The sequence below is a fragment of the uncultured Streptococcus sp. genome, assembly GCF_963528215.1.
Classification (GTDB): Bacteria; Bacillota; Bacilli; order Lactobacillales; family Streptococcaceae; genus Streptococcus.
In genome coordinates this window covers 115344-173014 of record NZ_CAURVL010000002.1, presented here as the reverse complement: position 1 = coordinate 173014, position 57671 = coordinate 115344, and the positions used below count along the sequence as shown (strand labels likewise).

The window sequence follows — 57671 nt, the reverse complement described above, 5'->3', positions numbered from 1 at the left end:
AAAAACCACGATGAGCCAAAGGAAGAGGTAAGTGAGCCCCTCTCTGAATGGCAGAAACGAAATAAAGAATATCTTGAAAAGAAGGCTCAGGAAGAGGCCGGCAAACAAAAGGAGCTAGAAGAAGAGGAAGCAAAGGAAGCTGAGGACTCAATCGAAGGCGGAGAAATAGCTGAAGAGACGGAAGAAGATGACTCATTTTATGAAGAGGAAGAAACAGAATATTTGGAAGATGACTCATCTAAACCTGAGCTAGAGACCGAATTGAGCGAGAAAGAGCGCAAAAAACTGGAGAAACTTCAGAAAAAGGCAGAAAAAGAAGCCGATAAGGTGCATATCTCGAAGGTTCATATTTATCGAGCACTGCCGGTTTTGCTGGGCAGTGGCTTGATTTTTCTCCTGTCAGTTTATTTTTTGACGCCACTGGCGACCATGAAGACAATCGAATTTTCAGGGAATCAAATGGTCAGTCAGGAAGATCTGCTCAAAAGCAGTAAGATTGATGAGAAGGACTATACTTTAACAACCTTTATCAATGGCGGCAATCATATCCGCAATATGAAAGCTTCTAGTCCTTGGATTAACAACCTGGAGATGGCTTATCAGTTTCCGATTACTTTTCAGGTAAAGGTCAAGGAGTACGGAGTTCTAGCCTATCTGCATGAGGGTGGTCAGTATTATCCTGTTCTGAAAAATGGGGAGATTATTTCGGACCCGACTGCTGCAGATTCTATGCCGGAAACCCATATTTCGATAGAGTTTTCAGATAAAAAATTGATTAAGGAATTTGCCCTTCAAATTGAAAAGGTACCGGCTTCGGTCAAGAAAAATATTAAGACAGTTCAGTTGACTCCAAGCAAGGTGACACCGGACTTGGTTACGCTGACCATGCATGATGGCAATAAAATTTTGGTACCAATTTCACATATTGCCAAAAAACTGCCATATTACAAGGGAATCCAATCGCAGCTGGAAGAGGGGGTACCTAGTGTTGTAGATATGGAAGCAGGGATTTTTAGTTATGTTGAAGGAGCTCAAAACGAGCCGTCTTCTTCTGACGAAGAAAAGCAGAAAACAGAAGAGGACCCGACGGGACAGCCAACAGAACAAGTGGCTGAGCAGGTGACTGAAAGTCAAGAACAAGAATCTGCAGAGCCACAAAATTCAACAGAAAACCCGGGAAATACCGAAAATCGCTAAATTATATGTAGAAAAACTGCGCATTTTCATTTTCTTTATGTTATAATAAAGCTTGGGTAACTCTAATTTTTAGTGTTATTAGTATAGACCGGAAACATGGAAGATAGAGAGGACTGGTGTAATGGCTAGAGACGGCTTTTTTACTGGATTAGATATAGGAACTAGCTCAATTAAAGTGTTGGTGGCAGAGCACATCAACGATGAAATGAATGTTATTGGGGTCAGCAACGCAAAAAGTGCTGGCGTTAAAGATGGAATTATTGTTGATATTGAGGCTGCTGCTGCTGCCATTAAGACAGCTATTTCTCAAGCAGAAGAAAAGGCAGGCATTTCAATTGGTTTAGTCAATGTCGGACTTCCGGCTAATCTCTTACAGATTGAGCCTACTCAGGGTATGATTCCTGTGACTAGTGATTCTAAGGAAATCACAGATACAGATGTAGAGAATGTTGTTAGATCTGCTCTGACTAAGAGTATGACTCCTGACCGCGAAGTGATTACTTTCATCCCAGAAGAGTTTGTAGTGGATGGTTTCCAAGGGATTCGTGATCCGCGTGGTATGATGGGGATTCGCTTAGAAATGCGGGGACTTCTCTACACTGGACCACGGACTATTCTCCACAACCTCCGCAAGACAGTGGAGCGTGCGGGAGTTCAGCTTGAGAATGTTATTATCTCCCCATTGGCTATGACTAAGTCAATCTTGAACGAAGGGGAACGTGAGTTTGGTGCAACTGTTATTGATATGGGTGGCGGCCAAACTACAGTAGCTTCTGTTAGAGGTCAAGAACTTCAATATACGAATATATATCAAGAAGGCGGCGACTATGTAACCAAGGATATCTCCAAGGTTTTGAAGACTTCGCAAAAGTTGGCTGAAAGTCTCAAGTTTAACTATGGTTCTGCTTATGTTCCTGAAGCTGGTACAGAGTCCTTCCAAGTAGAAGTGATTGGCGAGATTGAGCCGGTTGAAGTAACTGAAAAGTATCTGGCTGAGATTATTTCTGCTCGTATCCAACACATTTTTGAGCAAATCAAACGCGATTTGGATAGAAGGCATCTTCTCGAGTTGCCAGGCGGCATTGTGATTATCGGTGGAGCAGCTATTCTTCCAGGAGTAGTTGAACTGGCTCAGGAAGTGTTTGGCGTAAATGTCAAGCTTTATGTGCCAAATCAAATCGGCATTCGCAATCCAGCCTTTGCACATGTTATCAGCCTGTCAGAGTATGCCGGAAACTTAACAGATGTGGATATGCTGGCTCAGGTTGCTGTTCATGGTGATGAGCAACTGCGCCATCGACCTGTATCCTTTGAGCGTCCTGCTCAGTCAGTACCACGCTTTGAACCTCAACCAGCTGATGAGATCCCTGAGGAGCCGGTCCAAGAAATTCCAGTTGCCAGTGCTGATGTGCCAAACCAAGAACCAAAAACCGGTATTACAGATCGGATGCGCAACCTAATTGGCAAAATGTTTGATTAAGGAGAATACAGAGAATATGACATTTTCATTTGACGCTGCTGCTGCACAAGGCGCAGTAATTAAAGTTATTGGTGTCGGTGGAGGTGGCGGTAATGCCATCAACCGAATGATTGATGAAGGTGTTGCTGGTGTTGAATTCATCGCAGCAAATACAGATGTTCAAGCTCTTAGCAGTGCCAAAGCTGAAACAGTTATTCAGCTCGGTCCTAAGTTGACTCGCGGACTCGGTGCCGGAGGTCAGCCTGAAGTTGGCCGCAAGGCTGCTGAAGAAAGCGAAGAAGTCCTGACTGAAGCTCTGCAAGGAGCAGATATGGTCTTCATCACTGCTGGTATGGGTGGTGGATCTGGGACAGGTGCTGCTCCAGTGATTGCTCGTATCGCAAAGAATGTTGGTGCTCTGACTGTTGCTGTAGTTACACGTCCTTTCGGTTTTGAAGGAAGCAAGCGTGGAACATTTGCAGTAGAAGGAATCAACGAACTTCGCGAGCATGTAGATACACTCTTGATTATCTCAAATAACAACCTGCTTGAAATTGTAGACAAGAAGACTCCGCTCCTTGAAGCACTCAGTGAAGCAGATAATGTTCTTCGCCAAGGTGTCCAAGGGATTACCGACTTGATTACCAGCCCAGGACTGATTAACCTTGACTTTGCCGACGTGAAAACAGTTATGGCAGACAAGGGTAATGCTTTGATGGGAATTGGTGTTGGTAGCGGTGAAGAACGCGTTATCGAAGCTGCTCGCAAAGCTATTTACTCACCTCTTTTGGAAACAACCATTGATGGTGCAGAGGACGTAATTGTCAACGTTACTGGTGGCCTAGATATGACCTTGATTGAAGCTGAAGAAGCTTCAGAAATTGTCAACCAAGCAGCAGGTCATGGGGTGAACATCTGGCTCGGTACTGCTATTGATGAGTCTATGAAGGATGAAATCCGCGTGACTGTTGTGGCTACTGGTGTCCGTCAGGACAAGGTTGAAAAGGTCAGCGGTATTCGTCAGACACAGCAGCCTACTGGCCCAAGCCGTCCGCAGCAAGTTGAGCCAAATCGCGAAGTTCGCTCAGGGCAGTTTGAACGAAATTTTGATATGACTGAAACGGTTGATATTCCGGCTCCAAGCCGTCAAAGAACGGATACACCTAAAGGTTCAGCCTTTGGTGATTGGGATCTTCGCCGCGAAGCGATTGTTCGTCAGGCTGAACCAAGTTCGTCAGCCCGCGTGGAGCGCTATGCAGAAACTAATGAAGATGATGATGAGTTGGAAACACCTCCGTTCTTCAGAAATCGTTAATCTAAATCATGAATTTGCAGAACAATAAAGAGTTGGTCTTTCAATCCGTCGCTCAAGCGGCGGAGCAAGCCCAGCGTTTGAAAGATTCAGTAAATATCATTGCAGTTACCAAATATGTTGACTGCGAAACAACTCAGGAGCTTGTTCGTACAGGTATTCAGCATATCGGAGAAAATCGGGTAGATAAATTTCTAGATAAATACCATGCTCTGAAAGATGAGAATCTGACCTGGCACCTGATCGGTAGTTTGCAGAGGAGAAAAGTCAAGGATGTGATTAACTATGTTGATTACTTTCACGCTTTAGATTCTGTAAAATTGGCCAAGGAGATTGACAAACGGGCTGAACATGTGATTAAATGTTTTCTGCAGGTGAATATTTCTAAAGAAGAGAGCAAGCATGGCTTTTTGATTGAAGAACTTGAAGTTGTCCTGCCTGAACTTGAAAAATTAGAGAATGTTCAAATTGTGGGATTGATGACAATGGCTCCGTTTGAAGCTAGTCATGAGGAGCTGAACCAAATTTTTGAAAAGGCTCATCAACTACAAAAAGAATTAAAAAAGAAACAGTTAAATAATATGCCCTTTTCTGAATTAAGCATGGGAATGAGCCGTGATTATCCAGAAGCAATTGCCCATGGCTCGACCTATGTCAGAATTGGTACAGCATTTTTTAAATAGGAAAGAAATATGTCATTAAAAGATAGATTTGATAAATTTATAGATTATTTTACAGAAGATGGAGATGAGACTGAGGTTCAGGAGCAGACTGTCAGCAGACCTGCGGCGCCTGTTAAGCAGAAGCCTGAATTGGTTCAGCCTAAGCCAGTCAGAGAGAGCAAGCCAGCTCCTCGTCCGGTTGCTGCGGCGAAGCCACAGCCTAAACCACAGCCACAACAGAAATCTTCTACAGAGAATATTACCAGACTGCATGCACGTCAGCAGGAATTGGCTCAGCACCGTGCAAATGCGGATGAGAAGATTACGATTGATGTTCGTTATCCGAGGAGATATGAGGAGGCGACTGAAATTGTTGACCTGCTTTTGGCCAATGAAAGCATCCTGATTGACTTCCAGTATATGACTGAGGTACAGGCTCGACGTTGTTTAGACTACTTAGATGGTGCTCGTTATGTCTTGGCTGGAAATTTGAAAAAAGTTGCAAGCACTATGTATTTGCTGACTCCGATTAATGTAGTGGTAAATGTGGAAGATATCCGCTTGCCAAACGATGTTGAAATCAGCGAATTCGACTTTGATATGAAGCGCAGTAGATAAGAGATATGTTATATTTTGTAATTCGTGCCATCTCTAATCTTTTCGATCTTTATAGCATTGCCTTGATTGTCTATGCACTTCTATCTTGGTTTCCAGGAGCCTATCAAACCAAATTCGGAGAGTTTCTAACACGAATTGTAGAACCGTATTTAAAACTTTTCCGCCGTCTTCCCTTGCAGTTTGCAGGGCTGGACTTTACCGTTTGGGTTGCAATTCTGGCTTTAAACCTTTTAAATCGTGTGGTCTTTTATTTAATAAGCGTCTTACTAATGTTATTATGATGAAAGATTTATATCAACACTTTTCGCATGAGGATCGAGAGTTTATTGATAGGAGTCTGGAGTTGCTTCAGCGGGTTCAAGATACCTATGCCTTTGAAACAACATCTTTTCTGAATCCCCATCAGGTCTCAATCCTGAAGAATATTGGCAAGCAATATGATGTGCAAGTCTTTGCTAGTTCGGATTATTTTCCAAGTGAACTGGCAAGAGTTCTTGTGGCGCCTTCTTATTACCAACTAAATATGGATGATTTTGAATTGAGCTTGCTGGAAATTTCCTATGCAAGCAAATTTTATAAAATCAGTCATTCGCAGATTATGGGCACTCTTCTCAATCAATTAGGGATTGAAAGACGAGCCTTTGGCGATATTCTTGTAGTTGGAGACCATGCTCAGCTCTTTGTAGATAAAAGACTAGCCCAGTATTTTATAGATCATGTCTCTAAAATTGCAAAGATGCCTGTCAAATTAAAGGAAGTATCTTTTGCAGAGCAGCTGAAAGAACAGAAGCAGGCTGTTACCAGAGAAATTTTAGCATCTAGCCTTCGCTTGGATAAGTTGGTAGCCAGTACCTTTAAGTTGTCAAGGAGCCAGGCTGCTCAGCTGATTTCTGGCAAGCATGTGAAAATGAACTATGCTGTTAATGACAATCCCAGCCAGCAGGTCGGGCTTGAAGACTTGATAAGCGTTAGACGATTTGGAAGATTTAAGGTTTTAAGAGAAAATGGCCTTTCCAAGAATGGAAAACATAAGTTAACCGTTGAATTATTAGCTAGTAAATGAGGAGGAACTATGACACTTACAGCATTAGAAATTAAAGATAAATCCTTTGGAACCAAGTTTAGAGGCTATGATGTTGAAGAGGTAGATGAATTCCTTGACATCGTTGTCCGCGATTATGAGGACTTGGTTCGTGAAAACCACGAAAAAGAAGCAAAAATTCGTAATCTGGAAGAACGTTTGACATATTTTGATGAGATGAAAGACTCTCTTAGCCAGTCTGTCTTGATTGCTCAGGATACGGCTGAGCGTGTTAAAGTGGCTGCCAACGAGCGATCTACGAATATTGTTCGTCAGGCAGAGCAGGATGCGCAGCATTTGTTGGATGGAGCTAAGTACAAGGCTGATGAGATTTTGCGTCAGGCAGCTGACAATGCTAAGAAAGTAGCCATTGAAACAGAAGAACTGAAAAACAAAACACGTGTCTTCCATCAACGTTTGAAATCAACCATTGAGAGCCAACTCAGCATTGTAGATTCGTCTGAATGGGAAGAAATCCTTCGTCCGACAGCTACTTATCTGCAGACCAGCGATGAAGCTTTCAAGGAAGTTGTATCTGAAGTACTGGGAGAAGAGGCAGTTATCCGCGAGGAAGAAGTGGATGTTACTCGTCAATTTTCTCCAGAGGAAATGGCTGAGTTGCAAGAGCGCATTGAAGCTGCTAACCGTGAATTAGCTGCGACCCAAGCTTTTTCTCCGCTTAGCGATGAAGATATAGAAGCTCATGCAGCTGAGGAAAACTCAGAAGCTGACCATCACGATGATGATACAAATGGGGAACAAAAAGTTCCAGTAAATATTTTATAATTTTTAAAGAAACTAAGATTGTAAAAACACAGACCAAGCAAAATACTTTCAGCGAGCAGATGATGGTGAGAGATCTGCAGTCCATCTTGCTTGGGCTATCATTTTACAGAACTTTCGTCTGAAATCAGTAGGATGAGACGGCAGTCCACGTTACGGACAAAGAGGGGCAAGAGGAGCATTATGCTATTGTCTTGCCTAAACAAAGGTGGTACCGCGAATTTTCGTCCTTTTTGGAGAAGTTTGCGGTTTTTAATTTGTAATTTTTAAAAATAAAGAGGAATAGAATGAAACTGAAAGAAACACTTAACCTTGGAAAAACTGCTTTTCCTATGCGGGCCGGTCTTCCAAATAAGGAGCCAATCTGGCAGAAGGAATGGGATGAAGCTAAGCTTTATCAGCGTCGTCAGGAACTGAATGAAGGCAAGCCGCACTTTATCCTGCATGATGGCCCTCCTTATGCTAACGGGAATATTCATGTCGGCCATGCTATGAACAAGATTTCCAAAGATATCATTGTTCGCTCAAAGTCTATGGCTGGTTACTATGCGCCTTACATTCCAGGATGGGATACGCATGGTCTTCCGATTGAGCAGGTATTGGCAAAACAAGGCGTTAAGCGCAAAGAGTTGGACTTGGTAGAATACCTCAACATGTGTCGGGACTATGCGCTTAGCCAAGTCGAAAAGCAAAAAGAGGACTTCAAGCGTTTGGGTGTTTCTGGTGACTGGGATAATCCTTATGTTACTTTGACTTCTGATTATGAAGCGGCTCAGATTCGTGTCTTTGGCGAAATGGCTAAGAAAGGCTATATCTACCGTGGTGCTAAGCCAGTTTATTGGTCTTGGTCTTCTGAGTCAGCTCTTGCTGAAGCAGAAATTGAATACCATGATTTGGTTTCCACCTCTCTCTACTATGCTAACCGTGTTAAAGACGGAAAAGGGGTACTGGACACAGATACTTACATCGTCGTATGGACAACAACTCCGTTTACTATTACAGCTTCTCGTGGTTTGACTGTTGGAGCAGATATTGATTACGTAGTCGTTCAACCAGCTGGTGAATCTCGTAAGTTTGTGGTTGCTTCAGAATTGTTGAATAGTCTGTCAGAGAAATTTGGCTGGACTGATGTTCAAGTTTTGGATACCTACCGTGGTCAAGAATTAAACCACATCGTGACAGTTCACCCATGGGATACTGCTGTAGATGAACTTGTTATCCTGGGTGACCACGTTACGACTGACTCTGGTACCGGTATCGTTCATACAGCGCCTGGTTTTGGTGAGGACGACTACCATGTCGGTGTAGCCAATGGACTGGAAGTTGCTGTGACAGTCAATGAGCGCGGTATCATGATGGAAAATGCTGGTCCTGACTTTGAAGGCCAGTTCTATGATAAGGTTGTGCCGACTGTTATTGAAAAGCTTGATGATTTGCTCCTTGCTCAGGAAGAAATTTCTCACTCTTATCCATTTGACTGGCGTACTAAGAAGCCAATCATCTGGCGGGCAGTACCACAGTGGTTTGCATCTGTTTCTAAATTCCGTCAAGAAATTTTAGATGAAATTGAAAAGGTTAAATTCCATTCTGAATGGGGTAAAGTACGTCTCTACAACATGATTCGTGACCGTGGTGACTGGGTTATCTCTCGTCAGCGGGTTTGGGGTGTGCCGTTGCCAATCTTCTATGCCGAAGACGGAACACCAATCATGACGGCCGAGACCATCGAACACGTAGCTCAGCTCTTTGAGGAGCACGGTTCTATCGTCTGGTGGAAGCGTGAAGCCAAGGACTTACTTCCAGCTGGCTTTACTCATCCAGGTTCTCCAAACGGCGAATTTACCAAGGAAACGGACATCATGGACGTTTGGTTTGACTCAGGCTCATCATGGAATGGTGTAGTGGTTAACCGTCCTGAGTTAACTTACCCGGCTGATCTTTATCTAGAAGGTTCAGACCAATACCGAGGTTGGTTCAACTCATCCCTCATCACTTCAGTTGCCAACCATGGCGTGGCCCCTTACAAACAAATCTTGTCACAAGGATTTGCCTTAGATGGTAAGGGGGAAAAGATGTCTAAATCCCTTGGAAATACAATTGCTCCAAGTGACGTGGAAAAACAATTTGGTGCGGAAATCTTGCGTCTCTGGGTAACCAGTGTTGATTCTAGCAACGATGTTCGCATCTCTATGGATATCTTGAGCCAAGTTTCTGAAACCTACCGTAAGATTCGGAATACCTTGCGTTTCTTGATTGCCAATACCTCTGACTTTAATCCAGCTGAGGATGCCGTAGCTTACGAAGAACTTCGATCTGTTGATAAATACATGACTATCCGCTTTAATCAATTAGTAGAAACTATTCGTAAGGCTTATGCGGACTTTGAGTTTCTGACTATTTATAAAGCGATTGTCAACTTTGTGACTGTTGACTTGTCCGCTTTCTATCTGGACTTTGCCAAAGATGTCGTCTATATCGAAGCAGCAAAATCATTGGAACGTCGTCAGATGCAGACTGTCTTCTATGATATTTTGGTCAAGATTACCAAGCTGTTGACACCAATTCTGCCACACACAGCAGAAGAAATCTGGTCTTACTTGGAGCATGAAGGTGAAGAATTTGTTCAGTTATCCGAACTGCCTGAAGCTCAGACTTTCCCAAATCAAGAAGAAATTTTGGACACTTGGTCTGCCTTTATGGACTTCCGCAGTCAAGCTCAGAAAGCTTTAGAAGAAGCCCGCAATGAGAAGGTTATCGGGAAATCGTTGGAAGCGCACCTGACTGTCTATCCAAATGAAGTCATCAAGACCTTGCTTGAGGCAGTCAACAGTGATGTGGCTCAGCTTCTTATCGTTTCACAATTAACGATTGCTGAAGGACCTGCTCCAGAAGGCGCTGTCGTCTTTGAAGATGTAGCCTTTACAGTGGAGCATGCTCAGGGACAAGTATGTGATCGTTGTCGCCGCATTGATACAACAGTTAAAGAGCGCAGTTATCAAGCCCTTGTCTGTGACCACTGTGCAGAAATTTTAGAAGAAAACTTTTCGGAAGCAGTTGCAGAAGGCTTTGAGAGCAAGTAAGTTTCCAAAATAAAAAATGGCTTTACCCTTTAGTGGTAAGCCATTTTTTAGATAGATGGATTGATTTGAAAATTTGTTAATTTGTTAAATTAAAACTAAATTAGAAAACACAAACAGTTGCGTTTGCAACTGTTTTCTGTTATACTACTTATAACTTAGGAGTGCTTATTTTAGCCAAAATGTTTTGGAGCTGAAAGAGCTCAGAGGAAGTCAGTTGCTGCAGCGCATGACTGGCGTAGGTATTTTCAAAGCCAATCAGTTGGTCATAGAGTTTGAGAGCCTGACTGCTAGGATAGAGCTCTTTGAACTTCTTGTTTTGAGCTTTGGTCTTTTTGATAATCAAGCCTCTATCTTCCAGCTTTCCTAGAGAACGGCTGAGAGTAGTCTTGTCAATCTGCACCAGTTCTGCCAGTTGTGACTGGCTGAGACCTTCATTTTCGACGATACGAATGAGTAGTAGAAATAAATTATTGTCTAGGCCGTAGTTACTGGCTTTCTGATTCATTTTCATCATAGCCTGTCTAGAAATAAAGCCCATTTGACGGAAAAGTTGACGGTAATCCATAGGAACTCCTTGATAGTTGCATTTGCACTTATTATACATTAAAAAGTTAGAGGAAACAAGTATGTGGTCTAGGAAAAAATTAACAGAGCTGAACCCAATAGAATTTTATCAAATCTTAAAATTGCGCATTGACACCTTTGTGGTGGAGCAGGAGCGCATCTATCATGAACTGGATGAGAAGGACCTAGAAGCAGTGCACGTTTACCATGCTAATGAAAAAGGAAAATTGATGCTTATGCTCGGGTCTTTGAAGAGGGAGAGCATTTAGTCTTTGGTCGAGTAGTCACAGCTCAGTCTGTAAGAGGACAGGGATTAGGAGGACAGCTTATTAGAGAAATCTTGCAATTATGTGCTGAAAAATGGCCAGGAAAGGAAATTGAAATAGAGGCTCAGGATCAGGTGGCTGCTCTCTATGAAAAGTATGGCTTCAAATCGGTTGGCCAACCCTTTATTTTTGAATCGACGCCTCACATTACCATGATCTATAAACAATAAAAAACTAAGGCCTGGCCTTAGTTTTTACTGTTTAACAGGAATGGAAATTTCGATTAGATTATTAGCGTAAATCGTTCGGATAGCAGCTTTATCAATAGCGTTTGCATCAATTTTTCTCTTCAAGAAAAATTCTCTAATTTTTTCGATTTCCTGTTCACGTACAGCACGGTGCATGTTTGAAATCAAAATTTCATAGTGAAGAGGAGCTTGTGTAAAAACAACATCGCTGTTTCCAGCAGAATAAACTTCGACTAATATCGCATCGGTGCTTTCCAATTGGCTTTTGACAAGGTCAGCATGACTGTTTGTTGTATTAATAAGCTTCATACGATTTCCTCCTGCTTTATACCTGCTATTATTATAACATGTTTGCTATAAATTGTGAATGATTTCTTTAAGCTTTAAGCGTATTTTTCCAAGCTTGGATACCCCATTTATGGCTGCCGCGTTTGAGTGTTTCAATAGCTTCTTCAACTGGGAACCAGGCAAGCTGATTGAAATCTTCCAACGGTTTTTGGACTTCTTTGAAAGAGGTGACCTCATACAGGTAGGCTGGGTTGTAAAAGTAGGTGTCGCGATGGCGGGAGTAAAAATATTCGTCAGCTTGTCCAAGATAGCGGCCAAGCTGGGCTGTGAATCCAAGTTCTTCCATCAGCTCGCGTTCAAGGGCAGTCTGATGGTTTTCCCCCTCTTCAATCTCTCCACCGGGCAGAAACCAAGCCCCATTAGGCGCCTGGACCAAAATAATCTTTTCTTTCTTTTCGTCTGGGATAACGGCATAGACTCCGTATCGGGTCACATATTCTACATTTGCTTCCTTTTCACCAAAGGTTGGATTTGTCATTCTAATATCCTCAATCTCTAGTCAGTTTACTATCTATCATAATGGACTAAGGACCAACTGTCAAGAATTTACTCGGTTTATTGGACAGAAAAAGAATGATAGTCTTTGAAAGAAATCTCTTTCAAATAATAAATTCCTTCCTCCGATCGTTTAAAAAACTCTTCTTTATAGGAATGGTAAAACATTTATAGAAGAAACTGTTATAATAGTAGCGAGGTGGTTATATGACAGAAAGCAGACTTTTTAAAATCTTATATCTTCTTTTAGAGCGAGGCCGTGCAACAGCTCCCGAATTGGCCTCACTATTTGAAGTATCTATTCGAACCATCTATCGAGATGTGGACAAGCTGAGTTTGGCAGGAATACCCGTCTATTGCAGCCCAGGCAAGGGCGGGGGTATTTTTCTGATGAAGGATTTTGTCTTAGACAAGGCCTTATTTTCAGAGTCTGAGAGGGATGAGCTATTAGCTGCTCTTCAAGGCTTGCAGATTTTAACAGATGGCGAGCAAGTAGAGACCTTAGCTAAGCTGCAGTCTTTGTTTCAAGTTCAGGCGACTTCCTGGCTGGAGGTGGATTTCACTGACTGGCGCAAGAAAGCAGATCAGAAAGAACTGTTTGATACCATTAAGCAGGCGATCTTGCAAAGAAGAGTCTTGTCTTTTTCTTATTTGAATGGGCGTGGAGAAAGAGAGCAGCGCAAGATAGAGGCGCTGAAGTTAGTATTTAAAAGCCAAAACTGGTATGTTGCTGGCTTTTGTCGTTTAAGACAAGCCCCGCGCTTTTTTAAACTTAACAGAATGAGAGACTGTCAGATGTTAGAGGAACGATTTAAGCAGAGAGTCTTGGATGAGACATTTAGTCCTGAGGAGCGGCTAGGAGATATTGTAAAAGTCTTTTTGAAATTTGACAGGAAGCATGCCTTTCGAGTGTACGAGGAGTTTTCAGAAGCAGAGATAGAGGAGAGTGATGGGAGCCTTTATGTCCAAACGCATTTACCGAGTCACGATAGTCTTTATGCCTACTTGCTATCCTTTTTGGATGGAGTTGAAATCATAGAGCCGCCTCGGTTACGAGAAGAATTCAAAGAAAAGTTAAAAGCTATTACCGATATTTATAAAAGCTGACAGAGGTTGTCAGCTTTTCTTTGCTATACTGTTTGTAGTAAAGAAAGGAGGGCTCTCTCATGAAATATGAATGGAGAAAAGCCAATCGAGAAATATATCAAATCAAGTCTGAACCCTGTCTCATAGATCTTCCTGCCCAGTCTTTTATCATGATTGACGGCAAGGGCAATCCTAATGCTGCTGACTTTTCGGAACGAGTTGGTGCTCTGTACAGCTTAGCCTATGCTATCAAGATGAACTACAAAAAGACAGCGGCCGAGAAAGAATTTACAGATTTTACAGTCTATCCCTTGGAAGGACTTTGGCAGCAAGAGCAAGCAGGAGAACTCATTAAAGAAGAATTGATCTATACTATTATGATTGGGCAGCCGGACTTTATCACTGGAGAGATGGTGAAAAAGGCCTTGGAACAAGTCCGTGTCAAAAAGCCTAATCCTCTCTATGACGAGATTCGCTTTGAAGAAATGACGGAGGGATCGTGTGTCACCGTGTTGCACCTAGGACCTTTTGACGAAGAACCTCAATCCTTCGCTAAAATGGATGCCTTTTGCCAGAATCACCAGCTGACACGGATTTCACACACTCATAGAGAAATCTATCTCAATAATTTGAATCGGACAGACCCTAGCAAGCTGAAAACAATTCTACGCTACAAGGTTCAGAAAGATCAATAAAGAAATAAAGCAGAAAACTAACTGTTTTCTGCTCTATTTTATCGACAATTATTTTTCTTCTTGTGATGAATTAACTGACTCTGTGCTTTCAGTTTTCTTTGCTGACTTGATGAGAATCTTGCCATTGCTGGTCATGACAGCTTTAAGATCTTTTTCGCTTGGATTTTCCAGATAAAAGTCAGTAATAGCATCTTCGATATGGTCCTGAATGGTACGGCGCAGTGGACGAGCGCCCATTTTTGGATCGTAGCCCAGGTCAACCAATTTTTCTTTGACCTTCTCTGTAACATCCAGATGAATGTCGTTGGTTGCCAAACGTTGATTGACATCGTCCAGCATCAGGTTGACGATTTGTAGTAGATTGTCCTTGCTGAGCGCCTGGAATTCGATAATGCCGTCAAAGCGGTTCATAAACTCAGGACTGAAGAAGTTGCCCAATTCACCCAAGACGGAATTGGTGCGTCCTTCACGCGCTGCTCCAAAGCCAACGCTGGCTTCAGCTTTGCCAGTTCCGGCATTGGATGTCATGATGATAATGGTGTCCTTGAAGCTGACAGTCCGTCCTTGGCCATCAGTCAGGCGGCCATCATCTAGAACCTGCAGGAACATGTGCATAACATCGGGATGGGCCTTTTCCACCTCATCCAGCAGAATGAGTGAGTAAGGATTGCGGCGGACGCGCTCAGTCAATTGACCAGCTTCATCATAGCCGACATAGCCCGGAGGGGCACCGACTAGCTTGGCCACGCTGTGTTTTTCCATGTATTCACTCATATCAAAGCGAATCATACTGTCAGCCGAACCAAAGAGCTCAATGGCTAGTTGCTTAGACAGCTCAGTCTTACCGACACCAGTTGGTCCGACAAAGAGGAAGCTGCCGATTGGGCGATTAGGACTTCCTAGTCCGACCCGGTTGCGGCGGATGGCCTTGGCAATCTTATCTACAGCATCGTCTTGACCGATGACATGGGCCTTTAGGTCGCTGGCGAGATTGACTAGTTGAGACTGTTCTTTTTCTTTTAGATCGCCAACTGGGATATTGGTCTTTTGCTCTACGATGTGCTCAATCGATTTCTCGCTGATAATCGGAGTGTCCTTGTCTAGCACACTTGTCTGCTGGAGTTCCTTGTACTTGGCAATCTGGTCGCGGAAGTAAGCCGCTTTCTCGAAATCTTCGTCACGGGTTGCTTTAGCCTTGAGGTTTTCTGCTTCGATCAGACGTTGGTCAATGACCTTGGGATCAACGAAGTTGAGGGTCAGATTCATCTTGGAACCAGCCTCATCCAAGAGGTCAATAGCCTTGTCTGGCAGGAAGCGATCTTGGATGTAGCGGTTGGAGAGAAGCGCAGCCGCTTCAATAGCCGCATCTGTGTACTTGACGTGATGGTAGTCCTCGTATTTTTTCTGAATCCCTTTGAGGATGGTAATCGTTTCCTCTACCGTCGGCTCGTCTACCTTAACTGGCTGCATACGACGCTCAAGTGCAGCATCTTTCTCGATGATACGGTATTCATTGAGGGTGGTCGCTCCGACCATCTGGAGCTCACCGCGAGCCAGAGCTGGTTTGAGGATGTTCCCAGCGTCCATATTGCCATCGCCAGCAGAGCCTGCTCCGACAATTTCATGGATTTCATCAATGAAGAGAATGACATCCTGACGAGAACGAATCTCATCAATGAGCTTCTGCATTCTCTCCTCAAATTGGCCACGGATACCAGTTCCCTGTACTAAGCTGACAACGTCTAGGCGGATAACTTCCTTGCCTTGGAGTTTATGAGGCACATCACCATCGACAATTTTCTGGGCCAGACCTTCCACCACGGCAGTTTTTCCGACTCCTGGCTCTCCTATGAGAACAGGATTGTTTTTGGTGCGGCGGTTGAGGATTTCAATGACACGGACGATTTCTTCATCACGACCAATAACAGGATCAATCTCGCCTCGACGAGCCAATTCAGTCACATTGATACCATATTCTTCCAGCAGGCCTTTTGGCTTTTGCGGAGCTGGCTGAGGCTGGCCTCCCTTGCTGGGATTGGAACCGTAGCCGCCACCGCCTCCATAGGCTCCGCCAGATTGGGTAGGAGGAGTAGTTGGTTCCTGAGGCTGTTGAAAATTGCTGAGGCTGTTGAAGAAGTCATCGATAGGATCTGTACCATGATTGTTGGCATTGGCAATTCCACCGAACAAGGAATGTTCAGGGTCTGTTTTCATGATTTGGTAGCAGTTTTGGCACAAATCCACCTGCTGTTTATGGCCATTTACGTTGGTATAAAGGTGAATCGTAGATTCATTGATTTTACAATTTTGACAAAGCATGCAGATACCTCTTTTCTTTTAGTGTGCAAGCTATTTATAGGAATAATTAAAGGTCAAAAATAGTCAAAGTTTTATAGTTTCATTATATCAGTATTCTTGAACTTTGCAAGAATTTACTACAAAATCCTCCCTTAGACCGAGCAGAATGAAAACAAATTCTTGAAAAATTACAAAAAATTGGCTTTTAGTGGTATTTCAGTCGCTATTTATGGTAAAATAAGAGGGAACTAAGTAAATAGGAGAAACAAAATGGAATCACATTTAGTTAGAATTATTAACCGCTTAGAAGCTATGGCTAAGGATGGCGGAAATTTGAAACGTAATTTTGAGCGTGAAGGAGTGGTTGTAGCAGAAGTAGCTTACAGTTACGACGAAGAAAACGGCTCTGTCTTCACCTTGCGTGACGTTGCAGCGCGTGAGACCTATACTTTCGACAGCATCGATTTGATTGCAATGGAAATTTATGAATTACTCTACTAAAAAGCACTTTGCTGCTTTTTATTTTTACCCTTTTTATCTTATTTTGAAAAAGATTTGGTAGGTCTGAAAATTTTACCGCTAGGTGCCAATGAAACTCCGCTTTATAACCTTGTATAAGAAAAAGTTATAGGCTGGGCACAGATTTTTTTGGTATAATGAAAAAGATAATGAAAAAGAAATGAGAATGACATGGCCCAGATTATTGATGGTAGAGGTTTGGCAGAGAAGCTTCAGAAAAAATTAGCTGAAAAAACGGCTCGCCTCAAAGAAAAGACAGGTCAGGTACCGGGCTTGGTAGTGATTGTGGTGGGAAATAATCCAGCCAGTCAAATCTACGTGCGTAATAAAGAGCGCTCAGCCTTGGCTGCTGGCTTTCGGAGTAAGGTAGAACGTCTGCCAGAAGAGACTAGCCAGGAAGAGCTCTTGAGCTTGATTGAAACTTATAATCAAAATCCTGATTGGCATGGGATTTTGGTCCAGCTGCCCTTGCCTGAGCATATCGATGATGAAGCTGTGCTGCTGGCCATTGATCCAGACAAGGATGTTGATGGCTTTCATCCGCTTAATATGGGCAAGCTATGGAGCGGTCATCCTGTTATGATTCCGGCTACTCCTGCAGGCATTATGGCCATGTTCCATGAATATGGTATTGAACTGGAAGGCAAGCGAGCGGTTGTCATCGGGCGGAGTAATATTGTCGGTAAGCCCATGGCTCAGCTCCTTTTAGCTAAGAATGCGACTGTGACACTGACGCATTCGCGGACCCACAATCTAGCCAAGACTGCGAAACGGGCAGATATTTTGGTGGTGGCCATCGGACGTGGACATTTTGTGACCAAGGACTTTGTCAAGGAAGGAGCTGTTGTCATTGATGTTGGTATGAACCGAGATGAAAATGGCAAGCTGATTGGCGACGTTAAATTTGATGAAGTGTCTGAACTTGCCAGCCTGATTACACCTGTACCTGGAGGTGTTGGCCCTATGACCATTACTATGCTGATGGACCAGACCTACCAAGCCTTTAAACGGAGTCTTGAATCATGAAATTTGTTTTTGATTTGGATGGGACCTTGTCCTTTGATTATATGACGATTGATGAGGAGATTAAGCAGGTTCTGCTAACGGCTCCTCAGTTTGGGCATGAAGTTTTGTTTGCTTCGGCGCGTTCCTATCGAGATTGTCTGGGACTATTAGGTTCGGAATTGAGCCAGCAGATAGTGATTGGCCTGAACGGCGGAGTAGCTTATCAGAATGGACAGCTGATGTTTGAGCGCCAGCTGCATCAGTCAAGTTATCAAGCCATTCTAGATACTTGTTTGACCTATAATTTGCCTTTTTTCGTTGATAATACTTTTGATTACAGTGGCCAGATTTTAGAAAAAATCCCTTTTATTGCCAGTGTAGATCCTCTCAAGCGGGCAAGACAGCTGGAACTGACTGAATTCCAGCATCCTATTAAGCTTGTTATTTACATGGGGAATCATGAGCAGCTCTTAGACGATTTACAGGCTCGTTTTGCAAACTTGCCCAATCTAAGTCTAGACTATCATGAACATGAGAAATGTTTTTATATCAATCCGGCTGAAACCAATAAAGCTTCAACTGTAAAGGAACTCTGCGGTTCGGATTATGTGGCTTTTGGTAATGATCAAAATGATATCCAGCTCTTTAAGAATTCTCTCTACGCTGTGCAGGTTGGGGATTTCCTAGGCTTGAGCGATTATGCGGATGAGCAGGTTTCCTTTCAGGAAAATTTACCCAAGGCAGTCGCAGCAAGAATCTTACAAAAATTTGCAGATTTCCGAAGAAAATAACTTTCTTGCGATACGAGGCACCTGTTTAGGTGCCTTTTAGTGTATAATGAAGATAGGTTTGGTCATCTTGAGATAAGTGCAGGATGAAGTTGGTCTAGGAGAATATCATGGTAAAAAACGCTGAAAATATTTTAAAAAGAGTCATTAGGGAACGTCCCTTGGATAGTCACAAGGGCGACTACGGCCGTCTCTTACTGATTGGGGGGACCTATCCTTATGGGGGCGCCATTATCATGGCAGCTTTGGCTGCGGTCAATAGCGGAGCGGGTCTGGTGACTGTTGCTACAGATAGAGACAATATCGCCCCTCTACACAGTCATCTACCGGAGGCCATGGCCTTTGACCTAGAGAAACAAGACCGATTGACAGAGCAGCTGGCCAAATCAGATCTAGTCTTGATTGGTCCTGGACTGGCGGAAAATCAACTAGGTCTAGATATCCTACAAAAGGTAATCCAGACTGTGGCAGAACAGCAGATACTTATCATGGATGGCGGTGCCATTTCACTCTTTAGCAAAGCAGCTTTGCCATTCCCAAAAGCCCAAACAGTTTTTACCCCTCACCAGAAGGAGTGGGAAGGCTTATCGGGTTTGAGTTTGTCAGATCAGACAGCGGCAGCCAATCAGGCGGAGGTCAATCAGTTGCCTCTGGGCAGTATTGTCGTGCAGAAAAAGCATGGAACGACCATCTATCAAAGTGGGCAAGAGCAGGTCTTTGAGCTGACAGTAGGCGGACCTTATCAGGCAACTGGTGGCATGGGAGATACGCTGGCCGGTATGATTGCCGCATTTGCGGGTCAGTTTAAGTCAAGCAGTCTCTTTGAGCGAGTTGCGGCTGCAACCCTTCTTCACTCGCTTATAGCAGATGAACTGAGTCAGGAAGCTTATGTCGTCCTGCCAACGGCAATCAGCAGGGTCATTCCAAGGTGGATGAAGGAGATGAGTCGGTAGACTTTTTCTTGGGTTTTAAGTCAGCTGGGGTTCTTTTGTGGAAGCCCAGTTTTTTTCTTGCTTTTCAGGGGATTTTTAGACTTTGTAATCGGTTTTTTATGCAGTTTTTTGTTATAATAAAAGTTACGGAAAAACTAGAAAAGAAAGGAAAAGGGCATGCCAGAGTATTTGTCGGTTTCGACCTTGACCAAGTATCTGAAGATGAAGTTTGAGCGGGATCCTTATTTGGAGCGGGTCTATCTGACTGGCCAGGTGTCCAATTTCCGCCGGCGCCCCAATCATCAGTATTTCTCATTGAAAGATGAGAAAGCCGTCATTCAGGTTACGATTTGGTCTGGTGTCTACCAGAAGCTGGGCTTTGAGCTGGAAGAAGGCATGAAAATCAATGTCATTGGTCGGGTGCAGCTATATGAGCCGAGCGGTTCCTATTCTATCATCATTGAAAAAGCGGAGCCGGATGGTATCGGTGCCTTGGCTATCCAGTTTGAACAGCTCAAGAAAAAACTGGGAGAAGAAGGGCTTTTTCAAGAGAAATTCAAGCAAGCCTTACCTCAATTTCCTAAGAAAATCGGTGTCGTAACCAGTCCCAGCGGAGCGGTCATCCGGGACATTATCACGACGGTCATCCGTCGCTTTCCGGGAGTGGAGATTGTCCTTTATCCGACAAAAGTGCAGGGAGATGGGGCTGCAGCTCAAGTTGCTGACCACATCAGACTGGCCAATGAGCGGTCGGATTTGGATGTACTGATCGTTGGCCGAGGTGGTGGTTCTATCGAAGATCTCTGGGCTTTCAACGAAGAGGAAACAGTTCGGGCTATTTTTGAGTCTCGGATTCCTGTTATCTCTAGTGTCGGCCATGAGACAGATACGACTTTGGCGGACTTTGTAGCAGATCGCAGGGCTGCGACTCCGACGGCTGCGGCTGAGCTAGCAACACCGGTCACCAAGCTAGACCTGCTGGGCCATTTGCAGCAGCAGGAAAACCACATGTCTCGAGCGATTTCCAATCGCCTGAGCTATTATCGAGAGAGGTTAAATAAGCTGACCCAGTCGGTTATCTTCCGACAGCCAGAACGGCTTTACGATGGCCATCTTCAGAAGTTAGACCAGCTCAACCTGCGACTGAAGCAAAAAATTCGCGAATATTATAGTGAAGAGCAACAGCGGGCCAAAATCTTGCAGCATCGTTTGGAGGCATTGAATCCGCTCAGTCGAGTTCAGCGTTTTCAAGAGCAGACTGCCCAGCTGGAGCGTTTACTGCGCAGCAACATGGCGGTCATTTATGATAACAAGGTAGCTCAAGTCAGGAGATTGTCCGAGGCCTTGCTTATGCTGGATACCAGTCGAATCGTGGCGCGTGGCTATGCTATTGTGCAAAAGAATCAAAAGGTTGTCGAGTCAAGTGCAGGCATTGAAGAAAAAGATGAGCTGACCCTGCTTATGCGGGATGGGCAGCTGGAAGTAGAGGTAAAACATGTCCAAAGAAAAGAAATTTGAAGAGAATTTAGCAGACTTGGAAGTCATTGTCCAAAAGCTGGAAAATGGTGATGTAGCACTGGAAGAGGCGATTGCGGAATTTCAAAAGGGAATGAAGCTTTCAAAGGAACTCCAGGCAAGTCTGGACAAGGCAGAAAAGACCTTAGTGAAGGTCATGCAGGCAGACGGCACAGAAACGGAAATGGAATGACAAGAAACGAGAAACTGGGAAAGATCGGCCTGACGATTGAAGATTTTTATAAGTCTCAGCAAGTGTCGTCGGATTTATCAGAAGTTATTTTGTACTCGGTGCAGGCTGGAGGCAAGCGGATTCGTCCCTTACTGCTATTGGAGTTGATTCAAGCTTTTGGCCTAGAGCTGGCCGAGGCTCACTATCAGGTTGCGGCGGCTCTTGAGATGATTCACACTGGCAGCCTTATCCATGATGATTTGCCGGCTATGGATGATGACGACTATCGTCGAGGTCGCTTGACTAGCCATAAGAAGTTTGGAGAGGATATGGCTATTTTGGCGGGTGATTCTCTCTTTTTGGACCCCTATGGACTATTGGCAAGAGCTGAGCTGCCTAGTCAGGTCAAAGTGGACTTGATTTCTGAGTTGTCTCTGGCAGCGGGGAGCTTTGGTATGGTTGCTGGTCAAGTTCTGGACATGCAAGGCGAAAGGCAAGCGATTAGTCTAGAAGATCTAAAAACCATCCATGCCAATAAAACTGGAAAACTTCTGACCTATCCTTTTGTCGCAGCTGGTTTGATTGTTCAGGCCCAACAGTCTATTCAAGACAAGCTTCGTAGGATTGGAGAGCTCTTGGGCTTGGCCTTTCAAGTGCGAGATGATATTTTGGATGTGACAGCCAGCTTTGAAGAGCTGGGTAAAACCCCGCAGAAAGATTTAGCTGCGGCCAAGTCGACTTATCCAGCCTTTATGGGATTGGATGGAGCTAAGAACTTTTTCAATCAGACCCTTGATGAAGCTGTGGACATTCTGAAAGACTTGGAAGAAAAGACAGAGTTTTCAGGCGAAGAAATTCAACAGATAATAGAAAGTTTGAGATTGAATGGCTAAGGAAAGAGTAGATGTGCTGGCCTACAGACAAGGGCTCTTTGAGACCAGAGAGCAGGCTAAGCGTGGTGTAATGGCTGGACTGGTTATTGCTGCGGTCAATGGCCAGCGCTTTGACAAGCCAGGTGAAAAGATTGACACGGCCACAGAGCTACGCTTAAAAGGTGAGAAACTTAGATATGTCAGCCGAGGCGGCCTCAAGCTAGAAAAGGCTTTGCAAGTCTTTGATATTTCGGTCACTGACCGAGTGACCTTAGATATCGGAGCTTCGACTGGTGGTTTTACAGATGTCATGCTACAGCACGGAGCTAAGCTGGTCTATGCAGTAGATGTTGGTACTAATCAACTGGCTTGGAAGCTTAGACAGGATGAGCGGGTCGTCAGCATGGAGCAGTTTAATTTTCGCTATGCCCAAAGGACTGACTTTGAACAGGAGCCTAGCTTTGCTAGTATTGATGTTAGCTTTATATCGCTGAGCTTGATTTTGCCAGCTCTGCATGAGATTTTGGCTCGGGATGGCCAAGTGGTCGCCTTGATCAAGCCCCAGTTCGAAGCAGGCCGCGAGCAGATTGGGAAAAAAGGGATTGTCAAGGATAAAAAGGTCCATCTGGCAGTTCTGGAAAGGGTCACAGCATTTATGATGGAGGTTGGCTTTTCTGTCAGGGGACTGGATTTTTCGCCTATTCAGGGCGGTCAGGGCAATATAGAATTTCTGGCCTATTTAGAAAAGAGCACAGAGCCGCAGCCTCTTGATTCAGTAATGATAACAGCTGTCGTAGAGGCAGCACACAAGGAATTTAAGGATGAATAAGAAGGATAGATTAGAAAAGATTAGACGCTTTGTCAGTGACTATGACATTGGCACACAGGAGGAAATTGTAGAACATCTCAGGGAGTCTGGGATTACAGCGACCCAGGCTACGGTCTCTAGGGATATCAAGGAACTGGGCATTGTCAAGATACCGCTCAAGGATAACACTTATATCTACGAGCTGCCTAAGACCATGACTAGCAGTCTGGGCTTGGCTGAAAATAATATCCTGTCCTGTCAGGTTTTGGGAAACATGATCAATCTCAGTCTGGTACCGGGGAGCACAGCACTGGTCAAGCGCCATCTTAGGAATGAATTTGCTGAGGATATTTTCAGTATCTTGGCAGACAACGACAGTATTTTGATGGTTATGATGACAGAGGAAGCAGCTGCAAGGATTGCAAGCATCATTCACCATTGGTAGGAAAGCCTATGTTATTAGAAATTTCGATTAAAAATTTTGCCATTATTGAGGAGATTTCCCTTAATTTTGAGCAAGGTATGACGGTTTTGACCGGAGAAACCGGAGCCGGTAAGTCTATTATTATTGACGCGATGAACATGATGCTGGGCAGCCGTGCTACGACGGATGTTATTCGTCATGGGGCACCCAAAGCTGAGATAGAGGGACTTTTTTCGCTGGAAAATAGCAGAGCTTTGCGAGAGATTTTTGAGGAGCAGGGCTGGGAGCTGACCGATGAGCTGATTATCCGTCGGGAAATTCTGCAAAACGGCCGCAGTGTTAGTCGTATCAATGGCCAGATGGTTAATTTGTCTGTTCTAAAGGCTGTTGGCCAGCATTTGGTAGATATACATGGTCAGCACGATCAGGAAGAATTGATGAGACCCCAGCTTCATATCGCTATGCTAGATGAGTTTGGAACAGCAGACTTTTTAAATCTCAAGGGTCGCTATCAGGAAACCTTTGACCGCTATCGAAGTCTACGTAAGCAATTGCTGACTCTACAGAAAAATCAGCAGGAGCATAAGGCCAGAATTGAGATGCTGGAGTTTCAGATGGCGGAGATTGAGAGCGCAGCCCTCAAAAGTGGTGAAGATACTGCTCTGCATCAGGAGCGGGATCGCTTGCTCAACCACAAGCTCATTGCCGATACGCTGACGAACGCCTATACCATGCTGGATAATGAAGATTTTTCCAGTCTGACCAATGTCCGATCAGCTATGAATGACCTTGAGTCTATCGAGGATTACGATCCAGCCTACAAGGAACTTTCAGGCAGCTTGTCAGAGACTTATTATGTCTTGGAAGATGTCAGCAAGCGCCTAGAGGACATTTTAGATGGACTGGACTTTGACGGAGATCGGCTGTTGCAGGTGGAGAGTCGTCTGGATTTGATTAACAGCATCACGCGTAAATACGGCGGCCAAGTAGATGATGTGCTGGATTACTTTGCTCAGATTTCCAAAGAATACAGCCTTTTAACTGGAAGTAACTTGTCCTCAGAGGATATGGACCGAGAGCTAAAGGCCTTGGAGAGAGAGCTGGTAGAGCTGGCCCAGGAGCTGAGTCAGGCTCGTCACGGCCTAGCAGCCCAGCTGGAAGCGGAAATCAAGCAAGAGCTGCAAGACCTCTATATGGAAAAGGCACGCTTTAAAGTGCAGTTCAGTAAGGGCAAGTTCAACCGTGAAGGCAATGAACAAGTAGAGTTTTACATCTCAGCAAATCCGGGCGAGAATTTCAAACCTTTGGTGAAGGTTGCGTCTGGCGGGGAACTCTCCCGTCTCATGTTGGCTATCAAGTCTGCCTTTTCTCGTAAGGAAGGCAAGACCAGTATTGTCTTTGACGAAGTGGATACGGGCGTTTCTGGTCGAGTGGCCCAGGCTATTGCTCAGAAGATTCACAAGATTGGCTCCAATGGCCAAGTCTTGGCTATCTCCCATCTGCCGCAGGTCATTGCTATTGCCGATTATCAGTTCTTTATTGAGAAGATTTCGGATGAGAATTCGACCGTCTCAACGGTTCGCCTACTAACGGCTGACGAGCGTGTTCAGGAAGTCGCTAAGATGCTGGCTGGTGAAGATGTGACGGAGGCTGCTTTGACTCAAGCCAGAGAATTATTAAAAAAATAAACAAGCGAGACTGAGACACTAGTGTTTCGGTCTCCTTTAGGAGGTGGCGCGTATGACAGAATATTTTGCAATCGGTGATGTCCATGGCAAGGCCGGTATGCTAGATGAGTTGCTCCAGCACTGGGATGGTCGCAGCCAACTAGTCTTTCTGGGCGACTTGATAGATCGTGGTGAGGACAGCCGAGCAGTTTTGGAGCGGGTCAAGGACCTAGTGGACCAAGAAGGAGCTATCTGTCTTTCTGGCAATCATGAGTATATGTTTCTGACCTGGCTGGACAATCCTGAAAAATCTTATGACCACTACCGACGCAATGGCGGAGATACGACGATTAATTCGCTTTTAGGCCGGCCTCTCAATGCTCCTGTAGATGGACTAGCAGACGCGGAACGTGTCAAGACGGAGGCGGCAGATTTAGTAGATTTTCTTCGTCAGATGCCTTTCCTATTGGAGACAGAGCGGTACATTTTTGTTCATGCCGGCCTAGATTTGGAGCTGAAAGACTGGCGAGAGACCAGTGATTATCAAAAAGTTTGGATTCGCGCGCCTTTTCACGAAGGCAGCAATCAGACTGGCAAAACGATTGTCTTTGGCCATACACCAACATTTTACCTCTTGCATAAGGCACCGGGAACTAATCAGCTATGGATGACTGAGGATGGCAAGATTGGTATGGATGGCGGAGCTGTTTATGGCGGAGTCCTCCACGGAGTTGTCTTTGGTCATAATGGCATCATAGAGCGGTATGCCATAAAAAATGAGGATTTGGTAGCCGAAGACTGAAAAAAGATTGGGAAAATCCAATCTTTTTTTGCTGAGATTCTCTTTGAAAACCAGCTTTTTCCTAAAATTTTCCCCAATAAAGCTAAAAAAGCTGCATGTAAACACTTTTTCATCTAATTTTAAAGAAGCGCAAAAAGATTAAAAAACTAAAACAAGCAGATTAAATTTAGGAAACGCTTGGACTGAGCTATGATTTTAGCGAATATTCCCCCACAAAACCATAAAAATTTGGTATAATGTAGTGTAATAACAAGTTAAAATTTAGATACAGAGTAGGAAATCTATGACAAAAATAAAAATCGTAACAGACTCATCTGTAACCATTGAACCAGAGGTTGCTAAGGAATTAGACATTACTATTGTGCCTCTCTCTGTTATGGTGGACGGGGTGGTCTATTCGGATGCAGACCTAGAGGAAGGAGAGTTCCTTCGTCTCATGCAGTCTAGTCGCAATCTTCCTAAAACCAGCCAGCCGCCCGTCGGAGTTTTTGCTGATGTTTTTGATCGCTTGGCAGAGGATGGGGCACAGATTATCTCCATTCATATGTCTCACGCCTTATCAGGGACTGTCGAAGCCGCCCGTCAGGGAGCGACTTTGGCTAATGCGGATGTGACGGTTGTTGACAGCTCTTTCACTGATCAGGCTATGAAGTTCCAGGTCACTGAAGCAGCTAAACTGGCTAAAGAAGGAGTTAGCCTGGAGGAGATTCTGACTAAAATCGAGGAAGTGAAGGAAAAGACAGAGCTCTACATCGGTCTTTCCACCCTAGAAAATCTGGTTAAAGGAGGCCGTATTGGCCGAGTTTCCGGTCTGATTAGCTCCTTGCTTAATATCCGAGTTATCATGCAGATGAAGAACCATCAGCTGGAGCCCATTGTCAAGGGGAGGGGCGCTAAGACCTTTAAGAAATGGTTGGATGATTTGACAGCAAGTCTGCAAAATAAGCAAGTGGCTGAGATTGGAATTTCCTATGCTGGCGGTCCAGAATTGGCCCAGGAAATGAAGGAAAGTTTACAGCCGTATGTCAAGAAACCTATTTCAGTGCTGGAAACAGGGTCCATTATTCAGACACATACAGGGGAAAATGCTTGGGCTGTGCTGATTCGTTACGAATAAAACCATAATAATTTAGAAAATAGCGGCTTAGTACTTGACCTGAAAGCTATTTTTAGATATGATAATATTTGTTAGGGTTATCAACCCAGAAAAAATTTGGAGGATTTGTTAAATGGCTAACAAACAAGATTTGATCGCAAAAGTAGCAGAAGCTACAGAATTGACTAAAAAAGATTCAGCAGCAGCAGTTGACGCTGTATTCGCAGCTGTAACTGAGTACCTTTCAAAAGGTGAAAAAGTTCAACTTATCGGTTTTGGTAACTTTGAAGTTCGTGAGCGTGCAGCACGTAAAGGCCGCAACCCACAAACTGGTAAAGAAATCAAAATCGCAGCTTCTAAAGTACCAGCTTTCAAAGCAGGTAAAGCTCTTAAAGACGCTGTAAAATAATTTTGGTTAATAAAGCCTGATACACTTGCCTCTGGCGAGTATGTCAGGTTTTTATTTTTGCTCTCATTTCTTGAGCTTAATAAGAGATTTAGGTGCTTCGAGAAAGTTGATTGATGAACTTTCTTGGAGTTTTTATTTTGCAGTAAAGTGAAGTAATTTGTCTCTAAACAAAAGAGAATGATAAAGGACAAACATATTTAAAGACGTGAAATAAAAAGTTTAGGAGGTAAGAAATGAAATTGAAATCACTTCAGGGCTCACTGCGTCCTGTTAATCCTTATGGCAGCAAAATTCGCTTGCTGATGGGATTATTTGTTGTGCTTTTTTCAATCTTTCTGCTACCCATTCAGACGTTGTCTGCCTTGGAGGAGCAGTTGGCTTGACCAAACGTCAGCGTGATTAAGACTAAGCTTCAGTAAAAAGCTTTGAAAATCTAGAATATATGAGAAGTCTGTTATGTCAACTTTTGTTGGAATAGCAGGCTTTTTATTTTTCAAGGAAAGATAAGCATTATAAGCAGTCAAATGCTTGAACTTTTCATAAAATTAAAAATGGGCTTGTATTTTTCTAGCAAATATGGTAAACTATTTTAGTAAAAAATTATATAAAGGAGACTGTTGATGAAGACAAAAACATTAGCACTCGTAAATGGACTTGTTGGACTTATCGGTGGTATTATTCTACTTTTGTGGCCTTTCTTCATTTGGGTTATTTATTTTATGCTAGGTGTATTTGACATCCTGAAAATTGCAATCCTAGCTTTGGGAATTGCTGGTATTGTCTACTATAAGGATGACAATCGTGTGGGACCAGCAGGCTCTATCTTGATGATTGTAGGTGGAATTTTTACCTTTAATGACTTCTTGGGCTGGATTGGTGCTATTCTTTCTATCATAGGCGGTTCCCTTTATTTAGCAAGCTTGAAGAGATTCCAAGCATAGAGCGGGGATTGAAAAAAATACTAGTTTAAAGCTTGCATTGCCTTAAATGGATAAGCAATCATGCAGAAGCAGGATGCTGAACTTTGGTTCTTTCTGTCCTGCTTTTTTCTTTTTAGCTTATTTACAATCATTCTTAATAGCCAAGTAAGCCTAGTCATGGTATAATGGTAATGACTTAGATGAGAGGCTATAACGGAGTAAATAATGAAACAAGAACATCAGCATGACTTTGACCAAGTAATTGGCCATTTGCGCGCCAAGGGTGTGCGCATTACAGAAACGCGGAAGGCGGTAATTGACTATATTATCCAAAGTCATGACCATCCTAGCGCTGAAATGATATATCAGGACTTGAAGTCCAATTTTCCTAATATGAGTCTGGCAACAGTCTATAATAATCTCAAGGTTCTGATTGATGAGGGTTTTGTCGCTGAGCTCAAGGTTCGCAATGATACGACGACCTACTTTGACTTTATGGGCCATCAGCATCTCAATGTCATCTGTGAAAAATGCGGCCGTATCGCTGATATGGAGCTGGAACTTCCGGATGTGAAGCATGAGGCTGAAGTGCAGACTGGCTACCACATCACCCAAAGCCAGACGACTGTCTATGGCCTATGCCCCCAATGCCAGCAAGAGGCGGTGTGACAGCGAGGATGATTAGGAGCTTTTTGGAGCCTCAAAGACGAACAAAGTTGTGACTTGAGCTGCAGCTTCTATCTGCAAGCTCAAAGCAGTACTTTGAGTGATCAGCTGCCTCGTCAAGATTCTACTTCTAATAAAAAGCAAGGCTAGAACTTATGTCTCTTAGCCTTTTTCTATGTGTTTTAGCAAGGCATGTTCGCAGGATATCATCCGATCTTAGAGATAGGATGCCCAATCAGGCACTGTACTTAGCAAAATCAGATATTTTAAGGACAACCCCTTATATACTTATGCTATTATTTTACAGGTGAATTCTCTTTTGATATAATGAAAGCAGAATAAAGCTTTTTACAAAGAGATTCAAAAAGTTCTGTAGGATTTAAAATATAGGTAAATTCGTCATAAGTTTGTAGTATCGAAATCTTTAAGGGTTATTACTTTGTGGGGAGATTAGATTTTTAGGAGGTCTTATGTTTTGGAGAAAGAAATGGCTGGATGAATTGCCAGACGGCGAAGAATCTCCTTTTTTTGAATGCCGACATCTTCTCTTTGAGGATGAGGCGGGCTATCCTATTTGTCCTTCTTGCGGCAAGCTAATAAAGGAAAATCTTCCTCAAAACAGTGTGGATCGCTCACGTCTTTATCTGATTTATCAAAAGGTGAAGCGAGTATGGAGTGTCAAAATTGGAATTGCTTCGACACTGCTCATTATCATTCTATCTTATTGGTTGCCACAGGTTATAGGTGACTGGTTTCTATGGACAGGGGACTATGGATTTAGTAGATTTATTCCTTCTAGTTCTCATAATCCTACCTTATTTAGTGTGACACTTTTTGGCTACATTCCCTTATTTATCCTTTTTGTAGCAAGAGAACGTGTTAAGCGATTTTTTACTTTCTCTTTGAGGATTGAGCATTTTCATAAAATTCTTTATTCTTGGCCAGTTCAGTTTACTCTCTTTATCTTTGTTATCATCTTATTAAGTACTTATATGCCTAAGTTTTACGAAATGGAAGGAGAATCGTTGATTGTCAAGCAAATTCAGCTAACTCCCGCCCAGCAGATTAAGGGAGTAGAGCTCTTTGTCTTTGTCAATATGCTTTGTAACTGGATAGTAGCAGGCTTGTTGGCCATTCATCAACTTATAGATAGGCGGCGGACTTGGTGGCTCAAGGAAGCCAACGAGGCTTATCTGTCTGGTGGGTGTTAAGGCAAAGGTTTCTGCTCGGAAATACAAAAGCGCTTTCTTGCTGAAAAAGGTCTGATTTGACGAAATAGGCTAGCTTTTTAGGCGAAAATTTTGTAAAATAGAATAGATAAACGGGGACTGCCTCGGAAAATAAAAGGAGAATCCATCTAATGGTAAAATTAGTTTTTGCTCGCCACGGTGAGTCTGAATGGAACAAAGCGAACCTTTTCACTGGTTGGGCTGATGTTGACTTGTCTGAAAAAGGTACACAGCAAGCAATCGACGCTGGTAAACTGATTAAAGAAGCTGGTATCGAGTTTGACCAAGCTTATACTTCAGTTTTGAAGCGTGCGATTAAGACAACTAACCTTGCTTTGGAAGCGGCTGATCAGCTTTGGGTACCAGTTGAAAAATCATGGCGTTTGAACGAGCGTCACTATGGCGGCCTGACTGGTAAAAACAAGGCAGAAGCAGCTGAGCAATTTGGTGATGAGCAAGTGCATATCTGGCGTCGTTCATACGATGTATTGCCTCCAAACATGGATCGCGATGATGAGCACTCAGCACACACTGACCGTCGTTATGCTTCACTTGACGACTCAGTTATTCCAGATGCTGAAAACTTGAAAGTTACGCTTGAGCGTGCCCTTCCATTCTGGGAAGACAAAATTGCTCCAGCTTTGAAAGATGGCAAAAATGTCTTTGTAGGTGCACACGGTAACTCAATCCGTGCCCTTGTGAAGCACATCAAACAATTGTCTGACGATGAAATCATGGATGTGGAAATTCCAAACTTCCCACCATTGGTATTCGAATTTGACGAAAAATTGAATGTAGTAAAAGAATACTACCTTGGAAAATAAGCTTAAAGGAATCTGGGATTATTCTCAGGTTCTTTGCTTTTCCATAGAGGAAAAACAAGTCTTGCTGGAAGCCTAGCTGGCAAGTCTTTTAGGTTCAGTTGTTTGACAGACTTCCTCTTAACCCGTCCACATTTTCAGATTTTCTATCAGTTTTGAAACATTCATCGAGCTGGATTTATGGTAAAATAAAGGTCAGAACTTTTACTAGAATGAGAGAGAAGATGGCAAGGAAGAAGAGAAAATTTGACAGTCATTCCATCACCAGAAGGCTTTATCTGCTGTTTGGAATCGTGATGTTTTTGTTTTTAGCCTTGATTGCCCGTCTAGGCTATATGCAGGTGGTCAATCAGGACTTTTATACGGATAAGTTGGCTAAGGCTAGCAAGACCAAGATTACCACTAGCTCAGTGCGTGGGCAGATTTATGATGCTACCGGCAAGCCCTTGGTGGAAAATACGACCAAGCAGGTGGTGACCTATACACGGGATAACCGGCTGACGGCTGAAGAGATTCGAGCGACAGCTCAAAAGCTTCTGACCTATGTCAGTGTCAGTGATACAGAGGTGACAGACCGCCAAGAGGTGGATTATTATTTGGCGGACAGCGCAGTCTATCAGGAAGTGGTGGAAAAGCTGCCCAAGGACAAGAAATTTGATACGGACGGCAACCGCCTGCCTGAGTCCAAAATCTATAAAGCAGCAGCTGAGAGCATTGACCCTAAGCAGCTGGGCTATACGGACGAGGAAAAGAAGGCCATCGTTCTCTTTAGTCAAATGAATGCAATTTCCAACTTTGCGACGGGGGCCATCCAGACAGATCCGCTGACAACAGAGCAGGTGGCTGTACTGGCTTCCAGCAGCAAGGAACTGCCGGGTATCAGTGTCTCAACGGGCTGGGACCGCAAGGTCTTGGATACCTCACTGGCGTCTATCGTGGGAAATATCTCGACAGAAAAGACTGGGTTACCAGCTGAGGAAGTGGATGATTACCTGAAAAAAGGCTACTCCCTCAATGATCGGGTGGGGACCTCCTATTTGGAAAAGCAGTATGAGTCAGTCCTGCAAGGCAAGCGAGCTGAGAAGGAGATTCATCTGGACAAAAATGGTAATATGGAGAGCGTGGAAAATATCTCTGACGGCAGTAAGGGAGACAATCTCAAGCTGACGGTGGATTTAAGCTTCCAGCAGGGAGTGGAGGACATTCTCAAAAATGCCTTTAATGCAGAGTTGGCTAGTGGCAATGCAACTTACTCTGAGGGCGTTTATGCCGTAGCTATGGATCCCAATACCGGCGCCGTTTTAGCCATGGCAGGCATCCGGCATGATCTGGAAACAGGAGAAAGCTCAGTCGATGCTTTAGGGACCATGACCAATGTCTTTGTTCCGGGTTCTGTGGTCAAGGCTGCAACATTGACCTCGGGCTGGGAAAATAATGCCATTAGCGGCAATCAAGTCCTGACAGACCAGCCGATTAGTTTTGGCGGTACAGACAGTATTACCTCTTGGTTTACCCAGTATGGTTCACGTGCTATCACAGCCCAAGAGGCTTTGGAATACTCTTCCAATACTTATATGGTGCAAGTAGCGCTGAAGATGATGGGAACGCCTTACTCAGCGGATATGAAACTGAATTTTGATGAGCTGGATCCGTCCATGAAAAAGCTGCGTTCGACCTTTGCAGAGTATGGTCTGGGAACTTCAACAGGGATTGATTTGCCAAATGAGTCCACAGGCTATCTTCCAGACAAGTTTACTTTTGCCAACTATCTGACCAATTCTTTTGGCCAGTTTGACAACTATACGACACTTCAGCTGGCTCAGTACGCCTCGACAGTGGCTAATAATGGTAAACGTGTGGCTCCGCATATCGTTGAAGGCATTTACGGCAACAGTGACCAAGGAGGACTGGGTGATTTGGTGCAGAAAATTGACACCAAGGAGCTGAACCAGGTTAATATCTCTAACGAGGATATGAGCATTATCAAGCAAGGCTTCTATCAAGTGGTTCATGGCAGCAGTGGCTTTACGACTGGCCGGACCATTTCTCAGGGAGAGAGCGTGCCAATCAGTGCCAAGACTGGTACGGCTGAGACCTTCGTGGACAAAGGCAAGAAAGAAGCCATCAATACCAATGTCGTGTCCTATGCACCGAGTGAGAAGCCACAGATTGCGGTGGCAGTGGTGTTTCCTCACAATACGAACCTATCTTCTACTGTCAGCCACAGTATCACTCGCGATATTATCAATCTTTACAATCAACAACACCCTATGAATTAGTGCTCAATGAAAATCCTCAGCAAACATAGAAAGCTAAAGCTGTCAGTGCTCAAGTAGAGCAATCTGGTTTGAGGAGATTTTTTGAGAATAGAGAAAGGATTTTATGCTTTACCCAACCCCTATTGCCAAGCTGATTGACAGTTTTTCAAAGCTGCCCGGCATTGGCATCAAAACAGCCACTCGACTGGCTTTTTACACTATTGGCATGAGTGATGATGATGTCAATGAATTTGCCAAGAACCTGCTGGCTGCTAAGCGTGAACTGAGCTACTGCTCTGTCTGCGGCAACCTGACGGACGAAGACCCTTGTGCAATCTGCCAAGACCAGTCGCGAGACCAATCAACTATTTTGATTGTTGAGGACAGCCGGGATGTGTCAGCCATGGAAAATATCCAGGAATACCACGGACTCTATCATGTCCTGCACGGTTTGATTTCACCTATGAATGGCGTTGGACCGGATGACATCAATCTCAAGAGTCTGATTACTCGTTTGATGGATAGTGAAGTGACGGAGGTTATCGTCGCGACCAATGCGACTGCGGATGGCGAAGCGACCTCCATGTACATCTCACGGGTTCTGAAGCCCGCTGGGATTAAGGTGACTCGCCTAGCGCGTGGCTTAGCTGTTGGCTCTGACATTGAGTATGCGGATGAGGTCACATTGATTCGCGCTATCGAAAATCGGACGGAATTATAAACATAAAGGATTTTTCTGGCTCTAGCTGGCTGGAAGAGTCTTTTTTTCTGTTCAAAAATGCTGGGAATTGTGATATACTAAAACGGACTGATACAGAAGCTTCTGCTTGGAAGAATCCGCTAATTGGTTCCAATCCTGCAGGTCTGTCGCTCAGCCTTTGAGGAGGATTCTTCTTGCGCCAGCAGCTTTTGTAAATCGTACTATTTTTAGAAAATGATAGGAAAAATCATGGCAAAACAAAGATTGATTTTATTGTATGGCGGACGCAGTGCAGAGCGGGAAGTTTCGGTTTTATCAGCTGAGAGCGTCATGCGGGCTGTCAATTATGATAGGTTCTCGGTGAAAACTTACTTCATCACCAAGGACGGAGATTTTATCCAAACTCAGGAATTTGAAGCAAAGCCAGCGGCTGATGAGAAGCTGATGACCAATGCCACAGTGGATGTGTCTCGGAAGATTAAGCCCAGCGATATTTACGAAAAAGGAGCCGTGGTCTTTCCAGTCCTGCATGGTCCTATGGGCGAAGATGGCTCTATCCAAGGCTTCCTAGAAGTGCTCAAAATGCCTTATGTCGGCTGTAATATTTTATCTTCTAGCCTAGCCATGGATAAAATTACGACCAAGCGAGTGCTGGAATCAGCAGGGATCGCCCAAGTGCCTTATGTAGCGTTGGTTGATGGTGAGGATATAGAGCAAAAAATCCAGGAAATCGAGGAGAAGTTGACCTATCCAGTCTTCACTAAACCTTCCAATATGGGCTCCAGTGTCGGCATTTCTAAATCGGAGAACCAAGCTGAACTGCGGGCTTCTCTGGAACTGGCATTCAAATACGACAGCAGGGTACTGGTTGAGCAAGGAGTGACAGCTCGGGAGATTGAGGTTGGGCTTCTGGGCAATGTTGACGTCAAGAGTACCCTGCCTGGAGAAGTGGTCAAGGACGTGGCTTTCTATGACTACGAAGCCAAATACATTGATAATAAGATTACTATGGATATTCCGGCCAAGATTCCAGAAGAAGTGGTGAGTCTGATGCGTCAAAATGCAGAGGCGGCTTTCCGAGATCTGGGCGGTCTGGGACTGTCCCGCTGTGATTTCTTCTATGCAGAAGATGGTCAGGTCTTCCTTAATGAACTCAATACCATGCCAGGATTTACCCAGTGGTCTATGTATCCATTGCTTTGGGAAAATATGGGGCTGGCCTATCCTGACTTGATTGAGAAACTAGTTGGCCTAGCTGAAGAGGCATTTGCTAAGAGAGAGGCGCATCTTCTCTAAAATATGATATAATAGAGGGGCTGAAAATTTTCGGTCCTTTCTTTTTGCAAGCAAACCGAAAAATGAGGAAGAAGTATGAAATTAGATTTATATGAAATCGCAGAAGTTCTGTCTGCGAAAAATGATGTGACTCAGTTTGAAAATGTCGCGCTTAGAAATGCTGAGTTTGACAGCCGTTTGATTGAATCGGGTGACCTTTTTGTGCCGCTTAAGGGAGCGCGTGATGGCCATGACTTTATCGCAACAGCCTTTGCTCAGGGAGCTGCTGTCACCCTATCTGAGCGCCCAGTGGCAGAGGGGACTTACATCTTGGTTGATGATGTCCTGACGTCCTTTCAGCGCTTGGCCCAGTACTATCTGGAAAAGATGCAGGTGGATGTGCTGGCGGTGACAGGTTCCAACGGCAAAACGACGACCAAGGATATGCTGGCTCAGCTACTAGCAACCACTTACAAGACCTATAAGACACAAGGTAATTACAATAACGAAATCGGTCTGCCTTATACGGTTCTTCATATGCCTGAAGACACAGAGAAACTTGTCTTAGAAATGGGGCAGGACCACTTGGGCGATATCCATCTCCTGTCTGAACTGGCCAAACCTAAGACGGCCATTGTAACTCTGGTCGGAGAAGCCCATCTGGAATTTTTCGGTAGCCGAGCTGAGATTGCCCAAGGCAAGATGCAGATTGCGGACGGCTTGAGAAAAGATGGTCTCTTGATCGTGCCAGCGGATAAGATTGTCAATGAATTTCTGCCAGCAGACTGCAAACTGGTTCGATTTGGTCCTGATTCGGATATCTTCCTGACGCGTCTGGAAGAGCGCAAGGACAGCTTGAGCTTTGAATGTAACTTTTTAGAGCAAAGGATCGACCTGCCTGTGACCGGTAAGTACAATGCGACCAACGCCATGATTGCAGCCTATGCGGCTCTGCAGGAGGGGGTATCTGAGGCGGCTATTGCTCAAGCCTTTTCTGAGCTGGAGCTGACCCGCAATCGAACGGAGTGGAAGAAAGCTGGCAATGGCGCAGATATTTTATCGGATGTCTACAATGCCAACCCAACAGCTATGCGCTTGATTCTTGAGACTTTCTCGACCATTCCGGCCAATCCGGGCGGACGAAAATTGGCGGTGCTGGCGGATATGAAAGAGCTGGGATCTGACTCTAAGTCCATGCACGGCTCGATGATTACTAGCCTCAATCCAGAAATTGTGACCGACCTTTTCCTTTATGGACAAGACATGGAAGCCCTCTATGACTATGCCAAGGAAATCTACCCGCCAGGCAAGGTTCATTACTTTATCAAAAATGATGAGAAAGACCAGTTTGAACAACTAACTAAAGCTGTCAGAGAGAAGCTGACTCCTGCCGACCAAATCCTTCTGAAAGGCAGCAATTCTATGAATCTGGCTAAGCTGGTAGAGGACTTGGAGGGGGAATTATAAGCAACAACTGGCAACCCCAGCTTTGGCTAAACTTTATCTACTAGAATGGAGATGTAGGAGATGGGAATAAAAGAACTATTTACAACCTATAAAACCGAACCGCCTCAACTGGGACTTTGGTATTTTGTTCTTTTGGGGCTGGTCTTTGCGATTATCTGGCTTTCCTATCGCTACTACAATCGGAAGCCTTACCAGCGGCTATTTGTCGGGATGCAAGCTTGCCAGCTGATAGGCCTCTACTCTTGGTATATGCTGGCTGCTGCCCCGCTGTCTGAGAGTCTGCCTTTTTATCATTGCAGAATGGCCATGTTTGCCTTGATGTTTCTGCCTAATCGCTCAGTGTATAAATTTTATTTTGCACTTTTGGGGACTTTTGGATCAATTGTAGCTTTCATTTATCCGATTTTCGATCCTTACCCTTTTCCCCATATCACTATTTTGTCCTTTATCATCGGCCATCTAGCGCTCTTGGGAAATTGTTTGATTTATCTTTTCAGATATTATCATACTTTCTCTATGAGCTGGCAGCGAGTGGTGTGGACGACCTTTATGATGAATGCTTTTTTGCTTGTTATCAATATGTTGACAAAGGGTTCTTATGGATTTCTCACAGATCCGCCGCTTGTTGGCGATCACGGACTCCTGCTCAATTATCTGCTTGTCTCAATCGTCTTAAGTGCAGCAGTTTGCTTGGTTTCTGAAATTTTTAAGCGCGTGGAGCAGACCAAGACAGTTTCCCTAACTTAATTATCTCATGGAGGATTTATGAAAGATTTTTTAACTACGACAAAAACGGTGGCACCGCCTATCTCGATTTTATGGTATGCTGCGATGATTGCTCTGGTCTTGCTGTCTATTTGGAGCTCGCTCAAATACCATGATAATCCGCGTTTTGTCAAGGCTTTTAAGTGGATTCAGATTGCCCAGCTGCTGATGCTTTATAGCTGGTATTTTGGTTTTCGGATTCCTTTTACCAACAGTCTACCCTTTTATCATTGCCGACTGGCTATGTTTGCGGTGGTTTTTCTGCCAGACAATTGGCGCAGCAAGCAGTATTTTGCTCTTTTAGGAGCCAGCGGAGCGGTCTTTGCCTTGGGCTACCCAGTCTTTGACCCCTATGATTTCCCGCATATTACCAGCTTCTCTTTCCTGATTGGTCACTATGCTCTCTTGGTTAATTCCCTGATTTATCTGATGAATCACTATGACAAGAGCCTGCTCAAGAAGTACATGATTGTAGCTTACACCTTTGGGCTCAATCTTTTCCTAGTCGGCGTTAACCAAGTGACAGGAGGAAATTACGGTCTGCTAAAAAATCCGCCTTTCATCCCCCATGCTCCTCTATGGATAAAGTACCTCCTTGTGTCAGTCATTCTTTCTCTGGCTCTGGTTCTCTTTGATATATTGTTTAAGAAACGGTGGAAAAAGCAGTTAAGTCTGGTCCGCAGTTAATTCACTTCAGATTTACAGCTCCTGTCAAGTTAATGTGGCAGGATTTTTTTAATTAGAAAGCTTAATTATGACTTGCTTTGCTTCTAGTTACAAATGGACTGTTTGTCTATTGACTGTTTAAGCTGGTTGAGCTAGATGCTTCTGTTGACGGAATGAAACACCCCAAATTTTGGGCTTTCTTAAGGCTGGCGAACAAAGGGGAGAGGGCTTGATCCTCTAACTCTTGAAACGGAATAAGGCCATTTTTTCCATGACAGCTGAAGAGAAAGAAGAACTGGAAACCAGAAAAAACGCCCGCTCTATTTACTGGGTTTAACCTTACTCTTTGCAATTTTCCTCTTTAACAGTGTCATTGTTAGATTTTAAGGGAAATTTCATTGACATAGGAGAATGGAATCGCTCGGAAGGGCGATTTTTTATCTTTCTAAGATAATTGAAAAAAAGTGCTAAATCCGCTATAATAGGTAGGTTGAAAGGATTGGAATACTCCGATGTAAAATAAAAAACAAATACTAAGATTCACCATTATCCTAAATGAAAGAAAGAGAAGAAGATGACTTTACAAGAAGAAATTAAGAAACGCCGGACTTTTGCCATTATCTCCCACCCGGACGCGGGGAAGACGACTATTACGGAGCAGTTGCTCTACTTTGGGGGCGAGATTCGTGAGGCTGGGACAGTCAAGGGAAAAAAGACGGGTAATTTTGCCAAGTCTGACTGGATGGATATTGAGAAGCAGCGGGGGATTTCAGTGACTTCCTCTGTCATGCAGTTTGACTACGATGGCAAGCGGGTCAATATTCTGGATACACCGGGGCACGAGGACTTCTCCGAAGATACTTACCGGACCCTGATGGCAGTGGATGCTGCGGTTATGGTTATTGACTCGGCCAAGGGTATAGAGGCCCAGACCAAGAAGCTCTTTGAGGTTGTCAAGCATCGGAATATTCCAGTCTTCACTTTTATGAATAAGCTGGACCGTGACGGTCGCGAGCCCTTGGACTTGTTGGAAGAATTGGAAGAGATTTTAGGCATTGCCAGCTATCCGATGAATTGGCCGATTGGCATGGGGAAGAGCTTTGAAGGACTTTATGACCTCTACAATGAGCGGCTGGAGCTTTATAAGGGCGAGGAGCGCTTTGCGACTCTGGCAGAAGGCGACCAACTGTTTGCTTCCAATCCTTTCTATGAGCAAGTTAAGGAAGACATTGAGCTCTTGAGCGAAGCTGGAAATGAATTCTCAGAAGAAGCGATTTTGGAGGGCAAGTTGACACCTGTTTTCTTTGGTTCAGCCCTGACCAATTTTGGTGTCCAGACATTCCTGGAAACCTTCCTCAAGTTTGCTCCGGAACCGCATGGCCATAAGAAGACAGATGGCGAGGTAGTCGAGCCACTCAGCCCAGATTTTTCAGGCTTTGTCTTTAAAATTCAGGCCAATATGGACCCGCGCCACCGCGACCGTATCGCATTTGTCCGTATCGTTTCTGGCGAGTTCGAGCGCGGTATGAGTGTCAATTTGCCTCGCACTGGCAAGTCTGCCAAGCTATCCAATGTCACTCAATTTATGGCCGAAAGTCGGGAGAATGTGACCAATGCTGTAGCTGGTGATATTATCGGGGTTTATGATACGGGGACTTATCAGGTTGGTGACACCCTGACTGTAGGCAAGAATAAGTTTGAATTTGAGCCTCTGCCAACCTTTACTCCTGAAATCTTTATGAAGGTTTCAGCCAAGAATGTTATGAAGCAAAAATCCTTCCATAAGGGGATTGAGCAGCTGGTGCAAGAGGGAGCCATTCAGCTTTATACCAACTACCAGACAGGCGAGTACATGCTGGGCGCTGTCGGTCAGCTCCAGTTTGAGGTCTTTAAACACCGCATGGAAAATGAATACAATGCTGAAGTGGTCATGAATCCTATGGGCAAAAAGACTGTCCGCTGGATTTCACCAGATGACCTGGACGAGCGTATGTCTTCTAGCCGTAACATCCTAGCCAAAGACCGCTTTGACCAGCCAGTCTTCCTCTTTGAAAACGACTTTGCCTTGCGCTGGTTTGCGGACAAGTATCCAGATGTCAGACTGGAAGAGAAGATGTAACTCAGTACCAATAATTGGAACTAAAGTTCCTAATTGTTGGACGCTAAGTGCTATTGTATAGACTAGTTAACTGCCTTACTAACTCATCGGCGAAAAAATAATCGTTTTCGCCTCTTCGTGTCGTAGTGAATGGGATTGTTATGATTGTATAACAAACTAAAGTTACTAAGGCCGAGTTCTGTTGGACCCTTGCTAACCACTTGACTAATTTCATCAGGCGAGGTAGTTAATTTGATTTGTTTTGTGCTTCGACATCGCATATTTACTTGCAGGAAGAGTTTATGAAGTTGGGCGCTAGTTTATTAGAGAATTATTCTACATTGTAGAAAGGAGCCCCATGTTTCTGGAAAGAAAACTAAAAGGTCAGGATGTCTGGATTAATATTGATTCTGATGATGTTAAGCAGACTGCGCAGATCTATCAAGATTATGAAATTGACAAAGAAACTATCGAGTATGCACTCGATAAGAACGAACGGGCCCATATGGACTATAATCGCGAGAATGGTACAGTTGTCTTTATCTACAATGTCCTCAATCTAGCGACAGATAAGGAACATTATGAGACGATTCCGATGACCTTTGTGGCTCAGGAGGGGAGGCTCATTACGATCAGTAACCAGGACAATGCCTATGTTGTTGATATGATGAAAGCCTATACTGAGCATCATGAGCCAGTATCGGTCTATAAGTTTCTCTTTGCTAGTCTAGAGTTGATCTCCAATTCTTACTATCCAGTCGTTGAGCGGATGGACAAGCGTAAGGACGAAATTAATACTCTTCTGCGCCAGACAACTACTAAAAAGCATTTGTTTGCCCTGTCAGACTTGGAAACCTCAATGGTCTATTTAGTTGCTGCGGCTAAGCAGAACCGCATGCTTCTAGAGCATATCAAAAGCCATGGTATTTACCGCCGTTTTGACGACTTAGAAACTGAACAGTTTGAGGATGCCATGATTGAGGCTCGTCAGCTCGTTTCGATGACTGATCTGATTGCTCAAGTTCTCAGTCAGCTCTCAGGATCCTACAATAATATCTTGAACAACAATCTGAATGACAATTTGACTGTCCTGACTATTATTTCAGTTCTTTTGGCAGTACTTGCAGTTATCACTGGTTTCTTTGGTATGAATGTTCCTTTGCCATTATCTAATGATAAAAATGCCTGGATTTATATTGTTGTCATTAGTCTAATCATCTGGGGACTTCTGACCAAGCTTCTTAAATGGCTGGCCAATAAGAAGTAAGCATTTGAAATTATTTTCCCTAAAACAAGCACCGAGATGGTGCTTGTTTTTTTGCTTTGGAAAGAAAATGATTAGTACAGTTGGTCTATATTAAAAAAACTGTTATTTTGTGTTAGAAAATATAACATAAAAATTATAATTTTTATTGCATAAATTTTCATAATAAAGTATAATATAAAACAATTTAAAATAAGTGAGGGGTAGAAATATGGCAGAATACCTAAGCAATTTAAATTATAAAGGCAAATCATACCAATATACAGACCTTGGAAAAGCCTCAGCTCTACTAGGAGGGGATATAGAAGGACTTCCTTATTCTATACGAATATTATTAGAAAGTGTTCTCCGTAAGGAAGATGGTATTGACGTAACAAAAGATAACATTATCTCTTTGATACATTATCAAGCTAAATCACCAAGTGGAGAAGTTCCTTTTAAGCCTAGTCGAGTCATTCTCCAGGATTTTACAGGTGTTCCTGTCGTGGTGGATTTGGCTAGTATGCGCGATGCTATTGTCGGGCAGGGAGGTCAGGCCAATCAGATTAATCCAGAGATTCCGGTCGATTTAGTCATTGACCACAGTGTTCAGGTGGACTTTTATGGCTGTGATACAGCTCTAGAGGCCAATATGACCCAAGAGTTTGTCCGCAATAATGAGCGCTACGAATTTCTCAAGTGGGCAGAAAAATCATTTGATAATTATCGAGCAGTTCCTCCTGCTACGGGGATTATCCATCAGGTCAATATCGAGTTTCTCAGTGATGTCATCATTGAAAAGGATGGCCAACTCTATCCGGACAGTATGTTTGGGACGGACAGTCATACGACCATGATCAATGGGATTGGTGTTCTGGGCTGGGGAGTCGGTGGGATTGAGGCTGAGGCTGCCATGTTAGGTGAGGCTTCTTATTTCCCAGTTCCTGAGGTGATTGGTGTTCGTCTATTGGGCAAGCTGCCTAAGATTGCGACTGCGACAGATTTGGCTTTAAAGGTCACGCAAATCTTGCGGCAGGAAAATGTTGTTGGCAAATTTGTCGAGTTCTTTGGGCCTGGTTTGTCTAATCTAAGCCTGGCTGACCGGGCAACAGTGGCTAATATGGCGCCGGAATACGGAGCTACCTGTGGTTATTTTCCGATAGATGAGGAAACGCTCAATTACATGCGTCTGACCAATCGATCAGAAGATCATATCGAGCTGACCCGTCTCTATGCTCAAAAAAATCACCTCTTCTATGATGAAAGAGTTGAGCCGATTTATACCAAGGTAGTTGAAATTGATTTGTCTGGCATTGTGCCGAGCATCTCAGGACCCAAGCGGCCCCAAGATCTAATTGAATTAACAGCTGCTAAAGAGGAGTTTCAAGCTAGTCTAGTAAGAGAAGCGGGGGTCCGAGGCTTTGGTCTAGATGAGAGCGAGCTGGAAAAGTCTGCAGTAGTTCAATTTTCTGACCATGAGGAGATGATTAAAACGGGTCATGTGGCTATCGCTGCCATTACTAGCTGTACCAATACATCTAATCCCTATGTCCTGATGGCGGCAGGACTTTTAGCCAAGAAAGCAGTAGAAAAAGGCTTACGAGTTTCAAAGACTGTCAAGACTTCTTTAGCACCGGGCAGCAAGGTGGTCACAGGTTATCTCAAGAAAAGTGGTCTGCAAACTTATCTGGATCAGCTTGGTTTCAATGTTGTTGGCTATGGCTGCACTACTTGTATTGGAAATTCAGGCAATCTCCGACCGGAAGTGGCTCAGGCGATTATGGATACTGACTTGTTGGCTAGTGCAGTTCTTTCAGGAAATCGCAATTTTGAAGGGCGGATTAATCCGTTGGTCAAGGCTAATTTCCTAGCTAGTCCTCCCTTGGTAGTTGCCTATGCTTTGGCTGGAAATACCAATATTGATCTGACTAGTGAGCCCTTGGGTTATGATCAAAAGGGGCAGCCTGTTTATTTGATGGATTTGATGCCGGAGCACGATTTAGTTGCAGATTATGTTCAAACATATGTGACGCGCCAGCTTTTTGAAAAAGAATATGCCCATGTGTTTGACGACAATGAAAAATGGAATCAGATTCCGACAGCCTCTTCTCAAAATTATCAGTGGAATCAGGCTTCGACCTATATTCAAAATCCACCTTACTTTGATGGCTTAGCTGATGCTTTAGCCATTCAGCCACTGAAAAATCTTGCAGTGCTGGCAAAATTTGGGGATACGGTGACGACAGACCATATCTCCCCAGCAGGAAATATTGCCAGAAATAGCCCGGCAGCTTCCTATTTGATGGAGCATGGAGTGGATTACCAAGAGTTTAATTCTTATGGCAGCCGTCGGGGCAATCATGAGGTCATGATGCGAGGGACTTTTGCCAATATTCGAATAAAAAACGAACTGGCGGATGGGAAAATTGGTGGGTACACAGATTATAAAGGAGAGTTGCTATCCATTTATGAGGCAGCTATGCGCTACAAGGAAGAGCAGATTGACACCATTGTCTTAGCTGGCAAAGACTACGGTATGGGGTCCAGCCGTGATTGGGCAGCTAAGGGGGCTAATCTTTTGGGTGTCAAGGTGGTGCTGGCAGAGAGTTTTGAGCGTATCCACCGGTCCAATCTGGTCATGATGGGGATTCTTCCTCTCCAGTATCTAGATGGAGAAAATGCGGCTAGTCTGGGCTTAACAGGCAAGGAGACTTTCGACATCAATCTGCCACAGAACCCGCAAGTTGGCCAGCTGGTTGAAGTGGTAGCGCGGAAAGGTGCTGAAGAAATAGCTTTTCAAGCTCGGCTGCGCTTTGATGCAGAGGCGGATATCCGTTACTATGAAAATGGGGGGATTTTACCCATGGTCGTTAGAAAGAAATTAGAGGAGGTGTGAGCATGAGTCAGACGGACGGTTTGAAAGATACCATTGCCTGTGATACTCGGATTAGCCAGATTGTGGATGATTCTTTGTCTTATGCAGGCTACAATATTTCTGAATTGGTAGAGCACCATGCGAGTTTTGAAGAGGTGATTTATCTGCTGTGGCATTTGCATTTGCCGACTCAAATTGAGCTCAAGCATTTTGAAGAAGATCTGCGAGCTAATTATGCCATTAGCGATGCGGTGGAGCAGTGTATTCTCATCCAGTCCCGCAAGCACCTTCATCCCATGAGTGTCTTGCGCTCAACGGTCAGTCTTTTGGGGGTTTATAATGTCCATGCTGAGGAAGCTTCTCTGGAAGCGACCTATGAGCAGAGCATCCAGCTTATGGCAAAGATGCCGACCATTATTGCGGCTTTTGCAAGACTGAGGTCGGGTCAGACTCCAATAGAGCCTAGAGAGGATTTGGGATTCGCAGCTAATTTCCTCTATATGCTCAAAGGACAAGAGGCGAGTGAGCTTGAAGTCAAAGCCTTCAACTGCGCCTTGGTGCTCCATGCCGATCATGAACTCAATGCTTCAACTTTTGCGGCTCGAGTCTGTGCCTCAACCTTGACCGATATTTATTCCTGCGTGACAGCAGCTGTTGGAGCACTCAAGGGCTCGCTTCATGGCGGTGCTAATGAATGTGTCTTTGATATGCTGAAAGAGATCAGAGAGGAAGGGGATTGTCAGGCCTACCTAGACCGCAAGCTGGCCTCTCACGAGAAGATTATGGGCTTTGGTCACCGGGTTTACAAGACCCATGATCCGCGTGAAAAATACCTGCGTCAAATGGCCAAAGACTTGACACAGGGAACCAAAGACGAAGTCTGGTATCAGCTTTCAGAGGAAATTGAAGCCTATATGAAGCATACCAAGCATCTGATACCGAATGTCGATTTTTATTCGGCTACGGTTTACCATGTGTTGGGCATTGACAGCAGTATCTACACCTTGATTTTTGCTATGAGTCGGGTGGCTGGCTGGATTGCCCATATTCAGGAACAGCGCAAGAACAATAAGCTGATTCGGCCACGTTCTAACTACATTGGTGCTCAAGGTTTGGAGTATCTTCCCATAGGAAGGAGATAAAATGGCAGATAAGATTTTGTTTGAGAAAGGGCGGTTGCAGGTGCCAGATGCTCCTATTATTCCTTACATTCAAGGTGATGGGATTGGGGTTGATATCTGGAAAAATGCCCAGCTGGTCTTTGATAAGGCAGTAGAAAAGGCTTATGGTGGCCAGAAAAAGGTTGTTTGGAAGGAAGTTTTGGCTGGGAAAAAAGCTGCAGACCAGACAGGTGACTGGCTACCGGATGAAACACTGACAACGATTAAGAGCCATCTAGTGGCTATTAAGGGCCCGCTAGAAACCCCAGTTGGAGAAGGGATTCGTTCCTTGAATGTGGCCCTGAGACAAGAATTAGACCTTTATGCCTGCCTGCGACCGGTTCGTTATTTCAAGGGAGTTCCCAGTCCGCTCAAGCACCCCGAGAAGACTGATATTACGATTTTTCGGGAAAATACAGAAGACATCTATGCAGGGATTGAGTGGGAGAGTGGAACGGCTGCAGTCCAAAAAGTTATCGCTTTCCTGCAGAAGGATATGAAGGTTGACAAGATTCGCTTCCCAGAAAGCTCTGCTATTGGAATCAAGCCTATCTCTAAGCAGGGCAGCGAGCGGCTGATACGGGCGGCTATTGACTACGCGCTAGCCAAAGGACTGAGTCGGGTAACTCTAGTCCACAAGGGCAATATCCAGAAATTTACAGAGGGCGGTTTTCGGAAATGGGGCTATGAACTAGCTCAAAGAGAGTATGCGGACGAGCTAGCTTCTGAAAAACTAATCATCCAAGATGTCATTGCAGATAATTTTTTGCAGCAGATTTTGCTTTTTCCAGAGAAATTTGATGTTGTCGCCTTGACCAATCTAAATGGTGACTATGCCAGCGATGCCTTGGCTGCTCAGGTGGGAGGAATCGGTATTGCGCCAGGGGCCAATATCAATTACGAGACGGGTCATGCTATTTTTGAAGCAACTCATGGGACGGCGACAGATATAGCGGGTCAAAATAGGGCTAATCCTTGTTCTCTTATCTTATCAGGGGCCATGCTCTTTGATTACATTGGTTGGTCGGAGGTCTCTCATCTCCTGACTAAGGCTATTGAGAAGGCTCTCTTTGAGCAAAAAGTGACAGGGGATTTTGCCAGTCAGCAGGAAGGAGTGCCAGCCTTGACCACTAGTCAATTTGCTGAGAAGCTACTGGCTAATATAGAAAAGTGTCCATAATGAAGAAAAAAGTGGTGAAGAATCTGCCTATCTAGACAGTCTCTTCATCACTTTTTTGTCTTTTTCGATATTCCAGTCCCCAGCCGATGATCCAGCAGAAGACTAGCAGATAATTTTCAATCCAGCCCAGAAAGTTTGCTTGATTGGCCTTTTCCAGATAGCCTAGCAGATGGTTGGTGCCAAAGCCCAGTCCGCCCAGAATCAGTGCTAGCAAAGTCATACGCAGATAGAACCAATCATACTTTATGTTGGTGGCAATGACTAAAGGCAGAATAGCCAGATTCCAGAAACCAATTTCCCGCTGCCAGTAGGGAGCTAGACCATAGATGGACTCATTGCCCAAGAGCTGGGGCTGGAAAATCTGGATCATAGCCGCGCCCAGCATAGCTAAGATTAGTAAAATGAAAATCACTCGTAAAAATTTATTCATCCCTGTCTCCTTTCTTCTTTGTAGATTATAATGTTTTTGAAAATGATTTTCAAGTTTTCATTTTTTACAAAAGAAAGCTCTAATAAAATATTTTACAGGCAAGTCCTATCTTTTTAGGTGCTTTTGTGGTATACTAGATTAGTTGCAGAAATACAGTTTTTCTATTCAGTGGGAGCTAGCGACCGAGTCGGCGCTTTTTTAGTGCCTGGACTTGAGAGCCCATATTTATGAAGAGAAGAGCGAATACTCTCAGAAAATCGAGATTTAGCAAGCGACATGTGCTTGGTATGTTTCGATAGTTGAGTATCAAAAGCCTTATAAGGTGGCTTCGCACCGCCTTTAGAAAGAAGAAGAACATTGAAATTTAATGAATTACATTTATCTGCTGAATTACTAGCAGAGGTTGAAAAAGCTGGCTTTGTAGAAGCAAGCCCCATTCAAGAGCAGACGATTCCACTTGCTATGGCAGGTAAGGATGTCATTGGTCAGGCCCAGACAGGGACAGGAAAGACAGCGGCCTTTGGCTTCCCGACTTTGGAGAAGATTGATACAGATAATCCTGCTGTGCAGGCTTTGATTATCGCTCCAACCCGTGAATTGGCTGTGCAGAGTCAGGAAGAGCTTTTCCGTTTTGGCCGCAGCAAGGGGGTCAAGGTGCGTTCTGTCTACGGTGGCTCCAGCATCGAAAAGCAAATCAAGGCCCTCAAATCAGGTGCTCATATCGTCGTAGGAACACCTGGCCGTCTCTTGGATTTGATCAAACGCAAGGCGCTTAAGCTGAATCAGATTGAAACCTTAATCTTGGACGAAGCGGATGAAATGCTTAACATGGGCTTTTTGGAAGATATTGAGTCTATCATTTCACGTGTGCCAGAAGAGCGTCAGACCTTGCTCTTTTCAGCAACCATGCCGGATGCTATCAAGCGCATCGGTGTCAAGTTCATGAAGGAGCCTAATCATGTCAAGATTGCTGCTAAAGAGCTGACGACAGAGCTGGTAGATCAGTATTATATCCGTGTCAAAGAAAATGAAAAATTTGATACCATGACCCGCCTGATGGACGTGGAGCAGCCAGAGCTGTCTATCGTCTTTGGCCGGACTAAGCGCCGGGTGGATGAGCTGACTCGCGGTCTGAAAATCCGCGGTTTCCGAGCAGAGGGTATCCACGGTGATTTGGACCAAGGCAAGCGTCTCCGCGTCCTACGCGACTTTAAAAACGGCAATCTGGATGTCTTGGTGGCGACAGATGTGGCCGCGCGTGGATTGGACATTTCTGGTGTGACCCACGTCTACAACTATGACATTCCGCAGGATCCAGAAAGTTATGTTCACCGGATTGGTCGGACTGGTCGTGCTGGTAAGTCAGGTCAGTCTATCACTTTCGTAGCGCCAAATGAAATGGGCTATCTGCAGATTATCGAAAATCTGACCAAGAAGCGTATGAAAGGCCTTAAGCCTGCGACTGCAGAGGAAGCTTTCCAAGCTAAGAAAAAAGTTGCTCTTAAGAAGATTGAACGCGATTTTGCGGATGAAAGCATCCGTTCTAACTTTGAGAAATTTAGCAAGGATGCCCGCAAGCTAGCAGCAGAATTCAGTCCAGAAGAGCTGGCTATGTATATCCTCAGCTTGACGGTGCAGGATCCAGATGCCCTTCCTGAAGTAGAAATTGCCCGTGAAAAACCATTGCCATTTAAACCGTCTGGCGGTGGCTTTGGCGGAAAAGGCAAGGGCAGTCGTGGCGGAAATAGCAACCGTCGCAGTAATGACAATCGCCGTGACCGAGGTGGCCGTCGCGATCAATTTAAGAAAGGTCGCAAAGACGAGCGTTTTGACAAAGAAAATCGCTACCGCAAGGACCACAAGAAGCCACGCAATACTTCTAGCGAAAAGAAAACCGGCTTTGTTATTCGTAACAAGGGTGATAAATAAGGCAGATAGCTAACTGGAGTTGGCGGCAATTTTAGCGTCGAGAGAGAATGCAAGTTCTCTCTTTTTTATTTGTTTGATGGCTCCCCTTATCGTCTGTCCTACAGAACTATAAGTCTGAGTCAATGTAGTTTCCTTAAGCGTGTTAATTTAATTTGCCCTGTTTTTCAAAGTAAATTATAGTCCCCTTATTTCTGCTGTGAACTGTTTCTGGTCTTCTTGCTATAGAACAGGATTCAAAGTATTTCAACTAATTTCGACATCAAAATTCAACATATCAGCTATTTAAAATAAAAAAATTCACAAATCTTTGTTTATATGCTAGAACTGTTGTATAATAAGGTGAAGGTGAGTCTGTAAGAAATTCAGGAGCAAAAGGAGAATGTAAAATGAAAGAAAGTAGACATAGAATCATTCTGCAAGAACTGGATCAAACAGGTGTGGTTGCTGTTAAAAACCTCAAAGAAATGCTGGATGTCACGGATATGACCATCCGTCGGGATTTGATTGATTTGGAGAAGCAGGGCATGCTGACCCGTGTTCATGGCGGAGCCCATAAGAAGGTCAAGAATGCTCTCAACGAGATTTCCCATTCAGAAAAGCAAATGCTGAATGTTGAGGAGAAGAAGCAGATTGCCCGTAAATGTGCGGATTTGATTGCTGACGGGGATACGGTCTTTATTGGGTCAGGCACCACAACCGATTTTATCGGAGACTATTTGGATGGCAAAAATATCAGCATTGTCACCAATTCGCTGCCAATTTTTGAAAAGTTAAAAGAAAGAGCCAACTTAGATTTAATTCTGATTGGCGGCCGTTATCGGGCTAAGACTCAAACCTTTGTCGGTCAGTTTGCCAATAATCTTTTGAAAGAAATCAAGGTTTCTAAGGCCTTTATTGGAGCGAATGGCATTGACGGTCATAATGTTACGACCAGCAATGAAGAGGAAGGCAACGGCGACGCGATTATCCTTAACAATGCCATCAGCAAATACATTGTAGCCGATAACAGCAAGTTTGACAGCTATTCTTTCTATTCTTTTTACCGGCTGGACAACCTCAGTGCAGTTGTGACGGACGACAATATCGCTCCGAAAGTCAAGGAAAAATACAGCACCTATATTGAAATTTTGTGATGTCTGACCGGTGAGAGAAACTTGCTTCAAATAAATATTTTATAGAGGTTGTGACTGGGATTTTGTCTAGAAATTCTAGTCGCAGCTTTTTTATATCTTTATCTCATTTTGTAAACAACAGTCTTGACTTTGCTGCAGAATTCCTTATATAATAAAATGTATTATTAAATTTTAGGAGGTCTTATGACAATCAATATAGTGATTTTTGTGTCTGTGTCGCTTTTTCGTTTGGTGTTTTTGAGGAAATCCTCTCAGAATGAGCAGGATATTCTGGCCAAGGGAGGCATGGAGTACGGGGTGAAAAACTCAAATATCATGAAGTACCTGCACATGCTTTTTTATGCGGTTTGCTTTCTGGAATTGCTGCTGAAGAAGCCAGCTTTTGACTTTGTGAGCCTACTGGGAGCTGTCTTGTTACTCTTTTCTATGTTTATGCTCTACCTTGTTGCCAAGCTCTTGGGACCAGTTTGGACCATCAAGCTTATGCTGGTTAAGGATCATAAGTTTGTTGACCACTGGCTCTTTCGCAATGTCAAACACCCTAATTATTTCCTGAATGTTGTACCAGAATTGGTGGGCTTGGCCCTGCTCAGTCATGCCTACTTTGCTCTTTTCATCCTCTTCCCGCTCTACTGTATCACCCTCTATGTCCGTATCAAAGAAGAAGAGCAGTTACTCAAGGAAGTTATCATTCCAAATGGAATTGCTGGTGAATAAAGTTAATAAAATACATATCGACTGCAAAAGAAAAGTCTAGGATCTTTATGTCCTAGACTTTTCTTTCAATAATTTTCGTATTTCATTAGCCATTTGTTGGGGTTGGTCCGATTCGAAAAGTAAAGTATTTGCTTCAGGCTGGTGGGCAGTTTGACGGAAAGCTAAAACTGGCTTCCCCTTGCTGATAGCCCTTTGGACAATCTGGTCTACCTCTCCCCAGTGATTGATATCCAAGTAAATATCCGCCCTATCGAGCAAGTCTTCAATAAAGTCATCCTGGTGGATATTGGTGTAGAGGTTGATATTGGGATAGTCATTAAAGCTGGCTAAGTAAGGAGAAATATTGGTCTTAGCAGCTATGTGAAATTCTAATTCTGGCAGATTTTCTGCTAAATAGGCCAGTTGTTCCAAAGTATCAGAAGCCGTTAGCGTGAAGGCATGGAAATTGCCCTGTGGACGCTCCTTGATGATAAGCTCTTCCTTGCTCATAGCGATAGAGTTGCTGGGAATATCCTGGAAAATCAAGCTGTTGGCTCCAATGATGACATTATCACCAATGGTCACACCTTTGAGGATCACAGTATTGGCCCCAATCCAGCAGTTAGCTCCGATCTTGACTGGCGCAACAGTAAAATCAATCTTCTCAATGTGATAATTAGAATACTGATGATTATGGTCAAAAATGCGGACCCCATCGCCAAACATGGTGTCCTTGCCGATTTCGATAGAGTGCTGACAGCGGACAGTGCAATGGTCATTGAAGAAAACCCGGGTTCCTAGCTTGAGTTGTGCGCCACTTGCTACATTGAGGCTGGTAAAAGATTGGAAGATGACATCTTGACCGATATCGAGCTGGCTGTCTGGGGAAATTTCGATATGATGAAAGTCGCCTTTAAACTGGATTTCAGGCATTTTGAGTCCTTTCTTTGATGTAAGCCAGTTTGGCTTGTCTAGTTTTCTTTTTAAAGAGGGCTTCAGCCGACATGGCAGCCGGCTTATTAGGGTGTTCCTCTTGGTAAAGTAAGGTAACTGGCAGGCGAGCACGGGTGTACTTGGCTCCTTTGCCAGCTTGATGTTTTTTGAGTCGGGCTTGGACATTCGTTGTGTAGCCGGTATAGAGGGAGCCGTCTCTGCATTCAAGTACGTACATATAGGCTTTATTTTCCATAGTAAATCTCGTGAATCTCCGGAGTGTAGCTGCCGTCCTGATTGTGAATAAAGAGAGGGGGCAGGATTTTTAGACCGTCGCGGGAACCATCTTTAATAGCTTCGATAAGCAGCATATTGGCCTCTTTACCCAGCTTTGGATAGACAAACTGGATGCGCTTGGGAGCCAGGTTGTGGGCTTGCATGGTATCTAAAATATCTAAAAAGCGTTCTGGTCGATGAACCATGGCCAACCGACCATTAGATTTGAGGACTCGTTGGGCAATCTTGCAAATCTCTTCCAGATTTGTTGAGATTTCATGGCGGGCTAAAAGGTAGTGCTGGCTTTCATTGAGATTGGATTGCTTGTCAACCTTGAAATATGGAGGATTGCAGAGAATCATATCAACCCTGCTGCCAGTGATATAGCGTCCTAGGTTTTTCAGATCGTCCTGAATAACCTGCATTTGCTGAGTCAAATCATTGAGCTCAATGGAGCGCTCGGCCATGTCTGCTAGACGTTCCTGGATCTCGACTGCCATAATCTGAGCCTTGGTGCGAGTGCTGGCAAAAAGTCCAACGGCGCCATTTCCAGCACAGAGATCGACAATCAACCCCCGCTGGGGCAGCTTGGGAAAGCGGGAAAGCAGCACGCTGTCTACCGAATAGCTGAAGACCTCACTATTTTGAATAATCTTGACATCCGTCGAAAAGAGCTGGTTGACGCGTTCTCCGTCTTTTAGTTTTGCTTCGTTCATAAGTCAATTATAGCATGATTTAGCATGGATTCCAAAGGGATATGGGAAGTTTTTGCACAATTAAAAAACATGCGAGAACCCTCGCATGTTTCCATGAGCTTAAATGACAATCTTTTTTAGCTAGCTCTTAATCAAATCTGTATTTCTGCTTGATGGTGCAGGCAACAAAGACAAATCCAAAAACGACCATGAGAATCAGATAGACTGGTAAAGTTGCGGCTGTCAGCGTTGCAATTTCCAAAAGGTGCTGCAGGACAAAGGCTGATAAATAGAAGCCAAAGACAGAGAAGATAATGAGCAGGCTGCGCCAGAGGTTGAGTGGCAGGCAGGCCCGAATGACTGACAAGAAGCTGATGCTGCCTAGCAAGTAGTAGGTCAGGGTGGACATTTCTATGTCGCTCCAGCCATGGCTGCTGCCCCAGATGCGAACAAATAGCACGCTGAAGACAATCATGAGGGAACTTGGCAGAGCTAGCTGCAGGGAGCGTTTGAGGAAGTGCTTTTCAACCGGCTTAATATTGCGCTCAAAGGTGAGGACAAAGGGTGGGAAACCTTCGACAAACTGGTCAATCAAGGTGATCTGAATCGGGATGAATGGGAAAATCAAGAGGTATTCAGGTTTTCCGAGCAGAATACTGGCGATACAGATAATAGCCAGGATAAAGGAGTATATGGTCTTGATGAAGAAAATCGGAGCAATCCGGCCGATATTGTTAACGACCCGGCGGCCTTCAAAAAGAATCTCAGGGACATCGTTAAAGTCGGAGTTAAGAAGGACCAAGTTGGCAATTTGCCGAGTTGCGGGGTCTCCCTCGGCCATGACGATGGAACAGTCTGCTTCACGCAAGGCCAAGATATCATTAACCCCATCTCCGGTCATGGCTGTTGTCCGACCAGCGGCCTTAAGAGTCTGGATGAGCAGCTTCTTCTGATGAGGAGAAACACGGCCGAAGATGGCTGTTTCTTCTGCTTGCTCAACCAGTTCTTGATCGCTGATTTTAGAGCAGTCGATGTAGCTGTCGTAGTTGGCAAATCCAGCCTGGCTCGCAATATGGGAAACGGTCACAGGATTGTCACCAGAGATGATTTTCAGATCAACATCCTGAGAGCGCAGGTAGTCCAGTGTCTCAGCCGCTCCCTCACGAATAGGGTCAGTGATTTCCAGAACGGCCAGAGCAGTCATATCTTCAGGCAATTGGATACTGTGTTTGTCTAGCACTTGGTCGCTGTGAGCCAGTACCAAAACCCGAGATCCGCGTTTTTGAGCCTCTCCAACCGCTGCAGGATTGCTGTCCAGTAGCATTTCGGGAGCTCCCAGAAAGATAGTTCCGACACTTGATAAATGCATAGCGCCCCATTTTCGGTCACTAGAAAATGGAATGATATTGTCGCTAGTATAGGTGTGCTCTAAATGGCCGTAGCCCTTGCGGATAGCCTGAGCTGTTGGGTTATTATCCTCGCTGGTTTGGATGTAGGCTGCTAAGATTTGACTGACGGTCTCATCAGAAAACTTATCTGAAAGGCTATGTAAGGCTTCAACAGTCATCTTACCTTGGGTAATTGTACCGGTCTTGTCTAAGCAGAGAGTATCTACCCGAGCTAAGGTCTCAACAGAATACATTTCCTGAACAAGAACCTTGCGCATACCTAGCTTGATGACGGCTGTCAGGAGTGACGTGACTGTCAGCAGGGCGATTCCCTTAGGCAGCATACCCAAAAGGGCTGTCGAGCTGGTAATGACAGAGTTTTTGACAGGCAGTCCCTTTATCATTAGGGCTTCAAAGAAGAGAGCCAATCCGAAAGGAATGATGATTTTTCCAGTAAAGCGGGAAATTTTCGCAAGATTGTATAGAATGCGCGAGTTGATAGGCTTGAGTGTTTTAGCCTCAGTCATGAGCTTGTTGGCATAGTTATCTGCGCCGACATGGTGCACCTCAGCATAAATCTGCCCACTGGCCAGAAAGCTACCAGACAGCAGCTCAGCGCCTTCTTCCTTGAGAACCAAGTCACTCTCACCTGTCAGCATGGCTTCATTGGCCTCGGCAACACCCTCTACTACACGGGCATCACTGGGAATTTGCTCGCCGGCTGACAGCTTGATCAGATCGCCCAGTACAATTTCTTCTGGCTGAATCTTGACTTCCTGGCCGTCGCGGATGACTGTGACCAGCTCTCGGCTGACCAGATTGAGCTTGTCAATCATGTGTTTGGCTCGCAGCTCTGTAATAATACCAGTGACGGCGTTAAAGCTGATAACAGCGAAGAAGACCAGATTGCTCCAGGCTTGGACAGAGACCAAGGCTAGAGCAATAACAAAGTTAAGGGCATTAAAAAGGGTGAAAACATTCCGCTTAACGATTTGCCAGTTACTAGTGCTGGTGTCATTTGTAAAATCGTTGGTCAAGCCCTGCGAAATCTTTTCATCTACTTGGGTTTGGTTTAAACCGATTAATTCTTTCTTGTTCATGAGATTAATGATACCATTTTTTTATGGAAATGGCTATCAGAATCAGCTGTTACAGCCAAAGTTTGGAAAAATATTGCAGACTATAAGGGTATAGGGTATAATGGGAAAGGATGTAATAAATTTCAAGTACAATCACAGTTTGAAATAAGGAGAGTTTATGTTTTATACTTATTTGCGAGGTTTAGTGATTTTTATCCTGTGGACCTTAAACGGCAATGCGCATTACCACAATAAAGAAAAGATTCCTTCAAAAGATGAAAATTATATCTTGGTTGCCCCTCACCGGACATGGTGGGATCCAGTTTACATGGCTTTTGCGACCAAGCCCAAGCAGTTCATTTTCATGGCCAAGAAACAGCTTTTTGAAAATCGGGTGTTCGGCTGGTGGATTCGCATGTGCGGTGCTTTTCCTATCGACCGGGAAAATCCTGGTCCGTCAGCTATCAAGTACCCTGTCAATATGCTGAAAAAGAGCAATCGTTCTCTGATTATGTTCCCAAGCGGCAGCCGCCATTCTACAGATGTCAAGGGAGGAGTGGCAGTGATTGCTAAGATGGCTAAGGTCCGTATCATGCCAGTAGTCTATGCTGGTCCCATGAGCCTCAAAGGCTTGGCAGCTGGAGAGCGTGTGGATATGAATTTTGGTAATCCAATTGACATTTCAGACATTAAGAAGATGAATGATGAGGGAGTTGAGGAAGTAGCTCGCCGTATTCATGAGGAGTTTGACCGTTTGGATGCTGAAGTGGCCCCTTACCAGACACAAAAGAAAGGCAATATCTTCTTACGGATTCTACGTGCTTTTGTCTTTATTCCTGCTATTTTGATTGGAATTTTGACCATCATTTTCAGCTTTTTTGCTAGCTTTGTCTGGGATCCAGATAAGCATAGAAAATAATATACTAATCAGCTTGCTGAGCAATCTCGCTTGGGAGCTGATTTTTTTTAGCGCGTGAGCTATAATGTTTGTATGTTTTATAAGGAGGATGCTATGTCTCTTACTTTTTTATCTTTTGTAACCTTATCACTGTTTATGCTGCACGAGTTTGATGAGATTATCCTGGTTCGGCCTTGGATTTCTCAGAATCAAGACCATCAAGACTATCAAAAGGAGATGTTCATTGCTGGGAGAGGGAGTTATCTTTCTGCTGAAAGCATTGCTCTGATGATTGCGGAGGAATTTCTGCTGGCCTTTATCCTTTTGTTGCTTGCGATTCTATTTCGCATTCCCGAGCTGGCTCTGGCTATTGGTTTCTGTCATACTCTTCATCTGCTGGGCCATATCATGCAAGTGTTTCGCTTTCGTCGCTGGGTACCGGGCGGCTTCACGGCTTTGGTGACTTTTCCCATATTGATCTTAGTCTTCGTAAGTTATCTAAGTCAGCATTCAGTTTCTTGGCCGCGGCTTCTGATTCTAAGCGCGCTTGTGATGGCTTTTCTTTTGGCAAATCTAGCTTTTTTACATAGCAGAGCTCAAAAGATAGAAGCTTGGATATACAGGATAAGCAAAGCAGACTGATATTGCAGCTTCTATTTTTGTCAATGGCCTTTCTATCTATACGACTTCTTGCAAAATAAGAATTTTAAAATATGACAAGCTGAAAATTCTCTCGGTTTGTCTTATTTTTTTGAAATGTTTTACGAATAATAAGACAAAGGAGAAAAATATGCTTGAAGAAATCATTGAAAAGCTGAAAGAATACAAGCTCTTTGTCGGTTTGATAGTGGCTGGTGCGGTGCTAGGTGGTTTTTTCCTCATCAAGGGAAATCATCAACCGCAAAATCAGGTAGCTGCCTTGAGCCAAGAAATAAATTCCTCATCCAGCTCAGCTGATGAAGAAAGCGAAAAGATTGTCTCTAAGGCTAGGGCGGACGAAGAGGAGAGTGGGCAAGTCACAGTGGATATTAAAGGCGCAGTTAAGAATCCTGGTGTCTATGAGCTGAGAGCAGGAACAAGAGTCCATGAAGCCATCCAAAAAGCTGGCGGATTGACAGCAGACGCTGAGGCTAAGTCCATTAATCAGGCACAAAAATTAACAGATGAAGCAGTAATCTATGTGGCAAAGATTGGTGAAGAAGGAGCCGATGTCACACAGACCGGCCAGTATCAAGCAGGAGCTTCTGATTCTGCTGGTGCTGGTGGTGGAAAGTCGGACAAGGTCAATCTAAATACGGCGACAGAGGCTGAACTGCAGACTATTTCAGGCATCGGAGAGAAGCGGGCTTCTGACATCATCGCCTACCGCGAAAGCAATGGCCGCTTCAAGTCAGTAGATGATCTGAAAAAGGTGTCAGGGATTGGAGATAAGACCTTAGAAAAGCTGAAAGAATATGTCACAGTGGATTAAAAAGCTCCCCCTCGCCCCTATCTATCTGACTTTCATCCTTATATGGGCCTATTTTGCAGTCTATTCTGGTAGCTCCTTGGCTTATTTTGGGCTGGGTGTCCTTCTGCTTCGTCTCTTTTTCACCTATCCCCTCAAAAAAAGTCTAGCTGCTTTGGCATTCCTGTCCCTTTTTGTTCTCTTTTTCTTGCTTCGTCGGGAAATGGCAGAGCAGGCCTTTAG

The 57671-nt window shown here is 44.2% G+C and carries 57 protein-coding genes and 2 pseudogenes (2 of these 59 cut by a window edge); 50 read left to right on the top strand and 9 right to left on the bottom strand.

Features of this window, described 5'->3' with window-relative positions; genetic code table 11:
- From RWS24_RS01730 to ileS, 9 genes are all read left to right on the top strand, one after another.
- Positions 1-1197 carry the 3' portion of an FtsQ-type POTRA domain-containing protein gene (locus tag RWS24_RS01730; RefSeq protein ID WP_314364859.1) on the top strand. It extends 9 nt beyond the left edge of the window, so 1197 of the gene's 1206 nt are visible here — the last part of the coding sequence; its start codon lies off the left edge, out of view; the stop codon is at positions 1195-1197.
- Positions 1198-1318: 121 nt separating this feature from the next.
- Positions 1319-2677, top strand: coding sequence for a cell division protein FtsA (gene ftsA, locus RWS24_RS01725; protein WP_314364857.1), 1359 nt, complete (start codon positions 1319-1321; stop codon positions 2675-2677).
- A gap of 16 nt (positions 2678-2693) precedes the next feature.
- A complete protein-coding gene (ftsZ, locus tag RWS24_RS01720; protein ID WP_032906435.1) occupies positions 2694-3971 on the top strand; it encodes a cell division protein FtsZ in 1278 nt (425 codons plus the stop codon).
- An 8-nt stretch (positions 3972-3979) separates the two neighbouring features.
- Positions 3980-4651 carry a YggS family pyridoxal phosphate-dependent enzyme gene (locus RWS24_RS01715; protein WP_002900917.1) on the top strand — a complete coding sequence of 224 codons (672 nt, stop codon included), beginning with the start codon at positions 3980-3982 and terminating at the stop codon, positions 4649-4651.
- Between the two features lie 9 nt (positions 4652-4660).
- A complete protein-coding gene (locus tag RWS24_RS01710) occupies positions 4661-5248 on the top strand; it encodes a cell division protein SepF (RefSeq protein WP_002896164.1) in 588 nt (195 codons plus the stop codon).
- Between the two features lie 5 nt (positions 5249-5253).
- The gene (locus RWS24_RS01705) at positions 5254-5529 is read left to right on the top strand and encodes a YggT family protein (RefSeq protein ID WP_002896162.1); all 276 of its coding nucleotides are present in this window, start codon (positions 5254-5256) and stop codon (positions 5527-5529) included.
- The gene (locus tag RWS24_RS01700) at positions 5526-6311 is read left to right on the top strand and encodes a YlmH/Sll1252 family protein (protein WP_314364851.1); all 786 of its coding nucleotides are present in this window, start codon (positions 5526-5528) and stop codon (positions 6309-6311) included. The genes RWS24_RS01705 and RWS24_RS01700 overlap by 4 nt, the downstream gene beginning before the upstream one ends.
- 9 nt (positions 6312-6320) lie before the next feature.
- Positions 6321-7115: a DivIVA domain-containing protein gene (locus tag RWS24_RS01695; protein WP_125340628.1), complete on the top strand. Its 795-nt coding sequence runs from the start codon at positions 6321-6323 to the stop codon at positions 7113-7115.
- Between the two features lie 284 nt (positions 7116-7399).
- On the top strand, positions 7400-10192 hold the full coding sequence (gene ileS / locus RWS24_RS01690) for an isoleucine--tRNA ligase (protein WP_314364850.1): 2793 nt from the start codon (positions 7400-7402) through the stop codon (positions 10190-10192).
- A gap of 148 nt (positions 10193-10340) precedes the next feature.
- Here ileS and RWS24_RS01685 read toward each other — a convergent pair whose 3' ends face one another.
- Positions 10341-10796, bottom strand: coding sequence for a MarR family transcriptional regulator (locus tag RWS24_RS01685; protein WP_314364848.1), 456 nt, complete (start codon positions 10794-10796; stop codon positions 10341-10343).
- A 22-nt stretch (positions 10797-10818) separates the two neighbouring features.
- Between RWS24_RS01685 and RWS24_RS01680 the strand changes: the two are divergent.
- Positions 10819-11252 (top strand): annotated as a pseudogene (locus tag RWS24_RS01680) (GNAT family N-acetyltransferase).
- A gap of 24 nt (positions 11253-11276) precedes the next feature.
- Here RWS24_RS01680 and RWS24_RS01675 read toward each other — a convergent pair.
- Both RWS24_RS01675 and RWS24_RS01670 read right to left on the bottom strand, forming a co-directional pair.
- A complete protein-coding gene (locus tag RWS24_RS01675; protein ID WP_002919443.1) occupies positions 11277-11579 on the bottom strand; it encodes a DUF1827 family protein in 303 nt (100 codons plus the stop codon).
- Positions 11580-11646: 67 nt separating this feature from the next.
- Positions 11647-12096: an NUDIX hydrolase gene (locus RWS24_RS01670; RefSeq protein WP_314364845.1), complete on the bottom strand. Its 450-nt coding sequence runs from the start codon at positions 12094-12096 to the stop codon at positions 11647-11649.
- A gap of 224 nt (positions 12097-12320) precedes the next feature.
- Between RWS24_RS01670 and RWS24_RS01665 the strand changes: the two genes are divergently transcribed.
- Together RWS24_RS01665 and RWS24_RS01660 are read left to right on the top strand one after the other, a co-directional pair.
- Complete coding sequence (locus RWS24_RS01665) at positions 12321-13220, top strand: YafY family protein (RefSeq protein ID WP_314364843.1); 900 nt, start codon at positions 12321-12323, stop codon at positions 13218-13220.
- 59 nt (positions 13221-13279) lie between these two features.
- The gene (locus tag RWS24_RS01660) at positions 13280-13894 is read left to right on the top strand and encodes a GyrI-like domain-containing protein (RefSeq protein ID WP_314364842.1); all 615 of its coding nucleotides are present in this window, start codon (positions 13280-13282) and stop codon (positions 13892-13894) included.
- Positions 13895-13942: 48 nt separating this feature from the next.
- Here the strand turns inward: RWS24_RS01660 and RWS24_RS01655 are convergent, their stop codons facing one another.
- Complete coding sequence (locus tag RWS24_RS01655; RefSeq protein ID WP_314364840.1) at positions 13943-16213, bottom strand: ATP-dependent Clp protease ATP-binding subunit; 2271 nt, start codon at positions 16211-16213, stop codon at positions 13943-13945.
- A 249-nt stretch (positions 16214-16462) separates the two neighbouring features.
- Here RWS24_RS01655 and RWS24_RS01650 point away from each other — a divergent pair, with 249 nt between their 5' ends.
- The 31 genes and pseudogenes from RWS24_RS01650 to icd all read left to right on the top strand — a co-directional run bounded on the left by RWS24_RS01650 (position 16463) and on the right by icd (position 46524).
- Positions 16463-16693, top strand: a complete 231-nt coding sequence (locus tag RWS24_RS01650) for a DUF1797 family protein (protein ID WP_002896146.1) — start codon at positions 16463-16465, stop codon at positions 16691-16693.
- Positions 16694-16882: 189 nt separating this feature from the next.
- The gene (locus RWS24_RS01645) at positions 16883-17737 is read left to right on the top strand and encodes a bifunctional methylenetetrahydrofolate dehydrogenase/methenyltetrahydrofolate cyclohydrolase (RefSeq protein ID WP_314364837.1); all 855 of its coding nucleotides are present in this window, start codon (positions 16883-16885) and stop codon (positions 17735-17737) included.
- Positions 17734-18507: an HAD hydrolase family protein gene (locus RWS24_RS01640; protein ID WP_314364836.1), complete on the top strand. Its 774-nt coding sequence runs from the start codon at positions 17734-17736 to the stop codon at positions 18505-18507. The genes RWS24_RS01645 and RWS24_RS01640 overlap by 4 nt, the downstream gene beginning before the upstream one ends.
- A gap of 107 nt (positions 18508-18614) precedes the next feature.
- Positions 18615-19457, top strand: coding sequence for an NAD(P)H-hydrate dehydratase (locus RWS24_RS01635; protein ID WP_314364835.1), 843 nt, complete (start codon positions 18615-18617; stop codon positions 19455-19457).
- Positions 19433-19669: an initiator RepB protein gene (locus RWS24_RS01630; RefSeq protein WP_314364833.1), complete on the top strand. Its 237-nt coding sequence runs from the start codon at positions 19433-19435 to the stop codon at positions 19667-19669. The genes RWS24_RS01635 and RWS24_RS01630 overlap by 25 nt, the downstream gene beginning before the upstream one ends.
- Positions 19614-20954 carry an exodeoxyribonuclease VII large subunit gene (xseA, locus tag RWS24_RS01625; RefSeq protein WP_314364831.1) on the top strand — a complete coding sequence of 447 codons (1341 nt, stop codon included), beginning with the start codon at positions 19614-19616 and terminating at the stop codon, positions 20952-20954. The genes RWS24_RS01630 and xseA overlap by 56 nt, the downstream gene beginning before the upstream one ends.
- A complete protein-coding gene (locus RWS24_RS01620; protein WP_002896137.1) occupies positions 20932-21144 on the top strand; it encodes an exodeoxyribonuclease VII small subunit in 213 nt (70 codons plus the stop codon). The genes xseA and RWS24_RS01620 overlap by 23 nt, the downstream gene beginning before the upstream one ends.
- Positions 21141-22016: a farnesyl diphosphate synthase gene (locus tag RWS24_RS01615; protein ID WP_314364828.1), complete on the top strand. Its 876-nt coding sequence runs from the start codon at positions 21141-21143 to the stop codon at positions 22014-22016. The genes RWS24_RS01620 and RWS24_RS01615 overlap by 4 nt, the downstream gene beginning before the upstream one ends.
- On the top strand, positions 22009-22824 hold the full coding sequence (locus RWS24_RS01610) for a TlyA family RNA methyltransferase (RefSeq protein ID WP_314364827.1): 816 nt from the start codon (positions 22009-22011) through the stop codon (positions 22822-22824). Before RWS24_RS01615 ends, RWS24_RS01610 begins: the two co-directional genes overlap by 8 nt.
- Complete coding sequence (locus tag RWS24_RS01605; protein ID WP_049540957.1) at positions 22817-23248, top strand: arginine repressor; 432 nt, start codon at positions 22817-22819, stop codon at positions 23246-23248. Before RWS24_RS01610 ends, RWS24_RS01605 begins: the two co-directional genes overlap by 8 nt.
- Positions 23249-23256: 8 nt before the next feature.
- Entirely contained in the window at positions 23257-24915 is a 1659-nt protein-coding gene (gene recN, locus RWS24_RS01600) for a DNA repair protein RecN (protein ID WP_314364823.1), read from the top strand.
- A gap of 52 nt (positions 24916-24967) precedes the next feature.
- Entirely contained in the window at positions 24968-25696 is a 729-nt protein-coding gene (locus RWS24_RS01595; RefSeq protein WP_314364821.1) for a metallophosphoesterase, read from the top strand.
- A 283-nt stretch (positions 25697-25979) separates the two neighbouring features.
- The gene (locus tag RWS24_RS01590; RefSeq protein ID WP_314364820.1) at positions 25980-26813 is read left to right on the top strand and encodes a DegV family protein; all 834 of its coding nucleotides are present in this window, start codon (positions 25980-25982) and stop codon (positions 26811-26813) included.
- 112 nt (positions 26814-26925) lie between these two features.
- Positions 26926-27201 (top strand): HU family DNA-binding protein, encoded by a 276-nt coding sequence (locus RWS24_RS01585; RefSeq protein ID WP_002896125.1) that lies wholly within the window; start codon positions 26926-26928, stop codon positions 27199-27201.
- Between the two features lie 233 nt (positions 27202-27434).
- On the top strand, positions 27435-27584 hold the full coding sequence (locus tag RWS24_RS01580; RefSeq protein ID WP_314364817.1) for a hypothetical protein: 150 nt from the start codon (positions 27435-27437) through the stop codon (positions 27582-27584).
- 237 nt (positions 27585-27821) lie between these two features.
- Positions 27822-28142 carry a hypothetical protein gene (locus RWS24_RS01575; RefSeq protein WP_002896121.1) on the top strand — a complete coding sequence of 107 codons (321 nt, stop codon included), beginning with the start codon at positions 27822-27824 and terminating at the stop codon, positions 28140-28142.
- A 204-nt stretch (positions 28143-28346) separates the two neighbouring features.
- Entirely contained in the window at positions 28347-28790 is a 444-nt protein-coding gene (locus RWS24_RS01570) for a Fur family transcriptional regulator (RefSeq protein ID WP_072073623.1), read from the top strand.
- Between the two features lie 467 nt (positions 28791-29257).
- Entirely contained in the window at positions 29258-29998 is a 741-nt protein-coding gene (locus RWS24_RS01565; RefSeq protein ID WP_314364813.1) for a hypothetical protein, read from the top strand.
- A gap of 149 nt (positions 29999-30147) precedes the next feature.
- A complete protein-coding gene (locus tag RWS24_RS01560; protein WP_002898001.1) occupies positions 30148-30840 on the top strand; it encodes a phosphoglycerate mutase in 693 nt (230 codons plus the stop codon).
- Between the two features lie 209 nt (positions 30841-31049).
- On the top strand, positions 31050-33116 hold the full coding sequence (gene pbp2b, locus RWS24_RS01555; protein ID WP_314364811.1) for a penicillin-binding protein PBP2B: 2067 nt from the start codon (positions 31050-31052) through the stop codon (positions 33114-33116).
- Between the two features lie 103 nt (positions 33117-33219).
- Positions 33220-33816: a recombination mediator RecR gene (recR, locus tag RWS24_RS01550; RefSeq protein WP_002897999.1), complete on the top strand. Its 597-nt coding sequence runs from the start codon at positions 33220-33222 to the stop codon at positions 33814-33816.
- Between the two features lie 228 nt (positions 33817-34044).
- Positions 34045-35091: a D-alanine--D-alanine ligase gene (locus RWS24_RS01545; protein ID WP_314364809.1), complete on the top strand. Its 1047-nt coding sequence runs from the start codon at positions 34045-34047 to the stop codon at positions 35089-35091.
- Between the two features lie 75 nt (positions 35092-35166).
- On the top strand, positions 35167-36537 hold the full coding sequence (gene murF, locus RWS24_RS01540) for a UDP-N-acetylmuramoyl-tripeptide--D-alanyl-D-alanine ligase (RefSeq protein WP_314364808.1): 1371 nt from the start codon (positions 35167-35169) through the stop codon (positions 36535-36537).
- A 60-nt stretch (positions 36538-36597) separates the two neighbouring features.
- Positions 36598-37284, top strand: coding sequence for a TIGR02206 family membrane protein (locus RWS24_RS01535; protein ID WP_314364805.1), 687 nt, complete (start codon positions 36598-36600; stop codon positions 37282-37284).
- Between the two features lie 18 nt (positions 37285-37302).
- Positions 37303-37989, top strand: coding sequence for a TIGR02206 family membrane protein (locus RWS24_RS01530; protein ID WP_314364803.1), 687 nt, complete (start codon positions 37303-37305; stop codon positions 37987-37989).
- A 77-nt stretch (positions 37990-38066) separates the two neighbouring features.
- A pseudogene (locus RWS24_RS01525) lies at positions 38067-38355 on the top strand (hypothetical protein).
- A gap of 187 nt (positions 38356-38542) precedes the next feature.
- Positions 38543-40087: a peptide chain release factor 3 gene (locus tag RWS24_RS01520; protein ID WP_314364801.1), complete on the top strand. Its 1545-nt coding sequence runs from the start codon at positions 38543-38545 to the stop codon at positions 40085-40087.
- Positions 40088-40424: 337 nt separating this feature from the next.
- Complete coding sequence (locus RWS24_RS01515; protein ID WP_314364800.1) at positions 40425-41333, top strand: magnesium transporter CorA family protein; 909 nt, start codon at positions 40425-40427, stop codon at positions 41331-41333.
- Positions 41334-41541: 208 nt separating this feature from the next.
- Positions 41542-44205 carry an aconitate hydratase AcnA gene (gene acnA / locus RWS24_RS01510; RefSeq protein ID WP_314364798.1) on the top strand — a complete coding sequence of 888 codons (2664 nt, stop codon included), beginning with the start codon at positions 41542-41544 and terminating at the stop codon, positions 44203-44205.
- Between the two features lie 2 nt (positions 44206-44207).
- Positions 44208-45326 (top strand): citrate synthase, encoded by a 1119-nt coding sequence (locus RWS24_RS01505; protein WP_314364796.1) that lies wholly within the window; start codon positions 44208-44210, stop codon positions 45324-45326.
- Between the two features lies 1 nt (position 45327).
- Positions 45328-46524: an NADP-dependent isocitrate dehydrogenase gene (gene icd / locus RWS24_RS01500; protein WP_314364794.1), complete on the top strand. Its 1197-nt coding sequence runs from the start codon at positions 45328-45330 to the stop codon at positions 46522-46524.
- A gap of 31 nt (positions 46525-46555) precedes the next feature.
- On the opposite strand, the gene RWS24_RS01495 is transcribed toward icd, so the two are convergent.
- Positions 46556-46954 (bottom strand): hypothetical protein, encoded by a 399-nt coding sequence (locus RWS24_RS01495; RefSeq protein WP_314364793.1) that lies wholly within the window; start codon positions 46952-46954, stop codon positions 46556-46558.
- Between the two features lie 357 nt (positions 46955-47311).
- Between RWS24_RS01495 and RWS24_RS01490 the strand changes: the two genes are divergently transcribed.
- The 3 genes from RWS24_RS01490 (at position 47312) to RWS24_RS01480 (ending at position 50733) form a co-directional block, all read left to right on the top strand.
- Positions 47312-48883: a DEAD/DEAH box helicase gene (locus tag RWS24_RS01490; RefSeq protein ID WP_314364791.1), complete on the top strand. Its 1572-nt coding sequence runs from the start codon at positions 47312-47314 to the stop codon at positions 48881-48883.
- Between the two features lie 386 nt (positions 48884-49269).
- Positions 49270-50016: a DeoR/GlpR family DNA-binding transcription regulator gene (locus tag RWS24_RS01485; protein ID WP_268688448.1), complete on the top strand. Its 747-nt coding sequence runs from the start codon at positions 49270-49272 to the stop codon at positions 50014-50016.
- Between the two features lie 183 nt (positions 50017-50199).
- Positions 50200-50733 (top strand): isoprenylcysteine carboxyl methyltransferase family protein, encoded by a 534-nt coding sequence (locus RWS24_RS01480; RefSeq protein ID WP_002907006.1) that lies wholly within the window; start codon positions 50200-50202, stop codon positions 50731-50733.
- Positions 50734-50778: 45 nt separating this feature from the next.
- On the opposite strand, the gene RWS24_RS01475 is transcribed toward RWS24_RS01480, so the two are convergent.
- From RWS24_RS01475 to RWS24_RS01460, 4 genes are all read right to left on the bottom strand, one after another.
- Complete coding sequence (locus tag RWS24_RS01475; RefSeq protein ID WP_002907005.1) at positions 50779-51645, bottom strand: DapH/DapD/GlmU-related protein; 867 nt, start codon at positions 51643-51645, stop codon at positions 50779-50781.
- Positions 51638-51901 carry a GIY-YIG nuclease family protein gene (locus tag RWS24_RS01470; RefSeq protein ID WP_002907004.1) on the bottom strand — a complete coding sequence of 88 codons (264 nt, stop codon included), beginning with the start codon at positions 51899-51901 and terminating at the stop codon, positions 51638-51640. The genes RWS24_RS01475 and RWS24_RS01470 overlap by 8 nt, the downstream gene beginning before the upstream one ends.
- On the bottom strand, positions 51891-52637 hold the full coding sequence (locus RWS24_RS01465; protein WP_002907003.1) for a tRNA1(Val) (adenine(37)-N6)-methyltransferase: 747 nt from the start codon (positions 52635-52637) through the stop codon (positions 51891-51893). The genes RWS24_RS01470 and RWS24_RS01465 overlap by 11 nt, the downstream gene beginning before the upstream one ends.
- Before the next feature lie 127 nt (positions 52638-52764).
- Positions 52765-55104 (bottom strand): cation-translocating P-type ATPase, encoded by a 2340-nt coding sequence (locus tag RWS24_RS01460; protein WP_314364788.1) that lies wholly within the window; start codon positions 55102-55104, stop codon positions 52765-52767.
- Between the two features lie 157 nt (positions 55105-55261).
- On the opposite strand from RWS24_RS01460, the gene RWS24_RS01455 reads away from it, so the two are divergent.
- The 4 genes from RWS24_RS01455 to RWS24_RS01440 all read left to right on the top strand — a co-directional run.
- On the top strand, positions 55262-56002 hold the full coding sequence (locus RWS24_RS01455; RefSeq protein WP_124765204.1) for a 1-acyl-sn-glycerol-3-phosphate acyltransferase: 741 nt from the start codon (positions 55262-55264) through the stop codon (positions 56000-56002).
- A gap of 72 nt (positions 56003-56074) precedes the next feature.
- On the top strand, positions 56075-56623 hold the full coding sequence (locus tag RWS24_RS01450; RefSeq protein ID WP_314364784.1) for an HXXEE domain-containing protein: 549 nt from the start codon (positions 56075-56077) through the stop codon (positions 56621-56623).
- Between the two features lie 148 nt (positions 56624-56771).
- Complete coding sequence (locus RWS24_RS01445) at positions 56772-57452, top strand: helix-hairpin-helix domain-containing protein (protein ID WP_314364783.1); 681 nt, start codon at positions 56772-56774, stop codon at positions 57450-57452.
- Positions 57436-57671: the start of a DNA internalization-related competence protein ComEC/Rec2 gene (locus RWS24_RS01440; RefSeq protein ID WP_314364782.1), read on the top strand. Its footprint extends 2005 nt past the window's final position; the window shows 236 of its 2241 coding nt (coding positions 1-236); its start codon is at positions 57436-57438; the stop codon falls past the right edge of the window. Before RWS24_RS01445 ends, RWS24_RS01440 begins: the two co-directional genes overlap by 17 nt.

Bases quoted from the DNA above. Each gene is read 5' to 3' on its own strand.
- ftsA (WP_314364857.1), top strand. From the start codon at position 1,319: ATGGCTAGAGACGGCTTTTTTACTGGATTAGATATAGGAACTAGCTCA.
- ftsZ (WP_032906435.1), top strand. From the start codon at position 2,694: ATGACATTTTCATTTGACGCTGCTGCTGCACAAGGCGCAGTAATTAAA.
- RWS24_RS01715 (WP_002900917.1), top strand. From the start codon at position 3,980: ATGAATTTGCAGAACAATAAAGAGTTGGTCTTTCAATCCGTCGCTCAA.
- RWS24_RS01710 (WP_002896164.1), top strand. From the start codon at position 4,661: ATGTCATTAAAAGATAGATTTGATAAATTTATAGATTATTTTACAGAA.
- RWS24_RS01705 (WP_002896162.1), top strand. From the start codon at position 5,254: ATGTTATATTTTGTAATTCGTGCCATCTCTAATCTTTTCGATCTTTAT.
- RWS24_RS01700 (WP_314364851.1), top strand. From the start codon at position 5,526: ATGATGAAAGATTTATATCAACACTTTTCGCATGAGGATCGAGAGTTT.
- RWS24_RS01695 (WP_125340628.1), top strand. From the start codon at position 6,321: ATGACACTTACAGCATTAGAAATTAAAGATAAATCCTTTGGAACCAAG.
- ileS (WP_314364850.1), top strand. From the start codon at position 7,400: ATGAAACTGAAAGAAACACTTAACCTTGGAAAAACTGCTTTTCCTATG.
- RWS24_RS01685 (WP_314364848.1), bottom strand. From the start codon at position 10,796: ATGTATAATAAGTGCAAATGCAACTATCAAGGAGTTCCTATGGATTAC.
- RWS24_RS01675 (WP_002919443.1), bottom strand. From the start codon at position 11,579: ATGAAGCTTATTAATACAACAAACAGTCATGCTGACCTTGTCAAAAGC.
- RWS24_RS01670 (WP_314364845.1), bottom strand. From the start codon at position 12,096: ATGACAAATCCAACCTTTGGTGAAAAGGAAGCAAATGTAGAATATGTG.
- RWS24_RS01665 (WP_314364843.1), top strand. From the start codon at position 12,321: ATGACAGAAAGCAGACTTTTTAAAATCTTATATCTTCTTTTAGAGCGA.
- RWS24_RS01660 (WP_314364842.1), top strand. From the start codon at position 13,280: ATGAAATATGAATGGAGAAAAGCCAATCGAGAAATATATCAAATCAAG.
- RWS24_RS01655 (WP_314364840.1), bottom strand. From the start codon at position 16,213: ATGCTTTGTCAAAATTGTAAAATCAATGAATCTACGATTCACCTTTAT.
- RWS24_RS01650 (WP_002896146.1), top strand. From the start codon at position 16,463: ATGGAATCACATTTAGTTAGAATTATTAACCGCTTAGAAGCTATGGCT.
- RWS24_RS01645 (WP_314364837.1), top strand. From the start codon at position 16,883: ATGGCCCAGATTATTGATGGTAGAGGTTTGGCAGAGAAGCTTCAGAAA.
- RWS24_RS01640 (WP_314364836.1), top strand. From the start codon at position 17,734: ATGAAATTTGTTTTTGATTTGGATGGGACCTTGTCCTTTGATTATATG.
- RWS24_RS01635 (WP_314364835.1), top strand. From the start codon at position 18,615: ATGGTAAAAAACGCTGAAAATATTTTAAAAAGAGTCATTAGGGAACGT.
- xseA (WP_314364831.1), top strand. From the start codon at position 19,614: ATGCCAGAGTATTTGTCGGTTTCGACCTTGACCAAGTATCTGAAGATG.
- RWS24_RS01620 (WP_002896137.1), top strand. From the start codon at position 20,932: ATGTCCAAAGAAAAGAAATTTGAAGAGAATTTAGCAGACTTGGAAGTC.
- RWS24_RS01615 (WP_314364828.1), top strand. From the start codon at position 21,141: ATGACAAGAAACGAGAAACTGGGAAAGATCGGCCTGACGATTGAAGAT.
- RWS24_RS01610 (WP_314364827.1), top strand. From the start codon at position 22,009: ATGGCTAAGGAAAGAGTAGATGTGCTGGCCTACAGACAAGGGCTCTTT.
- RWS24_RS01605 (WP_049540957.1), top strand. From the start codon at position 22,817: ATGAATAAGAAGGATAGATTAGAAAAGATTAGACGCTTTGTCAGTGAC.
- recN (WP_314364823.1), top strand. From the start codon at position 23,257: ATGTTATTAGAAATTTCGATTAAAAATTTTGCCATTATTGAGGAGATT.
- RWS24_RS01595 (WP_314364821.1), top strand. From the start codon at position 24,968: ATGACAGAATATTTTGCAATCGGTGATGTCCATGGCAAGGCCGGTATG.
- RWS24_RS01590 (WP_314364820.1), top strand. From the start codon at position 25,980: ATGACAAAAATAAAAATCGTAACAGACTCATCTGTAACCATTGAACCA.
- RWS24_RS01585 (WP_002896125.1), top strand. From the start codon at position 26,926: ATGGCTAACAAACAAGATTTGATCGCAAAAGTAGCAGAAGCTACAGAA.
- RWS24_RS01580 (WP_314364817.1), top strand. From the start codon at position 27,435: ATGAAATTGAAATCACTTCAGGGCTCACTGCGTCCTGTTAATCCTTAT.
- RWS24_RS01575 (WP_002896121.1), top strand. From the start codon at position 27,822: ATGAAGACAAAAACATTAGCACTCGTAAATGGACTTGTTGGACTTATC.
- RWS24_RS01570 (WP_072073623.1), top strand. From the start codon at position 28,347: ATGAAACAAGAACATCAGCATGACTTTGACCAAGTAATTGGCCATTTG.
- RWS24_RS01565 (WP_314364813.1), top strand. From the start codon at position 29,258: ATGTTTTGGAGAAAGAAATGGCTGGATGAATTGCCAGACGGCGAAGAA.
- RWS24_RS01560 (WP_002898001.1), top strand. From the start codon at position 30,148: ATGGTAAAATTAGTTTTTGCTCGCCACGGTGAGTCTGAATGGAACAAA.
- pbp2b (WP_314364811.1), top strand. From the start codon at position 31,050: ATGAGAGAGAAGATGGCAAGGAAGAAGAGAAAATTTGACAGTCATTCC.
- recR (WP_002897999.1), top strand. From the start codon at position 33,220: ATGCTTTACCCAACCCCTATTGCCAAGCTGATTGACAGTTTTTCAAAG.
- RWS24_RS01545 (WP_314364809.1), top strand. From the start codon at position 34,045: ATGGCAAAACAAAGATTGATTTTATTGTATGGCGGACGCAGTGCAGAG.
- murF (WP_314364808.1), top strand. From the start codon at position 35,167: ATGAAATTAGATTTATATGAAATCGCAGAAGTTCTGTCTGCGAAAAAT.
- RWS24_RS01535 (WP_314364805.1), top strand. From the start codon at position 36,598: ATGGGAATAAAAGAACTATTTACAACCTATAAAACCGAACCGCCTCAA.
- RWS24_RS01530 (WP_314364803.1), top strand. From the start codon at position 37,303: ATGAAAGATTTTTTAACTACGACAAAAACGGTGGCACCGCCTATCTCG.
- RWS24_RS01520 (WP_314364801.1), top strand. From the start codon at position 38,543: ATGACTTTACAAGAAGAAATTAAGAAACGCCGGACTTTTGCCATTATC.
- RWS24_RS01515 (WP_314364800.1), top strand. From the start codon at position 40,425: ATGTTTCTGGAAAGAAAACTAAAAGGTCAGGATGTCTGGATTAATATT.
- acnA (WP_314364798.1), top strand. From the start codon at position 41,542: ATGGCAGAATACCTAAGCAATTTAAATTATAAAGGCAAATCATACCAA.
- RWS24_RS01505 (WP_314364796.1), top strand. From the start codon at position 44,208: ATGAGTCAGACGGACGGTTTGAAAGATACCATTGCCTGTGATACTCGG.
- icd (WP_314364794.1), top strand. From the start codon at position 45,328: ATGGCAGATAAGATTTTGTTTGAGAAAGGGCGGTTGCAGGTGCCAGAT.
- RWS24_RS01495 (WP_314364793.1), bottom strand. From the start codon at position 46,954: ATGAATAAATTTTTACGAGTGATTTTCATTTTACTAATCTTAGCTATG.
- RWS24_RS01485 (WP_268688448.1), top strand. From the start codon at position 49,270: ATGAAAGAAAGTAGACATAGAATCATTCTGCAAGAACTGGATCAAACA.
- RWS24_RS01480 (WP_002907006.1), top strand. From the start codon at position 50,200: ATGACAATCAATATAGTGATTTTTGTGTCTGTGTCGCTTTTTCGTTTG.
- RWS24_RS01475 (WP_002907005.1), bottom strand. From the start codon at position 51,645: ATGCCTGAAATCCAGTTTAAAGGCGACTTTCATCATATCGAAATTTCC.
- RWS24_RS01470 (WP_002907004.1), bottom strand. From the start codon at position 51,901: ATGGAAAATAAAGCCTATATGTACGTACTTGAATGCAGAGACGGCTCC.
- RWS24_RS01465 (WP_002907003.1), bottom strand. From the start codon at position 52,637: ATGAACGAAGCAAAACTAAAAGACGGAGAACGCGTCAACCAGCTCTTT.
- RWS24_RS01460 (WP_314364788.1), bottom strand. From the start codon at position 55,104: ATGAACAAGAAAGAATTAATCGGTTTAAACCAAACCCAAGTAGATGAA.
- RWS24_RS01455 (WP_124765204.1), top strand. From the start codon at position 55,262: ATGTTTTATACTTATTTGCGAGGTTTAGTGATTTTTATCCTGTGGACC.
- RWS24_RS01450 (WP_314364784.1), top strand. From the start codon at position 56,075: ATGTTTTATAAGGAGGATGCTATGTCTCTTACTTTTTTATCTTTTGTA.
- RWS24_RS01445 (WP_314364783.1), top strand. From the start codon at position 56,772: ATGCTTGAAGAAATCATTGAAAAGCTGAAAGAATACAAGCTCTTTGTC.